A 56,093-nucleotide genomic window follows, 5' to 3' on the forward strand; every position below is an offset into this window, starting at 1 on the left:
GGCGGCCCCCGTGGAGCGCTTGTTGCAACAGTTAAAAGCCGGAACGCCGGTATAAATTTTTCGGCTATCAAAGAGGAGTAATTATGAGCAGAACCATTTTTTGTACTTTCCTGCAGCGTGAAGCGGACGGCCAGGATTTCCAGCTCTATCCGGGCGAACTCGGGAAGCGCATTTACAACGAAATCTCCAAAGAAGCCTGGGCGCAGTGGCAGCACAAGCAGACCATGCTGATCAACGAGAAAAAACTCAGCATGATGAACCCGGAGCACCGCAAGCTGCTGGAGCAGGAGATGGTGCAGTTCCTGTTTGAAGGGAAAGACGTGCATATCGAAGGCTACACGCCGCCGGAAAAACAGTAAGGGCCCTGCGGCCTTTTAAAAACAAACACAACACGCACGCCCGGAATGATGAAAAAATACTTAGCGCTCGCGCTGATTGCGCCGTTGCTCGTTTCGTGTTCCAGCTCCAATAAAAAAGGCACCGAATACAACGAGGCCTGGGTCAAGGACACGAACGGATTCGATATCCTGATGGGCCAGTTTGCCCATAACATCGAGAACATTTGGGGGTATAACGAAGTCCTGCTCGCCGGGCCGAAGGACTACGTTAAATATACCGATCAATATCAAACCCGCAGCCACATCAACTTTGATGCCGGGACGATCACCGTCGAGACCATCGCGGGCACCGATCCGCGCGGACGACTGCGCCAGGCGATCATCAAAACGCTGCTGATGGGCGATGACCCCAACTCCATTGACCTCTATTCCGACGTCGATGATATTCAGATCTCCAAAGAGCCGTTCCTCTATGGTCAGGTGGTGGATAACACCGGCGCGTCGATTCGCTGGGAGTGGCGCGCCGCGCGCTACGCCGATTATTTGCTGCAAACCCGCCTCAAGAGCCGCAACAATGGCCTGCGCGTGATCTACAGCATCACCATTAACCTGGTACCAAACCACCTCGACAAACGTGCGCATAAATACCTCGGCATGGTGCGCCAGGCCTCGCGTAAATACGGCGTTGATGAGTCGCTGATCCTTGCAATTATGCAAACAGAATCATCGTTTAACCCCTATGCGGTGAGCCACGCGGATGCCATGGGGCTGATGCAGGTCGTCCAGCACAGCGCGGGGAAAGACGTCTTCCGTTCGCAGGGCAAATCCGGCCTGCCGAGCCGCAGCTATCTGTTTGACCCGGCGAATAACATCGATACCGGCACCGCTTATCTGGCGATGCTGAACAATGTTTATCTCGCCGGCATCGATAACCCCACCTCGCGTCGCTACGCGGTGATCACCGCCTATAACGGCGGCGCCGGCAGCGTACTGCGCGTGTTCTCCAGCGATAAAGTCCAGGCGGCGAACATCATTAACAGCATGGCGCCAGGCGACGTCTACCAGACGCTCACCACCCGCCATCCGTCGGCCGAATCGCGCCGGTATCTGTATAAAGTTAACACTGCGCAGAAAAGCTATCGCCGCAAATAACCCCCCTCTCTTACAGGCCCGGACATCGCACTGGGCCTCTCTTTTTTATAGGACATACTTCGTCATATCTTTTCGATTTTCTGCGGCAGTTAACAGAAGCTTCTCACCCCTGAATGATAGAATCGCATCAAAATAACGGTGGTTATGTTATTTAATAAACATAACAAGCCCACATTCGTGAGGATAAATACATGAATCTTAAGCTGCAGCTAAAAATACTGTCGTTCCTGCAGTTCTGCCTTTGGGGGAGCTGGCTGACCACGCTCGGCTCGTACATGTTTGTCACGCTGAAGTTTGACGGCGCGGCAATCGGCGCAGTGTATAGCTCGCTCGGCATCGCCGCCGTCCTGATGCCAACGCTGCTCGGCATCGTCGCCGATAAATGGATCAGCGCCAAATGGGTATACGCCATCTGCCACCTGGTCGGCGCGTTAACGCTGTATCTGGCGGCGCAGGTCACCACGCCGGGCGAGATGTTCCTTGTGATCCTCCTCAACTCGCTGGCCTATATGCCGACGCTGGGGCTGATTAACACCATCTCTTACTATCGCCTGCAGTCGGCGGGGCTGGATATCGTCACCGATTTCCCGCCAATTCGTATCTGGGGCACCATCGGCTTTATCCTCGCCATGTGGGGCGTCAGCTTCTCGGGCTTCGAACTGAGCCATATGCAGTTGTACATTGGCGCGACGCTGTCGGTCTTGCTGGCGCTGTTCACCCTGACGCTGCCGCATATTCCGGTCGCCAACGCCCAGCGCAATCAAAGCTGGACGGAGATGCTGGGGCTTAACGCCTTTGCGCTGTTTAAAAACAAGCGCATGGCTATCTTCTTTATCTTCTCGATGATGCTCGGTGCCGAACTGCAAATCACCAATATGTTCGGCAACACCTTCCTGCATAGCTTCGATAAAGATCCGCTGTTTGCCGGCAGCTTTATCGTCGAGCACGCGTCAGTGCTGATGTCGATTTCGCAGATCTCCGAAACGCTGTTTATCCTGACCATCCCGTTCTTCCTTAGCCGCTACGGCATTAAGAACGTGATGCTGATTAGTATCGTGGCGTGGATGCTGCGCTTCGGCCTGTTCGCCTTTGGCGACCCGACACCGTTCGGCACTGTACTACTGGTGCTGTCGATGATCGTCTACGGCTGCGCCTTCGACTTCTTCAACATCTCCGGTTCGGTGTTCGTTGAGAAAGAGGTTCGTCCGGAAATCCGCGCCAGCGCCCAGGGGATGTTCCTGATGATGACCAACGGCTTCGGCTGTATTCTTGGCGGGATGGTGAGCGGCAAAGTGGTTGAGCACTTTACCGTCGAGGGGATCACTGACTGGCAAAGCGTGTGGCTGATTTTCGCCGGTTATTCGCTGGTGCTGGCCTTTGCCTTCGTGGCGCTGTTCAAATACAAACACGTCAGACAACCGACCGCCGCTCAGCAGAGCGCGTGATCGTCAAAAGCAAAACGCCCCGCCTGTTCAGCGGGGCGTTTTTTTATCCCTTCAGCACGTAGCCATACAGCCGCTTAATGCCATCCGGATCCGTCTCGCTGTAAACCCCCTGCAGCTCCGGTGAGAAGCCCGGCAGCATATTGACCCCCTCCTCCAGCGCGAGGAAATAGCGCAGTACTGCCCCGCCCCAGATCTCGCCGGGCACCACGCATAATACCCCCGGCGGATAGGGCAGCGCCCCTTCAGCCGCGACGCGGCCTTCCGCTTCGCTCAGACGCACCAGCTCCACGTTGCCGCGGATAAATTCGCGGTTAGCATCCTGCGGATTCATCACCACGCGCGGGAAGCTCCGTTTACGGAACATCTCCTTTTGCAGGCTCTTCACATCAAAGCTGACGTACAGATCGTGCATCTCCTGGCACAGCTCGCGGAGGGTGTAATCGCGATAGCGCACCGGATATTTGTTGTAGATGGTCGGCAGCACGTCAGCCAGCGGCCTATCCGACTCAATATGCTGTTCGAACTGCCCCAGCATCGCCACCAGCTGCGCCATTTTTTCGGCGCTCTCCGCCGGCGTCAGCAGGAACAGAATCGAGTTGAGATCGCACTTCTCCGGCACGATGCCGTTTTCACGCAGATAATGCGCCAGAATGGTTGCCGGGATGCCAAACTCACTGTACTCCCCACTTTCAGCGTCAATGCCCGGGGTGGTCAGCAACAGCTTGCATGGGTCGACAAAATACTGGTCGTCCGCATAGCCCTCAAAACCATGCCAGCGCGCGTCGGGTTCGAAGCTGAAGAAGCGGCGCTCCCGGGCGATCGCCTCGGTCGGGTGATCCTGCCATGGACGCCCCGCCACCACTGGCGGAATAAAGGGCTGGATCATCTTGCAGTTAGCGATGATCGCTTTCCGCGCCTCAATGCCCAGCGCCACACACTCGGCCCACAGGCGGCGGCCGCTCTCACCTTCATGAATTTTGGCGTTGACGTCCAGCGCGGCAAACAGCGGATAGAACGGGCTGGTGGAGGCATGCAGCATAAAGGCGTTATTCAGCCGCTTGTGCGGACAGAAACGCGCCTGGCCGCGCAGATGGTTATCCTTTTTATGGATCTGCGACGTCTGTGAGAAGCCGGCCTGCTGCTTGTGCACGGACTGGGTGACAAAAATACCCGGATCGTCCGGGGTCAGCTCCAGCAGCAGCGGCGAGCAGTCGGCCATCATCGGGATAAATTGCTCATAGCCCACCCACGCCGAGTCGAACAGGATGTAATCGCAGAGGTGGCCTATTTTATCCACCACCTGGCGGGCGTTATAGACCGTGCCGTCGTAGGTCCCCAGCTGGATCACCGCCAGACGAAACGGGCGGGAGGCATTGGCTTTCTCAGGCGCCGCTTCGCGGATGAGATCCCGCAGGTAATGCTCATCAAAGCAGCGCTCGTCAATGCCGCCGATAAAACCGAACGGATTGCGCGCGGCTTCAAGATAGACCGGCGTCGCCCCCGCCTGAATCAGCGCCCCGTGATGGTTTGACTTGTGGTTGTTACGATCGAACAGCACCAGATCGCCGCGGGTCAACAGCGCATTGGTCACGACTTTGTTGGCCGCCGAGGTGCCGTTGAGGACGAAGTAGGTTTTATCCGCATTGAACACTTTCGCAGCGAACTTCTGCGCGTGCTTGGCCGACCCTTCGTGGATCAGCAGATCGCCTAATTTCACGTCGGCGTTGCACATGTCGGCGCGAAAGACATTTTCGCCAAAAAAGTCATAGAACTGACGGCCTGCAGGGTGCTTTTTGAAAAACGCCCCGTGCTGATGCCCCGGACAGGCAAAAGTGCTGTTATCCATCTCGACGTACTGGGTCAGAGTATTGAAAAACGGCGGCAGCAGACGCGCTTCATAATCACAGGCCGCCGCCTCCAGCTCCAGCCACTCCTGATCTTTACCGGCGATCACCGCCTGCACCCCCTCTGGCCTCTCGACCGCCGTCTCACTCAGCAGGTAGACCGGCAGATTAAATCCGCTGCGTCTGAGGAGAGCAAGGATGCCGCTGCGACTGTCCGCCGCGGTGATGACGACTGCCGCCACATCGGTAAAATCGGTACTGTCCAGCGCCACAACGCGACGGTGGGTGGACAAGCGGGTGACCAGCTCGCAGCTGGCGGCAATGTGCATGGATTTCATAAGCGCAAATGCCCGTATCGGGAGTGTAAAAATCTCAGACAAGGAAACCTTGCCCAACGATGTGTCCGGGTCTGACGGATTTCAGCTCCGACCGCCGGACATCAGTAAAAGCAGACGCGTCCGATCTTACTGTTGCCCTACAGTGAGCATACGTGTCCTTCACCGCATGGTGAACAGAGGGGTAAGCGTAGCAAGATGAGGCAGCCCGCGCATCTGTGCGCGACGTCGCTGGCGAGATAATGGCAGTGTCGTCATCGGCGGCCTCATATCAGGGAGGAGAAAATTCGCGCAATCATGGCACCTTTCCCGAACAGGCGCAAGATGAAAACCGTATGCACTTATATCACGGATACACAAGCTTTCGCGGCGGGTTAACGTCATAATAATGCGGTTATCAGGGATATTTAACAGGAGTCAGCGTGGTTACAGGACCTTTTATTAACGCCAGCGCGGTGCTGGTCGGCGGTGTGCTGGGCGCCTTGCTCAGTCAACGGTTGCCGGAACGGATCCGCACATCAATGACCTCAATTTTTGGCCTGGCGTCATTAGGCATCGGCATTTTACTGGTCATTAAGTGCGCCAATCTGCCAGTGATGGTGCTGTCGACCCTGGTGGGGACGCTGCTCGGCGAAATATGCAATATGGAAAAAGGCATCAATACGCTGGTCAGTAAACTCCAGCAGTTGATGTCAGCGAAAGGCAAGAAAAAGGCTTCGGCTCATGAGTCTTATATTCAGAGCTATGTGGCGATTATCGTCCTGTTCTGCGCCAGCGGCACCGGCGTCTTCGGCGCCATGCGCGAAGGGATGACTGGCGACGCCAGCATTCTGATTGCTAAAGCGTTTCTCGACTTTTTCACTGCCACCATTTTCGCCTGCACCCTGGGCATTGCCGTCGCCGCCATCAGCGTGCCGATGCTGCTCATCCAGCTGACTCTTGCGGCCTGCGCGGCGATCATTATACCGCTTACTACCCCGATGATGCTGGCGGATTTCAGCGCCGTCGGCGGTATGCTGCTGGTGGCCACCGGGCTGCGCATCTGCGGGATAAAAATGTTTGCGGTGGTGAATATGCTGCCTGCGCTGGTGCTGGCGATGCCAATTTCAGCGGCCTGGACGCTGTTTTTTGCCTGAAGACGCGTGCTTTTAGCGCAATGTGGTGATAGATTGTTCAGTCTGCTGCAAAACAGATAAATTTCGTTGACGAGGCGCGGCGATTACGGTTTAATGCGCCCCGTTGCCCGGATAGCTCAGTCGGTAGAGCAGGGGATTGAAAATCCCCGTGTCCTTGGTTCGATTCCGAGTCCGGGCACCACTTATTCAGAGAACCCAGCCTATGGCTGGGTTTTTGCTTTTCTACGACCGGACTCTCCATCGAACTCCATTCGATTATTCGCCGCACAGCGGCTCACCCCTTCGGGGCCAGCGCGACACGCGCGCTGTTCAACGCCTGCGGCGTTAGTCCGAGTCCGGGCACCACTTATTCAGAGAACCCAGCCTATGGCTGGGTTTTTGCTTTTCTGCGCCCTATATCTGTGGGTTTCTACCACGCCGTATCCTCTGTGCCATTAAGACCTATTCCCCATAGAATCTTTTCGAAAATACATTTTCAGATATCAGATAACACGCTGATTAAAATCGCCATTTTCTCGCCAAAAGCGGCTAAAAACGCCCTTTTCTGGCAATCGATCCGCCCAGGTGGCTACCCTGCTTTCCCTCCAGATGGCCAAATAGCATCTTATATTCCATTTGACGCTAACAGGCAGAGAAATGTTCTTTAAATTACCGTTTTCACAGCTCTACCATGCAAAAGTATCTTAAACGAGTGGGTAAATGGTTATGTCACTGTTTCATTCCGTGAGCGACCTGATCGGTCATACTCCCCTGCTCCAGTTGCACAAACTGGATACCGGCCCCTGCAGTCTGTTTTTAAAACTGGAAAATCAGAATCCCGGCGGGTCAATTAAAGATCGCGTTGCGCTGTCGATGATTAATGAAGCCGAGCGCCAGGGAAAACTGGCGCCCGGAGGAACGATAATCGAAGCCACCGCCGGCAACACCGGCCTCGGCCTGGCGCTGATCGCGGCGCAGAAAAATTACCGGCTGATCCTGGTGGTGCCGGACAAAATGAGCCGCGAGAAAATCTTTCACCTGCGGGCGCTGGGCGCGACGGTGCTGCTCACCCGTTCCGACGTCAATAAAGGCCATCCGGCCTATTATCAGGATTATGCCCGCCGCCTTGCCGATGAAACGCCGGGCGCCTTTTATATCGACCAGTTTAATAACGACGCCAATCCGCTGGCCCATGCCACCTCCACTGCGCCGGAGCTTTATCAGCAGCTGGAGGGCGATATCGACGCCGTCGTCGTCGGCGTCGGCTCCGGCGGTACGCTGGGCGGGCTTCAGGCCTGGTTTGCTGAACACTCGCCGAAAACGGAATTTATTCTCGCCGATCCGGCGGGTTCGATCCTTGCCGATCAGGTCGATACCGGACGCTACGGCGAAACGGGATCCTGGCTGGTCGAAGGGATCGGCGAAGATTTTATCCCGCCGCTGGCCAGGCTGGAGGGGGTACATACCGCGTATCGCATCAGCGACCGCGAAGCGTTCCAGACTGCGCGCCAGCTGCTGCAGGTCGAGGGCGTGCTGGCCGGCTCTTCCACCGGCACCTTGCTCAGCGCCGCCCTGCGCTACTGCCGGGCACAAAGCCGTCCGAAACGGGTGGTGACCTTCGCCTGTGATAGCGGCAATAAATACCTGTCCAAAATGTTCAACGATGACTGGATGCGCCAGCAAGGACTGATCGCCCGGCCCGAACAGGGCGATCTCAGTGATTTTATCGCCCTGCGCCATGACGAAGGCGCCACCGTCACGGCCGCGCCGGACGACACCCTGGCCGCAGTCTTTACCCGCATGCGGCTGTATGACATCTCCCAACTGCCGGTGCTGGAGGATGGCCACGTGGTCGGCATTGTCGATGAGTGGGATTTGATCCGCCACGTACAGGGCGATCGCCAACGCTTCTCCCTGCCGGTCAGCGAAGCGATGAGCCGCCATGTTGAAACTCTCGATAAGCGTGCGCCAGAGAGCGAACTGCAGGCTATTCTCGATCGCGGTCTGGTGGCGGTGATCGCTGACAATGCGCGTTTTCTTGGCCTGGTCACCCGCAGCGATGTACTAACCGCCTGGCGTAACCGAGTCGCACAATAAGGAATTTTTTTATGTCATCTATCCACACCCTGAGCGTACATAGCGGAACCTTCACCGACAGCCACGGCGCAGTGATGCCGCCGATTTACGCCACCTCCACTTTTGCTCAGCCGGCGCCGGGGCAGCATACCGGCTATGAATATTCCCGCAGCGGGAACCCTACCCGCCACGCGCTGGAGACGGCGATCGCCGACCTGGAAAACGGCACGCGCGGCTACGCGTTCGCCTCCGGGCTGGCCGCCATCTCCACCGTGCTGGAGCTGCTGGATAAGGACAGTCACCTGGTGGCGGTCGATGATGTGTATGGCGGCACTTACCGCCTGCTGGAAAACGTGCGCCGCCGTAGCGCTGGTCTGCAGGTGAGCTGGGTGAAACCCGACGACCTGAAGGGGATTGAAGCGGCGATCCGCCCCGATACGCGCATGATCTGGGTGGAAACGCCCACCAACCCGCTGCTGAAGCTGGCGGATCTCAGCGCCATCGCCGCCATCGCGCGACGCCATAACCTGATCAGCGTCGCCGATAACACCTTCGCCTCGCCGGCGATCCATCGCCCGCTGGAGCATGGATTTGATATTGTGGTGCACTCCGCGACCAAATACCTCAACGGCCATTCCGATGTCGTCGCCGGCCTGGCGGTGGTTGGCGATAACTCCGAGCTCGCGGAAAAGCTTGGCTATCTGCAGAATGCGGTAGGCGGTGTACTCGACCCGTTCAGCAGCTTCCTGACGCTACGTGGTATCCGTACCCTGGCGCTGCGGATGGAGCGCCACAGCGCGAACGCGCTGCAGCTCGCCGAATGGCTGGAACAGCAGCCGGAAGTGGAGCGAGTCTGGTTCCCCTGGCTGGCCTCGCACCCGCATCATCAGCTGGCGCGCCAGCAAATGGCGCTGCCCGGCGGCATGATTTCGGTGGTGGTGAAGGGCGATGAAGGTTACGCCGAGCGCATTATCAGCAAGCTGCGCTGGTTTACGCTTGCGGAGAGCCTGGGCGGCGTGGAGAGTCTGGTGAGCCAGCCCTTCAGCATGACCCATGCCTCGATCCCGCTGGAGAAACGTCTGGCGAACGGCATCACGCCGCAGTTGATCCGCCTGTCGGTGGGGATCGAAGATCCCAACGATCTGATTGCCGACTGGCAGCAGGCGCTGCGGGAGGAGTGATTATTCCGACGCGCGGGTCATTGTCAGCGCGTCGGCCATTCCCTGCTGAAGATGGGCGATAAACTGCGTCAGCTTCGGCAGGGGCCGACGATCCTGGCGCCAGAGCAGATGCACGGGTCTCGGCTGCGGGGTCCAGGCCTCCAGCACCCGCACCAGGCTGCCGCTGGCCAGCGCATCGGCCAGCAGCACCTCCGGCTGCATCAGCAGCCCGGCCCCGGCGATTGCCGCCTGGCGCAGCGCGTAACCATCATTGCAGCGTAAAATCGCATCGCGTTTCCAGCGCACTTCCCCCTCTATGCCCGGCAGTCGCCACTCATTGCGGGCGGTCCAGACCGTATGGGACAGGCAGAGATGATCGGCGAGATCCTCTGGCGTCCCGGGGGTCCCGTAACGCGCCAGATAAGCCGGCGCGGCGCAGATCACCATCCGATACGGCGCCAGATAGCGGGCCACCAGATCCTCCTGATGGATCTCGCCAATGCGGATCGCCAGATCGACCCCCTCATCCACCAGATCGACCATCCGGTTAGTCAGATCCAGTTCCACCCGGACCGCAGGCCAGGCCTGCAGGAAGGTGGCGGTCAGGGGCGCGATCACGCTGGCGCCAAACGAGGTGGGGGCGCTCACCCGCAGGGTGCCGGCGGGCGCCAGCCGCAGCCGCTCGACCGCGCTTTCGGCGATGGAGACCTGCTCCATCACCCGTTTCGCTTCGTCAAAATAGACCCGCCCGGCGTCGGTGAGGCTCTGGCGTCGGGTGTTACGCTCCAGCAGACGCGTCGCCAGCTGGCTTTCCAGCTGGGCGATATATTTCCCGACCATCACCGCCGACAGCCCCAGGCGCGACGCCGCCCCGGTAAAGCTGCCGCACTCCACCACGGCAATAAACGTCTCCATCCCTCGCAGCTTATCCATATTGCTAACCTCTGGTTAGTAATGTTCTAACTTTTAGCCAGTTTATCCGATATTCGTTTTATTAAAGAATAGCGTCTCACCTCATCAGGAGACAGCCATGAAAATTATCGTTATCGGTGCCAGCGGCACCATCGGTCGCGCGGTCAGCGAAGAGCTGAGCCAGAGACATGACGTTATCCGCGTCGGCCGCACCCGGGGAGATTATCAGGTGGATATCACCTCGCAGGAGAGCGTCGAGGCGCTATTTGCCCAAACGGGCGAAGTAGATGCGATTGTCTCCACCACCGGCAATCTGCACTTTGGGCCGTTAAGCACCATGACCGACAGTCAGTTCAACCTCGGGCTGCAGGACAAGCTGCTGGGGCAAATTCGCCTGGCGCTGATCGGGCAGCATTTCCTGCGTGACGGCGGGTCGATTACTCTGGTCAGCGGTATTGTCGCCCAGGAGCCCATTGCTCAGGGCGTCAATGCCACGACGGTCAACGCCGGTCTGGAAGGCTTTGTGCGCGCCGCCGCCTGCGAACTGCCACGCGGGATCCGCATCAATCTCATTAGCCCCACCGTGCTCAGCGAGTCGCTGGCGGCCTACGGCGACTTTTTCCCGGGCTTTGCCAGCGTCCCCGCCGCCGCCGTGGCGCAGGCCTATCGTCGCAGCATTGAAGGCGTTCAGACCGGCCGCATCTACCCGGTCGGCTACTAGCCTGCGCCGGCCCGCCGGGGCCGGCGCTTACATCAGGCCGTCATTGCAGGTACACTGACGGCTGATTGTCTCCGACCGAAAAACTGATGTTGAAAAAATTACCTTTTATTATCCCGCTTTTGGCGCTTATCGCGCTGCTGGTCTGGTGGTTCACCCCGCATTACACCGCAGATGAAGAAGCCTACTACCGGGCAGTCTTTTGCATGATCGATCATGACGACAGCCGCCAGTTCCTCCACGATATGCAAAATATCGTCGAAGGGGGAAATTCGGACTATGCATTGCATAAAACCCATTACCTGCCGGCGCTGGGGCAGCGGATGCTGGACACCTGGCGCCAGCTCAGCGCGCAGGAGCAGCAAACACTGGGCGAAGATCGGCAGCGCTGTGGCGAGATATTGCGCGAAAAACAGCAGGGAAAATCATCCTGATGGGGGGCGAAATCGCAGTATATCTTCAGCGTCGAATGAGATTGTGCTGTTGGTAGCCAGATGACCGCCATAAAACACCCCGCTCTTGCGGGGCCGCGATATGACGTTTTTTTCTGCTGCGACATACTATAAAAAGTAGTTGATCTGGTACGAACTAACTCTTATTTTGCTTCTCAGTTTTCAAAATGAGATAAAACTGATGCCAGTCATTATTGCCAGTAGTATTAAAGAAGCCAACGCATTGATTAACGGTGGGAAATACAGGGAAATTATTCTCAACTTCGATATTGATGCCGATGACTTTTTCTCTCTCGCCAGCCATTCTGCTGGGACAAAAATCTCCATCTCCGACCGAAACGATCGCTCTCCGGTAAAATCAGAAAAATAATTAACCCGCGAGGGACATTTATGTGGTTGTTTATTGGCACCTTTGCGGTTGCTTTTCTCGCATCGCTGATGCTGGTCTGGCTGGATGACCGGATCGCCGAGACAGATTGACCCTGGCGCTGGACGCTAACGTCAGTTCCTCCCGCTCTCGCCGCGAAGGGCTGTGCGCCGTCGTTAAGCGGCGCACAGCAGAGTCATTACAGGGAGGCCGCCAGCCGCTCAACGGCCGTCAGCAACCCGGCCTCAGACACCGTGGAGTAGGAGAGACGCAGAGTACGGGTATCCGGCTTATCGTGATAGAACGCTTCGCCAGGAACGTAGACTACGCCGTTTTCCAGCGTTTTCTTCATCCATTCCATGGTATCGAACGGATAGCGGAAACGCGCCCACAGGAACATGCCCCCCTGCGGGCGGCTGAATTCCAGGTGCTCGCCAAGGCGGCTTTCCAGCGCGTCGGCCAGCGCCACACACTTCTTGCGGTAGTCTTCGCGAATCAACGCGATCTGGTTCTCCAGCCGGTTCATGCCGAGGTACTCCGCGGTGATCACCTGCGAAAGCATATTGGTATGCAGATCCGCCGCCTGCTTGACGATCACCGTCTGCTGCGCCAGCCAGTCCGGCATCACGACCCAGCCGATGCGCATCCCCGGCGCGAGGATCTTCGAAAAGGTCGAGGTGTAGACCACCTGATCTTCACAGCCCAGCTCAACCGCGTGCTGATAGAGCGGGCGTCGAACGGCGTCAGTGAAGCTAATTTCGCCATAGGGATCGTCTTCCAGAATGACGAAGTCATATTTTTTCGCCAGCTCAACCAGGTGACGACGACGCGTCTCGCTCAGCGTTTTGCCGCCGGGGTTGCCGAACGTCGGCACCAGATAAACGGCTTTGACGCGGGTGGTCTCCAGCAGGTCGGCCAGTTGCTCCACCAGCATCCCGTCATCATCGGTGTCGACACTGAGAATATTGGCCTGCGCCAGCTGAAACACCTGCAGCGCCGCCAGATAGGTAGGACGCTCAACGACAATAGTGTCACCTGGATCGAGCAGCGTACGAGCAACGATATCCAGCGATTGCTGCGAGCCGGAGGTGATATAGACCTGAGCGGGAGAACAGGTCACGCCACGGGAGTGACAGATTTCACTCACCGCCTGGCGCAACGGCGGGTAGCCCTCCGTCAGACCGTACTGGAATGCGTCATGAAAACGTTCGCTCATCACCTTCTGCACCGCCAGCTCCAGGCCTTCGGTATCAAACAATTCCGGGGCCGGAATGCCGCCGCCAAGCGAGATCACGCCGGGCAGTTTACTGTGCTTGAGAAGTTCGCGGACGGCGGAGGGCTTGAGTTCACCCGCGCGGGCGGCGAGACGCCGATCGTGCATACTATTTTCCTTTTCTGTCTTGTTGTTGTGTTAATTATCTTGGCTTCGTTGCAGGTGTTCCCCGGCGGCGCTGACCATGCCGGGGCTATCCTTTTCTGTACGTTGTCACCCGGACAGGGGTATGCCGCTACCCGGGTTTCGCACGTCATGCTTTGTCTTTCAAAACGATTAACGGCTCGATATCGCTCTCTTTTTTCACCACCAGCGACGAATCGCCGCGCAGGCAGGTACCGCCGTAGTTACCACCAACGGTAAATGTGCACACCTGAATGTACTTACCGTCCACTTTCGGCAGGCACCACAGCTGCTGGTAGATATTCTTGCGATCGACAAACTGGCCGCTGGTCTTATCCAGAACCTCATCCTGAGGACCGATCAAATCGATATTGTTCCCGCAGCGTCCGGAAATGGGCTTCACGGCATAGCCGGTTTTCGCCAGCTCGTCGTTAACCACAAAATCGGTATCCAGCAGATAGCGATGATGCGGGAACAGCGACCACAGCACCGGCAGAATCGCTTTGTTACCCGGGATCACCGTCCACAGGGGTTCGAATACCAATACTTCAGGACGCAGCAGGACGTCAATCAGCCGCACCTCATTCTGCGGATGTCCGGTACGAATCGGCACCGCCGCGTACTCATCGGCGCTGACTTCGCGCACCTGCTCAATGGCGGTTTCCCATGCCCAGGTTTTCCAGACGCAGTTGACCAGCCGCCCGTCAGCGTCAATCAGCTGGCCGGCAGCGTCCCAGCGCAGCTCATCAAGGCCAAAGAGAATTTTGCTCTCAAAACCGGCCTGGGTCAGCGAACGCTGGATAAATTTCGCGTGGTAATTCTCTTCCAGATCCTTGTCCTGCATGATGTGGACGAAGGGCCGCGCCCGGCTGTGTTTCCACGCCCCCGCCAGCTCATCGAGCAGACCTTCCGCCGGATTGTGGCCGGTGCCGTAGTAGCCCTGCTTCAGCCACTGCTCGAGGATCAGCCCGCCTTCGGTATGGCAGGAGGCGGAGTCGGCATTGTACTCGTACACCTTCAGCCCGCGCTCGTCCATGCAAAAATCCATGCGCCCGGTGATCATATGATGACGACGGCGCTGCCAGGAGAGACGCAGACGCGGCCAGAGGATTTTCGGGATATCAAACAGCGCCAGCAGGTTATCATCCTTCATCACCTTATCGGTGGCGTGCAGATACATCAGGTGCAGCTCGTTAGTGGCTTTGATCAGCTCCTGTTCGGCGCTTTCGCTGATGGTGAAATACTGGTAGGGATCCTGGTTGATGAAATGGCCGTTGGCCGCCACGTAGGCTTTCTGCAGCGGATCTTTCTCGTTCAGCCATTTGCCGCGGAACTGGCCGTTGTTCGGCAGCCGCGCGCCTTTGATCGCCATCGCCTCGCCCGGCAGCACCGGCTGCGGCAGGCTGTGTTCGGTATCGGCGGTCTGGATCATCCAGCCTAAAATTTCGGTATCGGTAAAGGTATCTTTGATGGTGTACCGGCCGGCGTTGACCTCGAGGGTCAGCTCGCGGGTCCACTGCTGGCCCTGCGGCAGCGGCGAGTGAATGACGTTCTGCTCGGCGATACGCACTTTATTGCCGACAAGCTGGGTGATCACCGCGACGTGGCCTGTGTGCTTAAACTCGCCTCCCTTCTGCCAGATCAGTAACGAACCGGCGATGGGCGGACGGCGGGAACCGTTGGCGAAGGCCTGCAGCGGCAAAATATTGTCATTGACCACTTCACGCAGGAAACGCAGGGAGAAGATTTCATACGCCATCCCCACATCGGTAAAGACAAACCCGTAGGTCAGGAACAGAAAGCGGCGTGCAAACTCGACGCACTGCCATTTATGCCCCATATACTCACTGCCGATGTAGCTGCGAAACGTCGCGTCATCCGGGTAGTCCTGCGGATTTAAGCTACTGTAATTCGATGAATAAATCGCCACGCCGCCGGGCGCGTAGCCTAACAATGTCCCAAACGGGGCGTCACTGCTTGTCGATCCTTTGCTCATTTAGCCTGACCTCAAATTAATGCAGCCCGGGCAGTTGGCGAAACAAAACTCCCTCTTCTTATCCTGCCGCAGGCACTTACCAGACAGAGGTGTAACGATGATACCACTCATTCGTTTCGCTAATCGTGCCGTTAAGGAAAATAACCCTGCAGCCGGAAACAAAAGTGATATCGTTATCGGTGATATAACAAAAAAACAACGCAACATCAGGAGTCGACAATGAGCACACCCTCGCATCTGAATGCCCAACCGCTGGTCTGGGGACACGGTCCGCGGACGTTTGAGGTGTTCCTTGAGCCCACCTGCCCCTACTCTGTCCGCGCGTTTAATAAGCTCGACGACCTGCTTGATGAGGTCGGCGCCGATAACGTCACCATCAAGATACGCCTGCAGTCGCAGCCGTGGCATCTGTTCTCCGGGGTGATTGTCCGCTGCATCCTCGCCGCGTCTACCCTGCCGCACGGCAGAGAGCAGGCGCATAAGGTGATGCAGGCCGTGGCCGACCATCGGGAAGAGTTTGAGTTTACCGATCACTGCAGCGGGCCGAACATGAACGCCACGCCGCAGCAAATCATTGAGCGCATTGAACGTTACAGTCACGTGCTGCTGGGGGCCGCCTTTGCCCGCCCGGAGCTGCAGGACGTGATCAAGTGGCACAGTAAATACGCCCGTCAGAACGGCATTCACGTCTCGCCGACCTTTATGGTCAATGGCCTGGTGCAGCCGGATCTGGGCAGCGGCGATGATGTCAGCGTGTGGGCCGCGCGGATTATGGCCTGAGGTCACCTGCTACACTTTTTGTACATCCACGAAAAAGGCAAACCAGCATGTCAGAGCAAAACTACCAGCCACCCAAAGTGTGGGAATGGAAGCAAAACAGCGGCGGCGCGTTCGCCAATATCAACCGTCCCGTTTCCGGCGCGACCCATGAACGCGTCCTGCCGGTCGGGACCCATCCGCTCCAGCTATACTCACTGGGCACGCCCAACGGCCAGAAGGTGACCATCATGCTGGAGGAGCTGCTGGCGCTGGGCGTCAGCGGCGCGGAGTACGACGCCTGGCTAATACGCATTGGCGAAGGGGATCAGTTTTCCAGCGGCTTTGTCGATATCAACCCGAACTCGAAGATCCCGGCCCTCAGCGACCACTCCACCACGCCGCCGACCCGGGTATTTGAGTCCGGCAACATTCTTCTCTATCTGGCGGAAAAATTTGGCTTCTTCCTGCCAAAAGATCCTGCCGGCCGCACCGAAACCCTCAACTGGCTGTTCTGGCTGCAGGGCGCGGCACCATTCCTCGGCGGCGGCTTCGGCCACTTCTATAACTATGCGCCGGTGAAGATCGAGTACGCGATCGACCGCTTTACGATGGAAGCCAAACGCCAGCTCGACGTGCTGGACAAACAGCTCGCCCGCGGTCGCTATGTGGCCGGCGAGGAGTACACCATCGCCGATATGGCTGTCTGGCCGTGGTATGGCAACGTAGTGCTGGGCAATGTCTATAACGCGGCGGAGTTCCTCGACGCCGGGAGCTATAAAAACGTGCTGCGCTGGGCGCAGGATGTGGGCAAACGCCCGGCCGTCAAGCGCGGACGCATCGTCAACCGCACCAACGGCCCGCTCAATGAGCAGTTACATGAGCGCCACGACGCCCGCGACTTTGACACCCAAACGGAAGATAAGCGCCAGGCGTAAGGTCTTCACCCTTTCCCGCTGACGGGAAAGGGTTCCCACCACAGGACGGCTCCGCCTGCGAAGCCGTCCTGTTTAGCTTTCCAGCCGATAGCCCGCCAGAAAATAGCGCATCGCCATACCCGACCCACCTTCTTTGAAGAAATCCATCACCATATCTCTGTCAAGGCCATAGCGACGGGTCAGGATCCCCGCCTCCCACGCGCTGAGCTGGCGGTCGCCGGTTTTTTCAAACATGCGGTGCGAGTAGCCGAGCACAAACCCGCGTTTATAGTCGGCGCAAAAATTCGCCGCATGCGCGGCGGTGTCAGCATAGGATGCCTGTAGCCCCGCCATTAAGCCTTTGCCAAAATGATTTTCCATCGCGCCCTCCCAATCGCTGTATAATAAATTATATAGCGTTTTTTTGAGCGAGCGGTAGCGCTATTTATGTCGTTTGCGCTAGCGTAAATACTTCTCAAACCATGCCAGCGTACGTTGCCAGGCCAGATCAGCCGCAGCCCGATCGTAGCGCGGCGTGGAATCATTATGAAAGCCGTGATTCACGCCCTGATAGAGATAGGCCTCGTAGACTTTATGGTGTTCCTTCAACGCCTGTTCATAGGCGGGCCAGCCTTCATTAATGCCGCTATCGAGGCCGGCATAGTGCAGCAGCAGCGGCGCTTTAATTTTATCGACCTCCTTCAGCGGCGGCTGGCGGCCGTAAAACGGCACCGCGCAGGCTAGCTCCGGGATCGCCACCGCCGCCGCGTTGCTGACGCCGCCGCCGTAACAAAACCCGGTGATACCGACCTTCCCCGTCGCCTGTGGATGCTTCGCCATAAACGCGACCGCCGCAAAAAAATCATTCATCAGCTTCACGGGATCGACTTTCTGCTGGAGCGCGCGGCCTTCATCATCATTCCCCGGATAGCCGCCGACGGCGCTCAGGCCATCAGGCGCCAGCGCGATATATCCCGCTTTCGCGACCCGCCGGGCTACGTCTTCAATGTAGGGATTGAGGCCTCGGTTCTCATGTACCACCACAACGGCGGGCGCTTTGTCGGCTATTTTCGTCGGCGTCACCAGGTAAGCCCGCACTTCGCCGTGGCCGTCAGGAGAGGGATAATGAATATACTCCGGACGGATATCCGGATCGGTGAACAGTACCTGCTCTGCCAGGGCATAGTCGGGCTTCAGCAGATTAAACAGCGCCAGCGCGGTCATCCCGCCGACAGTATATTTCCCCGCCAGCTGGAGAAACTCGCGTTTGCTGATTTTGCCGTGGGCATAGTAGTCATAATACTCGAGCAGCTGCTGCGGGAAATCTTTGGCCGTTAATCGCGTCATCACCTTGCCTCCGTTGTTAAGCGCCCTTTAAGCAAAGCAGAAGCCCGGACATACGCCAGCGCAGAGAAGCAGAAACGGGGGAGAAAAAAGCCCAGCGGCTAACACCGCCGGGAGAGAAGAGATCAGTGTTTCACTTTGTTCAGACGATCGAGATAGCCCATCACAAAGGCCGAAAGGACGAAGGTCAGGTGGATAATCACGTACCACATCAGCTTGTTGTCCGGCACGTTTTTCGCATCCATAAACACCCGCAGCAGGTGGATAGAGGAGATCGCCACAATTGACGCCGCGACTTTATTCTTCAGAGAGGTGGCGTCCATTTTACCGAGCCAGCTCAGCTTCTCTTTCCCTTCATTGATATCCAGCTGCGACACGAAATTCTCATAGCCCGAGAACATCACCATCACCAGCAGGCCACCCACCAGGGTCATGTCCACCAGCGACAGCAGCGTCAGGATCAATTCCGACTCGCTGACGCTGAAGATATGCGGCAGAACGTGGACGATCTCCTGAAAAAATTTGATGGTCAGCGCGACCAGTCCCAGCGAAAGGCCAAAATAAACCGGTGCCAGCAGCCAGCGCGAAGTGTACATAGCGTTTTCCAGAAAGCGTTCCATATAATCCTGTTAGTTAACAAAAAGAAGCGACATTATATCTCAGACAGATAACGTGATGGCAACGCCAGGCCAACACATCGCCGGCAGACGGCCATAAAAAAGGCCGGCGCGCGGCCAGCCTTTTCAGGAACAGAATCGGGTTATTTGGCTTTGACGGTCTCTTCGCCCACCAGCCCGATCTTGAGATAGCCCGCCTGATGCAGGGTATCCATCACTTTCATCATCGTCTCGTAATCGACGGTTTTATCCGCGCGGAAGAAGACAGTGGTATCTTTTTTGCCGGCGGTCAGGCTATCCAGGGCGTTAATCATATTCGCTTCGGTAATCGGGTCGTTGCCGAGGAACATGCTCTTATCCGCCTTCACCGACAGATAAATGGGTTTTTCCGGTCGCGGTTGCGGCTGGCTGGAGGAGGCCGGCAGATTCACCTTCACGTCAACCGTCGCCAGCGGCGCAGCCACCATAAAGATAATCAGCAGAACCAGCATGACGTCGATAAACGGCGTCACGTTGATCTCATGCATTTCGCCGTTATCGTCCAGATTTTCATTAAGACGCATCGCCATAGCCGATCAACCTACCCGTAATTTCTGCGCGCTACGCACCGGCTTCACACCGCTGGCGCTGAGGTCCAGGTCGCGACTTTGCAGCAGCAGCACCTGAGCGGCGACGTCGCCGAGCGAGGCCTTGTAGCTGCCAATCATGCGGGCAAAGATGTTATAGATGACCACCGCCGGGATGGCGGCGAACAGGCCGATGGCCGTCGCCAGCAGCGCTTCCGCGATGCCCGGCGCTACCACCGCAAGGTTGGTAGTCTGCGTCTGGGCGATACCGATAAAGCTGTTCATGATGCCCCAGACGGTCCCGAACAGACCCACGAACGGCGAAATGGCGCCGATGGTGGCCAGATAACCATTGCCGCGTCCCATATGGCGACCGACCGCCGCGACGCGGCGCTCAAGGCGAAAACCGGTTCGTTCCTTGATGCCTTCATTGTCTTCGGCACCGGCAGAGAGTTCGAGTTCGTTCTGTGCTTCATTGATAAGCTGGGTGGTCAGGCTCTTCGCCTCAAAGGCGCTGGCGATATCGCTGGCCTGATCGAGAGAGCGGGCTTCCGCCAGCTGCTGCTGTTCACGTTTGAGGCGTCGCTTGCTGGCGAGGATTTCCGCCCCTTTGCCGAAAAAGATGGCCCAGGTGACGACCGACGCCAGAATCAGGCCAATCATCACCACCTTAACGACAATATCGGCATGATGATACATACCCCAAACGGAGAGATCCGCCTGCATCAAATTATTACCCACGCTCTATCTCCACGACGATAATCACAAAATCTGCCCACAATAATATCAAAACGACATCGAATTGATAGTGGTTCTCATTAGTATTTACACTGTGCAGCAAATCACGTTTATTTTCCTTGCGCTCACGCAGTAAAAAAGCGGCTTACTGCGGGCCTGGTAAAATTTTCGCCTGTATCGGCGCCGCACTGGTACAGAAAAGAAGATTCATGCTAGTTTAGACGTCCAGACGTATAAAAACAGGTTCATCAACATGGCTGATAAACATCTTGATACCGCGCTGGTCAACGCCGGACGGAGCAAAAAATATACCCAGGGCTCAGTGAACAGCGTGATCCAGCGCGCGTCATCGCTGGTTTTCGATACCGTGGAAGCCAAAAAACACGCCACCCGCAATCGGGCCAACGGCGAGCTGTTCTACGGGCGTCGCGGCACCCTGACCCACTTCTCGCTGCAGGAAGCGATGTGCGAGCTGGAAGGCGGCGCCGGCTGCGCCCTCTTCCCCTGTGGCGCGGCCGCGGTGGCCAACACCATCCTGGCGTTCGTCGAACAGGGCGACCATGTGCTGATGACCAATACCGCCTATGAGCCAAGCCAGGATTTTTGTACCAAAATTCTCGCTAAACTCGGCGTCGCCACCAGCTGGTTCGATCCCCTCATTGGCGCCGATATTGCCCAACTTATTCGGCCGGAGACCCGCGTGGTGTTCCTTGAATCGCCTGGCTCCATCACCATGGAAGTGCATGATGTGCCAGCGATTGTCGCCGCCGTGCGTCAGGTCGCCCCGGAAGCGATTATCATGATCGATAACACCTGGGCGGCGGGGATCCTGTTCAAAGCGCTGGATTTTGGCATCGATATTTCTATTCAGGCAGGCACCAAATACCTGATCGGCCATTCCGACGCCATGGTCGGCACTGCGGTGGCGAACGCGCGCTGCTGGCCGCAGCTGCGTGAGAATGCCTATCTGATGGGACAAATGCTGGACGCCGATACCGCCTATATGACCAGCCGCGGCCTGCGCACCCTGGGCGTGCGCCTGCGTCAGCATCATGAAAGCAGCCTGCGCATCGCCGAGTGGCTGGCGCAGCATCCGCAGGTGGCGCGGGTCAACCACCCCGCCCTGCCCGGCAGTAAAGGCCATGAGTTCTGGAAGCGCGATTTTACCGGCAGCAGCGGGCTGTTCTCGTTTGTGCTCAACAAGCGTCTCAACGACGCTGAGCTGGCAGCGTATCTCGACAACTTCAGCCTGTTCAGCATGGCCTACTCGTGGGGCGGCTTTGAATCGCTGATTCTGGCCAATCAGCCGGAGCAAATCGCTCACATCCGACCGGATGCGGAAGTCGACTTCAGCGGCACGTTGATCCGTTTGCACATTGGTCTCGAAAATGTTGACGATCTGCAGGCGGATTTAGCAGCGGGCTTCGCGCGTATCGTGTAAAGTGACAGTCAGTGGCAACAATAGCGGACGCTTTTTAGCAAAGCGGCCGCTTTTGTTGCGCCCGGGATCAAGGTGCTCGGGTCTCTTCAGGAGTACACTAGTCAACAATACGGTACCACTTAGGAAAGTCCATGGTTGTCATTCAAGAGATTGTCGCCGCGTTGTGGCAACATGATTTTGCCGCATTGGCGAACCCTCACGTTGTGGGCGTTGTATATCTGGTTATGTTCGCCACCCTGTTTCTGGAAAACGGGCTGCTGCCCGCGTCCTTTTTACCGGGGGACAGCCTGCTGCTGCTCGCCGGCGCGCTGATTGCTAAAGGCGTCATGGACTTTGTGCCCACTATCGCCATTCTGACCGCCGCCGCCAGCCTCGGCTGCTGGTTGAGCTATGTGCAAGGGCGCTGGCTGGGCAATACGCAAACGGTGAAAGGCTGGCTGGCGCATCTGCCGCACAAGTACCATCAGCGCGCCACCTGTATGTTTGATCGCCACGGCCTGCTGGCGCTGCTCGCGGGCCGCTTTCTGGCATTTGTCCGCACCCTGCTGCCAACCATGGCGGGGATTTCCGGCCTGCCGAACCGCCGCTTTCAGTTCTTCAACTGGCTGAGCGCCCTGCTGTGGGTTGGCGTGGTCACGGGTCTCGGCTATGCGCTGAGCATGATCCCGTTTGTGAAGCGCCATGAAGATCAGGTCATGACCTGCCTGATGATCCTGCCGATTGCTCTGCTGCTGGCGGGCCTGCTCGGCACGCTGTTCGTGGTGATCAAAAAGAAATACTGCAGCGCCTGACGGCCACCTGCCGGGGGGCCTGCGCCCGCCCGGCTTGCCCTTCCCGATATTACATGCCCTGCATCGTGCGAATTCGTGCGGCATCTTCCCCGGGCGTCATACCGAAGTAGCGCTTAAACTCGCGGCTGAACTGCGAAGGACTTTCATACCCCACCCGCATCGCCGCCGCGCTGGCCTTCATGCCGTCATGGATCATCAGCATACGCGCCTTGTGCAAACGGTAGGTTTTCAGATACTGCAGCGGTGAAGTACTGGTCACCGATTTAAAATTATGGTGAAACGCCGAGACGCTCATATTCGCCTCTGCCGCCAGCCGATCGACGCTCAGGTTTTCGGTGTACTGGCTCTCGATGTGTTTCAGCACGCGACTTATCAAACTGAAATGGGTCTGTCGGCTGACCAACGCCAGCAGTGCGCCGCCGCAGGGGCCCGTCAGCACATAGTAGAGGATTTCACGGATAATCTGCTTGCCAAGAATGCGCGCGTCCAGCGGACGATCCATGACGTCGAGCAGCCGTTCGGCAGCGCACAAAATATCTTCGGAAAGCACTGCCGAATTTATTCCGCTGGAGGCGACGGCGGGCTGAAACAGCGGATCCTCGCCAATATCCATCAGCAGCTCCTGCAGTTGCAGGATATCGACGTTCAGACGCATCCCGGCGAGGGGCACCTCCGGGGTGGCAAAGGTTTCGCATTCGAAGGGCAGCGGCACGGTCAGCAGCAGATATTCATTTGTGTCGTAGCGAAAAGTCCGCTCATTGATATAACCAATTTTATGGCCGGAAAAGAGAAAAACGATCCCCGGCTGATACATCACCGGCGTCCGGGTACCCGGCTGCGTCCCATACAGCAGGCGGACGTCAGGCAGCAGCGAACTTAACAGTTCGTGCTTATCTTTCAGCTGGTTAATCTTCTCTGTCAATATCTGGCATATCTGTGCGTGTTGCATTGCCACCGCCTCTCCCGATGTTTCTTCACCCATACATTGTGCGCAGGCTGGCGAGAATTCTCCAGCCACATGGAGAAATAGGCAAGACATCGGCAGAAATGTGCATTGAGGGTCAACGGCGCCAGGACCACAATAACCGTCATCTGGCAGCGGTATCGTCCCTGTCGGCGGTTTTACTCTTTTGAGGACACTAGCAATGAATAATTTTGACCTGCATACCCCAACCCGCATTCTGTTTGGCAAAGGCGCGATTGAAAAGCTGCGTGAACAGATCCCGGCGGAGGCTCGCGTACTGATCACCTACGGCGGCGGCAGCGTGAAAAAAACGGGCGTCCTGGATCAGGTACTCACCGCCCTGAATGGCCTGGATGTCCTTGAATTTGGCGGCATCGAGCCGAACCCGTCTTACGAAACTCTGATGAACGCCGTGAAGCTCGCCCGTGAAGAGAAGGTCACCTTCCTGCTGGCGGTCGGCGGCGGTTCAGTACTGGATGGCACCAAATTTATCGCGGCAGCAGCCCACTATGACGCCAACATTGATCCGTGGGAAATTCTGGAAACCTATGGCAGTAAGATCGCCAGCGCCATTCCAATGGGCTCGGTTCTCACTCTGCCGGCGACCGGTTCTGAATCAAACAAAGGGGCGGTGATTTCGCGGAAAACTACCGGCGACAAACGCGCGTTTATGTCTTCGCACGTTCAGCCGCAGTTCGCGATCCTCGACCCGGTCTACACCTATACCCTGCCGCCGCGCCAGGTCGCCAACGGCGTGGTTGACGCCTTCGTCCATACCGTCGAACAGTACGTCACCTACCCGGTTGACGGCAAAATTCAGGACCGCTTCGCCGAAGGCATTCTCCTGACCCTGATCGAGGATGGTCCAAAAGCGCTGCAGGAGCCGGAAAATTATAACGTGCGCGCCAACATTATGTGGGCCGCGACCCAGGCGCTGAACGGCCTGATCGGCGCTGGCGTGCCGCAGGACTGGGCGACCCATATGCTCGGCCACGAACTGACGGCGATGCATGGTCTGGATCACGCCCAGACGCTGGCTATCGTGCTGCCGGCGCTGTGGAATGAGAAACGCGATACCAAGCGCGCGAAGCTGCTGCAGTATGCCGAGCGCGTATGGAATATCACCGAGGGCTCCGAAGAACAGCGTATCGATGCCGCTATTGCCGCAACCCGTAGTTTCTTCGAGCAGATGGGGGTGCCGACCCGCCTCTCCGATTACGGTCTCGACGGTAGCTCCATCCCGGCGCTGCTGGCGAAACTGGAAGAGCACGGCATGACCAAACTGGGCGAACATCAGGATATCACCCTGGACGTCAGCCGCCGTATTTACGAGGCTGCTCGCTAATTTAACCCCGCCTGATTCACCTCTCCTTACGTTAAACAAACGTCGGGGAGAGGTGTTTTTACTACCGTTTTTAGCTATTTCGTCCAGACTTAATGCTACCCCTCGGCGGATTCTGCCTCGCCGAGTTCATTAACAGGAGGAAGGCATGACACATCCAACCGTTATAAAACTACACGACGGCAACCTGATGCCGCAGCTGGGTCTCGGCGTGTGGAAAGCTGGCAACGAGGAAGTCGTCTCCGCCATTCATAAGGCGCTGGAAGTCGGTTATCGCTCTTTTGACACCGCCGCCGCGTACCAAAATGAGGCCGGCGTCGGCAACGCGCTGCACAGCGCAGGCGTCAATCGCGATGAGCTGTTCATCACCACCAAGCTGTGGAACGACGATCAAAAACGGCCGCACGAGGCGCTGAAAGAGAGCCTCAGCAAGCTGAAGCTCGACTATGTGGATCTCTACTTAATCCACTGGCCGGTGCCGGCGATCGGCCATTACGTCGAAGCCTGGCAGGCGCTGATCGAGCTGCAGCAGCAGGGGCTGGCGAAAAGCATCGGCGTGTGTAATTTCCAGGTCCCGCATCTGCAGAAGCTGATTGATGAAACCGGCGTCGCACCGGTGATCAACCAGATTGAGCTCCATCCGCTGCTGCAGCAGCGTCAGCTGCATGCCTGGAACGCCACCCACAAGATCCAGACCGAATCCTGGAGCCCGCTGGCCCAGGGCGGTAAAGGGGTGTTCGATCAGAAAGTCATCCACCAGCTCGCCGATAAGTACGGCAAAACGCCGGCGCAAATCGTCATCCGCTGGCATCTTGATAGCGGTCTGGTGGTGATCCCGAAATCAGTGACGCCGTCGCGTATCGCGGAAAACTTTAACGTCTGGGATTTCCGTCTCGACAAAGACGAACTCAGCGAAATCGCGAAGCTGGACCAGGGCAAGCGTTTAGGGCCCGATCCGGATCAGTTTGGCGGCTAACATATAAAAAAGCCGGATAGCACTGACGCCTATCCGGCTCTCTAACTGGCCTGGCCAGCAAAGCGCTACCGGGCACAACGTCAGGCTTAACGCCCGGCGACTTTACCGCGTTTGACCGGTTTTTTCGCCGTCGTTTCACCGTTAGAACGCTGATGTACAATCGGCGTGTGCTTGGTCAGCGCCGGACGGGTATGGCGGTTCTGGCGACGCGCTTCGCGCATCTCATCCAGCGTCGGGGCAGGCACCAGGCAGTCGCGGCGTGAGCCAATCAGGTGCTTTTTACCCATCGCCTCCAGCGCCTGACGGATCAGCGGCCAGTTTGCCGGATCGTGATAGCGCAACAGCGCTTTATGCAGACGGCGCTGTTTATCGCCCTTCGGCACCACCACCTCTTCGCTCTTATAGCCAATCTTGCCCAGCGGGTTCTTGCCGGTGTAATACATAGTGGTCGAGTTCGCCAGCGGCGACGGATAGAAGTTCTGCACCTGGTCGAGACGGAAGCGATGTTTCTTCAGCCACAGCGCCAGGTTCACCATATCTTCATCACGGGTTCCCGGATGGGCGGAGATAAAGTACGGGATCAGATACTGTTCTTTACCCGCCTGCTTCGAATAGGTATCAAACAATTCTTTAAAGCGGTCGTAGCTGCCCATCCCCGGCTTCATCATCTTCGACAGCGGCCCCTCTTCGGTATGCTCCGGGGCGATCTTCAGATAGCCGCCGACGTGGTGGGTCGCCAGCTCTTTGATATAGCGCGGATCTTCGACGGCGATGTCATAGCGTACGCCAGAGGCAATGAGGATCTTCTTAATGCCCTTCAGCTCACGGGCGCGACGGTAAAGATTGATCGTCGGCTCATGGTTGGTATCCATGTGCGGGCAGATATCCGGGTAGACGCAGGAGAGACGGCGGCAGGTCTGCTCGGCGCGTGGCGATTTGCAGCGCAGCATATACATGTTGGCCGTTGGTCCGCCGAGATCGGAGATCACCCCGGTAAAGCCGGGCACCGTGTCGCGAATGGCTTCGATTTCATTAATGATCGAATCTTCTGAACGGCTCTGGATAATGCGCCCTTCGTGCTCGGTGATTGAGCAGAACGAACAGCCGCCGAAGCAGCCGCGCATGATGTTGATCGAGAAACGGATCATCTCATACGCCGGGATACGCGCGTCGCCGTAAGCAGGATGCGGCACACGCTTGTAAGGCAGCGCGAAGACGCTGTCCATCTCTTCAGTCGAGAGCGGGATTGCCGGCGGGTTGATCCAGATATAGCGTTCGCCATGCTTTTGCATCAGCGCCCGGGCGCAGCCGGGGTTGGTTTCATGGTGCAGAATACGCGAAGCGTGAGCGTACAGGACCTTATCGCCTTTCACCTTCTCGAAGGAAGGCAGCAGCACATAGGTCTTTTCCCACGGTTTGGGCCGCGGCGGCTGCACGGTGATGCTTTTGGCTTCCTGCTTTTTCGGCGCAACCGGCTTGTTATCGGCACACGGCAGATCCTCACCGTACGGATGCGGGATGGGATCAATTTTGCCAGGCGTATCCAGGCGGGTGGAATCGACGCCGCTCCAGCCCGGCAGCGCCTCTTTCACCATGATGGCGGTATTGCGCACATCGCGGATCTGGTCGATGGTTTCGCCCATCGCCAGGCGATGCGCGACTTCCACCAGCGGACGCTCGCCGTTGCCGAACATCAGCATATCGGCCTTGGAGTCCACCAGCACCGAGCGGCGCACGGTATCGGACCAGTAATCATAATGCGCGGTACGGCGCAGGCTGGCCTCGATGCCGCCGAGGATCACCGGCACGTCTTTCCACGCCTCTTTACAGCGCTGGGTGTAGACCAGGGTGGCGCGGTCCGGGCGTTTACCCGCCACGTTGCCGGCGGTGTAAGCATCGTCATGGCGCAGCTTACGGTCGGCGGTGTAGCGGTTGATCATCGAGTCCATATTGCCCGCGGTCACGCCGAAGAACAGGTTCGGCTTACCCAGGCGCATAAAGTCGTCTTTGCTGTTCCAGTCCGGCTGGGAAATGATCCCCACCCGGAACCCCTGCGCTTCCAGCATACGGCCGCAGATGGCCATCCCGAAGCTCGGGTGGTCGACGTAGGCGTCGCCGGTCACCAGAATAATGTCGCAGCTATCCCAGCCAAGTTGGTCCATCTCTTCACGCGACATCGGTAAAAATGGCGCAGGGCCAAAACAGGCAGCCCAGTATTGCGGCCAGGAAAAAAGGTCACGATCCGGTTGGATCAGGGATATTGCGCTCATATTGCTTCCGGGGGAAATGATAAAAAAATAACCAAAAGGGCGTGGATTATAAGCCGGAATGATAGTGGAAATGAAGGAGGATTTTCTCAAACCCTGACCGTGTTCCGGCCAGGGTTGAAGAGATTACGGCGCGGGATTCACCAGCATCTGGCCGATCGAGCCGCGGTCGGCAAGCTCCAGCGTCTGGCTCAGATACTGGAACGGGAAGTGCGGCCACGACGGCTGAGCATAGTAGACCAGCAGTTCAACCTGCCCGTCGACCCACACGGTGTCCTTCCAGCCGCGATCTTCCGGGAAGGGCGACGAGCCGTTGACGTTACGGATCTGGAACATCACCCCTTCAATATGGAACGACTGCGGGCGGTCGGCGCGCACCGTCCAGCGCTCCCAGGTCCCCTGTTGCGCCGTGATATCGATACGCTGCGGATCCCACAGCTGGCCGTTGATGCCCGGATCGTCGCCAAGGGTGATATCCCGGCTGCGGATCGGCGTGCCGGAGAGCAGTTCGGTCGGCAGCAGACGCACCGGCAGACTGTCGGTGACCAGCGGCAGCAGTCCGGTCGGGCGCAGGGTCAACACCAGCGTGGAGACCAGAATACTTGACGGTTCAAAAAAGCCGCGGATACGGTCGACAATACTCGCCGCTTCACCGCAGGTAATGGACACTTCATCGCCGTTGGTCATATCGACCAGAATTTCACGCCGTTCCCCCGGCCCCAGCGACAGCTGCTTGAGCGAGACCGGCGCCGGCAGGAACCCCTGATCCCCGGAAATCACATGCAGCAGTCGGCCATCGCTCATCTGCAGCTGATAGCGCCGGGAGTTGGAGGCGTTCAGCAGGCGCAGGCGCACCCAGCCGCGCGACACTTCGACATACGGGCTCTGCACGCCGTTAACCAGCAGCGTATCGCCAACGAAGCCGCCGCTCCCCGGTTCGCTATATTCCGGCGTGCCGAAGTTATCCAGCCGCTTGTCCTGAATAATCACCGGGAAGTCATCAACGCCGTAGTGGTTAGGGATTGGCAGGTTCTTGCTGACCTCATCTTCCACCAGCCACATGCCGGCCAGGCCGTTGTATACCTGCTTCGCCATCCGGTTCGGCGTGTTGGCCTGATACCACAAGGTGGCAGCGCTCTGGCGGATAGGCAGCACCGGCGCCCAGTCGGCGTTCGGCGACATCATACGCGCCGCGCCGCCGATCAGCGGGCCAGGCACCTGCAGGCCGCGGATAGTCATCGCGACATTCTCAGTCAGACGGTTGCTGTAGATAAGCTTGACGTCGTCCCCGCTCCAGACGCGGATCGTCGGCCCCATGTAGCGGCCATTGATCCCCCAGACGGGGGCGCGAGTGCCTGGCGTAAACGACCAGTGCGAACGCTGCAGCGTCAGAAACAGCGGCTGACCGCGACGCGATTCCAGCAGCGGCGGAACCGGCAGCGCAAGCTGCTGGCCGGCGGCATGGGCTTTCAGCGGCGCGGCGCCAGCGCACAGCGCTACGCCGGAAGCCTTAATAAACTGACGCCGACTGAGTGACATATTAACTCCATGACATACTGACAAATGAAAAAGGGAATTCGTTTCCCGCCAGCAATACGCGCGCGTTGGCGGCGTTTCCTGTCTTATGACTTTTTAGCCGCTTCGCGCGCGGCCACTTCGTTGTCCAGCTCAGCAATTTTGGCGGCCATCAGCTCGCGGCAATGCGTCGCCAGCGCGCGCACGTTGTCTTTACCGAACTGGCTGGTATCCACCGGCGGCAGCATCTCAACAATCACCAGACCGTTGTTCCAGCGGTTGAGCTTAATTTTGTTCGATGTGTTGGACACGCACACCGGAATAATCGGTACGCCAGCGGCGATCGCCGCGTGAAAGGCGCCGGTTTTAAAAGGCAGCAGGCCGCGGCCGCGACTGCGGGTCCCTTCCGGGAACATCCAGAACGAAATTTTACGCTTTTTAAAGGCATTCACCACTTCAGCAATGGTGCCATGCGCTTTGGTCCGGTTATTACGGTCAATCAGCAGGTTGCCCGTCAGCCAGTAGAGCTGGCCAAAGAACGGGATCCACAGCAGGCTTTTTTTACCTACGGTGACCGTCGGCGGCTGCACGATGTTCGAGGCCGTCACCATATCATAGTTGTTCTGGTGGTTAGCGATGTAGATCGCGTTGCCATAGCTTTCCGCATCAGCAGGTTTGCGCAGTTCCACCTTCAGGCCAAATACCGGAGATAAGCGGCCAAACAGATGGCCGAAAGTGGCAACATGTTTTGGATTACGCGGGCTGAACAAGCAGTACAGACAGCCAAGTATGCACACCACGATGCAATAAATGACCACGAAAATTACTCGAAAAATGAATAGCATAGCTACCTCTAAAACCCAAACCGCTTAGAATTATTCGCTGCTGACAGAAGGCAGGCTCATCAGTTCTGCGCAGGCCGGGACCGTTCTTCCTGGGTCCCTGGTGATGGACATTGTTAATCGCAACGCCTGAATAAACAACGATTTTGCGGCATTTTTTCGCCTCCTCCCGTCAAAGACGGGAGGAGTGGCGTTTACTCTTCACTATCGCCTGCCGCGGCGCGGCGCGGCGAGTCGATTTCAACACGGTCGATCTTCTGCAGCCCGCGCATCAGCGAACCGCGGCGACCACGCTCGCCGGTGACTTTTTGCAGCTCTTCCGGACGCAGTTTGATTTTCCGTTTGCCAACATGGATGGTGAGCGTGCTCTGCGGTGGCAGGATAAACAGATGCGCCAGGCCATCCTGCCCGGCGGCGGCTTCCGCCGCAGGAATGCTGATAATTTTGTTGCCCTTGCCTTTCGACAGCTGCGGTAGATCGCTCACCGGGAACATCAGCATCCGTCCGGCTGCCGTGATGGCCAGCAGCATATCGGACTCGTCCTCAATCACCAGCGGCGGCATCACGTGCGCGTTGTCAGGCAGGGTGATCAGCGCTTTACCGGCACGGTTGCGCGCCACCAGATCGTTGAAGGTGCAGACAAAACCGTAGCCCGCGTCGGAAGCCATCAGCAGCTTACGATCGTCGCTTTCCATCAGCATATGTTCCACGGTCGCCCCCGGCGGCAGAGTCAGCTTACCGGTAAGCGGCTCGCCCTGGCCACGCGCGGAAGGCAGGGTAATCGGATCGATGGCATAGCTGCGCCCGGTGGTATCGATAAACACCACCGGCTGGTTGCTCTTGCCTTTCGCCGAGGCCTTCCAGCTGTCGCCCGCTTTATAACTCAAGCCCTGAGCGTCAATGTCGTGCCCTTTGGCGCTCCGCACCCAGCCCATCTGCGACAGAACGATAGTCACTGGCTCAGACGGCTGCATATCATGCTCGCTCATCGCTTTCGCTTCTTCACGTTCGTGAAGCGGCGAGCGGCGTTCGTCACCGAAAGCATCGGCATCAGCCTGCAGCTCTTTTTTCAGCAGGTTGTTCATTTTACGCTCAGAAGCCAGAATCGCCTGCAGCTGGTCGCGCTCTTTTTCCAGCTCGTCCTGCTCGCCGCGGATCTTCATCTCTTCCAGTTTGGCGAGGTGGCGCAGTTTTAATTCCAGAATCGCTTCCGCCTGGGTTTCGCTGATGCCAAAGCGCGACATCAGGGCTGGCTTCGGTTCATCTTCGGTGCGGATGATCTCGATCACTTCATCGATATTGAGAAACGCCACCAGCAAACCTTCAAGGATATGCAGGCGCTTAAGCACTTTCTCTAACCGATGGTTCAGACGGCGACGCACGGTATCGCGACGGAACACCAGCCACTCGCTGAGGATCTCCAGCAGGTTTTTCACCGCCGGGCGTCCGTCGAGGCCGATCATATTGAGGTTGATGCGGTAGCTTTTTTCCAGATCGGTAGTGGCAAACAGGTGGTTCATCACCTGTTCCATATCCACCCGGTTGGAGCGCGGGACGATCACCAGACGGGTCGGGTTTTCGTGGTCCGATTCGTCGCGCAGATCGTCAACCATCGGCAGCTTTTTATTGCGCATCTGCGCCGCAATCTGCTCCAGCACTTTGGCGCCGGAAACCTGGTGCGGCAGCGCGCTAATCACCACCGCGCCGTCCTCTTTGCTCCACACCGCGCGCATGCGCACTGAGCCGCGTCCGTTCTGGTAGATTTTGCGAATTTCCGCCCGCGAGGTGATGATCTCCGCCTCGGTCGGGAAATCCGGCCCCTGCACGATATCCAGCAGTTCGTCGAGAGTCGTTTTCGGCTGCTCAATCAGGGTAATAGCCGCTTTGGCCACTTCACGCAGGTTGTGCGGCGGAATATCAGTGGCCATACCCACCGCGATGCCGGTGGTGCCATTAAGCAGGATGTTCGGTAGACGCGCAGGCAGCATTTTCGGCTCCTGCAGCGTCCCGTCAAAGTTTGGTACCCAGTCGACCGTTCCCTGTCCCAGCTCGCTGAGCAGCAGTTCAGCATACTTCGACAGGCGGGACTCGGTGTAACGCATGGCGGCGAAGGATTTCGGATCGTCCGGCGCACCCCAGTTTCCCTGCCCGTCTACCAGCGGGTAACGGTAAGAGAACGGCTGCGCCATCAGCACCATCGCTTCATAGCAGGCGCTGTCGCCGTGCGGGTGATATTTACCCAACACGTCGCCGACGGTGCGGGCGGACTTTTTGAATTTCGCGCTGGCGTTCAGCCCCAGCTCGGACATCGCGTAGACGATGCGACGCTGGACCGGTTTTAAGCCATCGCCAATAAACGGTAATGCCCTGTCCATGATCACGTACATGGAGTAGTTCAGGTAAGCATTTTCCGTAAATTCATGCAGCGCAAGGCGCTCTGCCATATCGCTCATTAATCGTGGATCCTCAATCTGGGTACCGACCGTTCGGACGGCAAAACTACCCGCGATAATACCCGATCTCACGCCCTGAGTCACAGGCCGTGAGATCGGCTGAGGATTCCGTCACGCTTAATCAGGCCAGCGGCAGATAAATATCGGTTTGCAGTTCATGCTCAGCCACCTCATGGACAAAATTGAGGTAACGGAAGTACACCGGAAAATCCCGTAACGTCTCGCCTGACGCGGGTAACCAGTCGCGATAGAGAAACCAAACGCTGTTCGCCAGCGTGTCCAGCGAGCCGTGATGGCGCACGACGGCGCAGCGTCCGCCGGGGATTTCGCCGTTAATCACGCCAAAGGCGTTTTCACCGACCGGCCCAGCGACCGTACCGCAGATATCAAAACGAAATGCCTCCTGCGGGGTGGTCTGCGGATCGTCCCAGGCGATACCCCAGGTATCGCTGGTGGCGACGGGCGATAATCCGCTCGTCTTACGCCAGGCGATAAAACGCGCGGCGGTGGTGTTGACAAGGTCCGGGCTGCCGCGATGTTGCAGTACGGCTATCCGGGTGGTGGGGAAGGAAATGATATTGACGTCCATCGACGTTTGCTCCTGTAGCGTATGTTTCGGTACGCGTCGATGCCACTCGGCCCAGTCCGGTTGCTGACGGAATTGGGTCGGGCTTTGGTCAAACGCGGTACGGAAGGCACGACTGAACGACTCCGCATTCTGAAATCCGGCATCAAGGGCAATATCGATGACTTTATCGCGGGGGTTGAACGCCAGGCGCCAACAGGCGCGTCGCAGGCGCAACCACTGAATATACCGGTACAATGGAATGCCGGTATAAGCGCTAAATTGCCGGTGAAAATGGTAAGGCGAACTGTGCGCTATCGCGCTCAGCGCCTCCAGCGACAGCGGCTCATCAAGATGGCGCGCAATGTACCTACAGACACGCTGGAAGCGCCCGACATACGCCGGGCTGGCCTTAATATCGTTCATCGTCTCCTCCTCGCGACATACTCTGACAGAGCGAGGATCGCGATGCCTGACCGATCTTGCGCTTATCTGACGAAGACTTATGGCGCGATTTTACGGATCTGTTTAACGTCGATTTCTACTGAGTTCCAGTCCTTATCGACTTCCCCCTGAATTTCTACTGTGTCCTGCGGGCCGACGGTCACGCCGTTCCAGCGCTTGTGGTCGATATCGACATTGATCACCCCGGAAGCATCCTGGAATTTATACAGATCGTCAGAAATGCGCTCGGTTATCTTGCCGCGCAGGGTCACCCAGGTATCGTCCCGCAGCGATTTGGCATTGGCGACGGTGGTCACCGCGCCGCTCGGGCCGGTGAATCCGCCAGCCTGCGCTGTGGAACTGACCTGCGTGGTCGAAGAAGGACCGGTAAACCCGCCCTGTTCGGCAGCCAGCACCGGCATGGAAACCAGGGCAACGATCGCGGTCATCGCAGCAATTTTCTTCATGATGTGTTCTCCCTTCGTGTTGATATGGCTCCTATTACGCCCGACAAAACTTAACGACTTCTTAAGCGGAAAAAAGAAATTTTAATGCTGTACATCACCCGCTTCAACGCGGTTTACTGCGCAAAGAAACAGGATCGTCGGAGGGAAACATGCGCATATTACTGGTGGAAGATGACAAGCTGATCGGCGACGGCATCAAAGCCGGGCTGAGCAAAATGGGCTTCAGCATTGACTGGTTTACCGCCGGGCTGGAGGGCAAAAATGCCTTATATAGCGCCCCCTACGACGCCGCAATCCTGGATCTCACCCTCCCCGGCATCGATGGCCTCGATATTCTGCGCGAATGGCGGGACAAGGGCCGCCATGAGCCAGTGCTGATCCTTACCGCCCGCGATGCGCTCAGCCAGCGAGTGGAGGGGCTACGGCTCGGCGCCGATGACTATCTGTGCAAGCCTTTCGCCCTGATTGAAGTGGCGGCGCGCCTCGAAGCGTTGATCCGTCGCGCGCACGGCCAGAGCAGCAGCGAGCTGCGCCACGGCAAGGTGAGCCTCGACCCGAACCGCTTAACCGCCAGCCTCGACGGCGAGAGCCTGGTGCTAAAGCCGAAAGAGTTCGCCCTGCTGGAACTGCTGCTGCGTAACGCTGGTCGCGTACTGCCGCGCAAGCTTATCGAAGAAAAGCTCTACACCTGGGACGACGAGGTCTCCAGCAACGCCGTGGAAGTTCACGTCCATCATCTGCGCCGCAAACTCGGTAGCGGATTTATCCGCACTGTTCACGGCATAGGCTATACCCTGGGTGACGCATGAAACGACTTGCCCGCCTGAGCCTGCGCGTCCGTCTGACGCTGCTGTTTGCTGTGCTGACCGCGGCCGCCTGGGGCGTCGCCAGCGTGATCGCCTGGCAGCAAACCAGCAAAAAGCTGGATAAGCTGTTCGATACCCAGCAGTTGCTGTTCGCCCGCCGCCTGAGCGCCATGCATTTCGATGAACTCCGCGCCCCGCCCGAATCGTTCGGTGAAAAGAAAAAGGTGCGGCATGGACACATCGACGACGACGCGCTGGCGTTCGCCATCTTCACCCGCGACGGCACCATGGTGCTCAACGACGGCGAGAACGGGGAGGATATCCAGTGGAGCTCGCAGCGCGAGGGGTTCAGCAATGGCTACCTGCGCGGCGATGATGACGAATGGCGCTTCCTGTGGCTAACCACCGACGACGGTCGCCATCGCATCGTCGTCGGTCAGGAGTGGGATTATCGGCGCGAAATGGCGATGGATATCGTGACCTCGCAGCTCACCCCGTGGATGATCGCCCTGCCGCTGATGTTCGTGCTGCTTATCGTGCTGTTAAGCCGCGAACTGGCGCCGTTGAAAAAGCTGGCGCGCACGCTGCGCCTGCGCGCGCCGGACTCAGCGGAATCGCTCAGCGTGGAGAAGATCCCCTCCGAAGTCCGCCCGCTGGTCGAGGCTCTGAATCAGCTGTTCCAGCGCACCCATAACGCCATGCTGCGCGAACGTCGGTTTACCTCTGATGCCGCCCATGAACTGCGCAGCCCGCTGGCGGCGCTGAAGGTACAGACCGACGTCGCCCAGCTCTCTATGGACGATGCAGAAGGACGTGAGAAAGCGCTGGCCCAGCTCCACCAGGGGATCGATCGCGCCACCCGGCTGGTCGATCAACTGCTGACGCTGTCGCGGCTGGACTCACTCGCCCAACTGGACGACGTGCAGCCGGTCGCCATCGACGACCTGCTGCAGTCGGCGGTCATGGAGATGTATCACCATGCGCAGCAGTCCGCCATTGAACTACGCCTACACCTGAATGCCAGTCATATCGTTCACACCGGCCAGCCGCTGCTGCTCAGCCTTCTGGTGCGCAACCTGCTGGATAATGCCGTACGCTATAGCCCGCGCGGCAGCCAGGTTGATATCACCCTCAACGCCCGCGAGTTTCGGGTGCGTGATAACGGCCCAGGCATTAGCCCGCAGGCGCTGGCGCGCATCGGCGAGCGTTTTTATCGCCCGCCGGGGCAGGACGCGCCGGGCAGCGGCCTGGGCCTGTCTATCGTCCGACGCATCGCCTCGCTGCACGGCATGCAGGTTGATTTCGCCAACGCGCGCGACGGCGGCTTCGAAGCCCGCGTGTACTGGTAGCGAGATTATTGCTCATTTGGCAAAAGACTTTGCACATTTTGCTCATTTTACTGCCCCGCTTCGCGGGGTAAGATCATCGGCAAATTTTCAAGATTGAGGACAAATGATGAGCAACATCCTGATTATCAATGGCGCAAAAAAGTTCGCGCACTCGAATGGCCAGCTGAACGACACCCTGACCGAGGTCGCGGAGAGTTATCTGCGCGACGCCGGGCACGATGTTAAAAGCGTTCGCGCCGAAAGCGAGTACGACGTAAAAGCAGAAGTGCAGAATTTCCTCTGGGCCGATGTGGTGATCTGGCAGATGCCGGGCTGGTGGATGGGCGCCCCGTGGACGGTGAAGAAATATATGGATGATGTCTTTACCGAAGGCCACGGCTCGCTGTACGCCAGCGACGGTCGTACCCGCTCCGACGCCAGCAAAAAATATGGCTCCGGCGGCCTGGTGCAGGGGAAAAAATATATGCTCTCCCTGACCTGGAACGCGCCGATGGAAGCCTTCACCGACGAAGACCAGTTCTTCCACGGCGTCGGCGTTGACGGCGTTTACCTGCCGTTCCATAAGGCTAACCAGTTCCTGGGAATGGAAGCGCTGCCGACCTTTATCGCCAACGACGTGATTAAAATGCCTGATGTCCCACGGTATATCGCAGAATATCGCAAGCATCTGGCGGAAATTTTTGGTTAACTACAGGTCTACGCTCTACATATTTCGAGTTATTCGAACCTGGAGTATGACGAGATACACACAGAAGGAGTTGAGTTAACCATGTTAACAGTGATTGCAGAAATCCGTACCCGCCCGGGCCAGCACCACCGTCAGGCGGTTCTCGATCAGTTCGCGAAAATCATTCCGACCGTTTTGCAGGAGGCCGGCTGCCACGGCTACGCGCCCATGGTAGATCATGCCGCCGGCGTCAGCTTCCAGACCACGGCCCCCGACTCTATCGTCATGGTGGAGCAGTGGGAAAGCGTCGCGCATCTTGAAGCGCACCTGCAAACGCCGCACATGAAAGCCTGGTCGGAAGCGGTCAAAGGCGATGTGCTGGAGACCACCATCCGTATCCTGCAGCCTGGCGTCTAAGCCCGCCGACGCAGTCGTGAAATGAAAAAGGGAGCCTGAGGCTCCCTTTTACGTCAGGCGCAGCGTACAGACTTACACTTCCAGATCCGCCATATCGCCCTTCTCCTGCAGCCAGTTGCGACGGTCTTCGGAACGCTTCTTGGCGAGCAGCATGTCCATCATCGCCGTGGTCTGCTGCTCATCCTCATCGCTGATCACCAGTTGCACCAGCCGGCGGGTGTTCGGATCAAGCGTGGTTTCCCGCAGCTGCATTGGGTTCATCTCACCCAGACCTTTAAAGCGCTGGACGTTTGGCTTGCCCTTCTTACGCTTCAGCTGCTCCAGCACGCCGGTTTTTTCTTCTTCCGTCAGCGCGTAGTAGACCTCTTTACCGAGATCGATACGGTACAGCGGCGGCAGCGCGACGTAGACGTGCCCCTCTTTCACCAGGGTACGGAAATGTCTCACAAACAGCGCGCACAGCAGGGTGGCAATGTGCAGGCCATCGGAATCGGCATCCGCCAGAATACAAATTTTGCCGTAGCGCAGCTGGCTTAAATCATCGCTATCCGGGTCAATACCAATCGCCACCGAAATGTCGTGCACTTCTTGCGAAGCTAACACTTCATCGGACGAGACTTCCCAGGTATTCAGGATCTTGCCTTTCAGCGGCATGATCGCCTGATATTCGCGATCGCGCGCCTGCTTGGCTGAACCGCCCGCCGAGTCCCCTTCGACGAGGAACAGCTCGGTGCGGTTCAGGTCCTGGGCGGTGCAGTCTGCCAGCTTACCCGGCAATGCCGGACCGCTGGTCAGCTTTTTACGCACCACTTTCTTGGCGGCGCGCAGACGACGCTGGGCGCTGGAGATAGCCATCTCCGCCAGCAGTTCGGCAGCCTGTACGTTCTGGTTCAGCCACAGACTGAAGGCATCTTTCACCACGCCGGAGACGAATGCCGCGCACTGGCGCGACGACAGACGCTCTTTGGTTTGCCCGGCGAACTGCGGATCCTGCATTTTCACCGACAGCACGTAGGCGCAGCGATCCCAGATATCTTCGGCTGACAGCTTCACGCCGCGCGGCAGGATATTACGGTATTCGCAGAACTCGCGCATCGCATCCAGCAGTCCCTGACGCAGACCGTTAACGTGCGTCCCGCCCTGCATGGTCGGGATCAGGTTGACGTAGCTTTCGGTCAGCAATTCGCCGCCTTCCGGCAGCCACAGCAGCGCCCAGTCCACGGCTTCCGTCTCGCCGGAGAAGGTGCCGACGAACGGTTTTTCCGGCAGCAGCGGCAGGCCGTTTACGGCTTCGCACAGGTAGTCGTTAAGGCCATCGGCATAGCACCAGCGCTGCTCGCTGTCGTTGACCTGATCGCGAAACACGATTTCCACGCCGGGACACAGCACCGCTTTCGCTTTTAACAGATGGGTCAAACGCGAAACGGAGAAACGCGGGCTGTCGAAGAAGCTTTCGTCCGGCCAGAAATGGACGCTGGTCCCGGTATTGCGTTTGCCACAGGTACCGGTGACGTGCAGATCTTCTACTTTTTCACCGTTTTCAAAGGCGATGCTGTAGACCTGACCGTCGCGACGAACCGTTACCTCTACGCGTTTTGACAGGGCGTTGACCACCGAGATCCCCACCCCGTGCAGGCCGCCGGAAAACTGGTAGTTTTTGTTGGAAAACTTACCGCCCGCGTGCAGTCGGCAGAGGATCAGCTCAACCGCCGGCACCCCTTCTTCCGGGTGAATGTCGACCGGCATGCCGCGCCCGTCGTCAATGACTTCCAGGGACTGGTCGGCATGAAGGATAACTTCCACGCGTTTGGCGTGGCCTGCCAGCGCTTCATCGACACTGTTATCAATAACTTCCTGACCAAGATGGTTAGGACGGGTGGTGTCGGTATACATGCCCGGACGGCGGCGCACCGGCTCTAGCCCGGTGAGTACCTCAATGGCATCAGCGTTATATGAAGATTGCGTCATGGTGTGTATTCGTAGGTCGTTCAGGGCCGTTTAGCACAGGCCGAGAAATTCGATAATCTGAGTGAAATGATCGTCAAAGCCGACAAATGCGTGATTACCGCCCTCCTCCACCGTTTGCCGGCAGGAGGCGTAGTAATGAACGGCCTGGCGGTAATCAAGCACTTCATCCCCGGTCTGCTGCAGCAGCCAGAGTAAATCCGGCGCTTCAAGCGGGTCGATTTGCATGACCTTGAGATCGTAAATATGGCGAGACTCTAGCACATATTGCTGCCCGGTGTATGGATTCTCATTGTGGCCGAGAAAATTGTTCAGCAGTTCAAACGGGCGCACCGCCGGGTTGACGACCACCGCCGGCACCATAAAGCACTGCGACAGCCAGGTCGCGTAGTAGCCGCCCAGCGACGATCCCACAACCCCGAGTGGCTCGCCGCCATGCTCCAGCACAATGGATTCCAGCAGCTCTGCTGTTTCAGCCGGATAAGGCGGCAGCTCCGGTACCACCATGGTGATGTCGGGGTGCTGCTGCGACAGCCAGGTCTTTAACGCCATCGCCTTCGCCGAGCGCGGGGAACTGTTAAAGCCGTGCAGATAAAGAAGCGTCGCCATCAGTAGCCTTCTGAAGCAATATCCGGGTGGAACTCGGCGCCTTCCAGGCGGCACACTTCGGTGGTCAGCGTCCCGTCAGGATGCAGCTCCAGCCAGCGCCAGCCGGGTGAGACGGTATCCAGAGTGAAATTGGCGCAGTGTGGTTTGAACTGGACGCAGGTCGACGGCGTCGCCATCATGCGCCGGCCATTCCAGTCCAGATCCAGCTCCTGATGAATATGGCCGCACAGCAGATGTCTCACCCGCGGCCAGGCGCTCAGCGCGCGGTCCAGCGCGCCAGCGTTGCGCAGGCTGTGTTGGTCCAGCCAGCTACAGCCAGCAGGCAGCGGATGGTGGTGCAGCAGGAGTAAGGTATAACGCTCCGGCGCTTCTGCCAGCTTGTGTTCGAGCCACTCCAGCTGGAAGTCGCTCAGCTCGCCATGGGGAACGCCAAACACCTGGCTGTCCAGCAGCAGGATCTGCCAGTGGTCGCCGAGAAACACGCGCTTGGCGGGTGAAATGCCTGACGCCTGCAGCGTACTGTACATCGCCGGCTGGAAATCATGGTTACCCGGTAGCCAGACGCAGGGTGCAGCAAAACTCGCGATACCCTCAGCAAAATGCTGATAGGCCGCGGAGGAGTGGTCCTGCGCCAGATCGCCTGTTGCGACAATCAGATCGCATGGACGCTGTGAGGCATGAATAGCCGACAGTACGGCCTGATAACTTTCCCAGGTATTAATGCCTAACAACGTTTCATGTTTTTCAGCAAACAGGTGAGTATCAGTAATTTGTAAGATCCTGACTCTGGCCTCACCAGCCAGAGGTAGGTTTAACAGGCTTTCCAAATGGTGTCCTTAGGTTTAACGACGCTAACAAACCGGAATCGCCATCGCTCCATGTGCTAAACAGTAACGCAGCCAGTCGGCCAGAAACTGGTTAATTTGATGCTTTTCGTCGCGTTGATGCAACTTTTTATTAGGATAATCATACCGCGCTTTGAAGCGAAAGATCTGCTGACTCGAACACACTTCGGCCACCATGGCGTCATGGTAGAGGCGAACGGTCATCGACGGCAGGCTCCAGTAGCTTACCGCAGGCAGAGTCTGTTCTATCGCCACCAGAGTAGTGTAGCGGGTCGATTCAACTATCGTTAACCGATACTGCGCGCTTCCCACCTGATAACTTACCTTCTCACCCGCTGCATCCGTTCGCGGCAACAGGCGGCGCAACTGCGCGAAGTTGGTCTCGCACAGGCGCATCATCTCAGGGAAGTCAGGTGTATAACGCTTCATTTTGTCCACTCGTTTCGTAAATTGTGATAATGCAATTGCAGCCATTGCAAGGCGATGACAGAGGCTGCGTTATCGATTTTCCCCTCTTCTACCCACTGGTAAGCCTGTTCCCGGCTCACCACATGCACCCGAATATCCTCGTTTTCCTCGGCCAGGCCGTGAATGCCTTTTGCCGTGGATGCATCAACTTCTCCCACCAGGATCGATAACCGTTCGCTGGTGCCGCCAGGACTGGCCAGATAGCTTAATATTGGTTTCGTCCGCCCAACTCCAAGTCCGGCCTCCTCCAGCGCTTCCCGACGGGCAACGTCTTCCACCGTTTCCCCCGCTTCGATCATGCCGGCGACCATTTCGAGCAGCCACGGGCTCTCGCTGGTATCATAGGCGGCAATACGGATTTGTTCGACGAGCACCACTTCGTCCCGCACCGGGTCAAAGGGTAGCAAGACGGCGGCATGCCCGCGCTCAAAAATTTCACGGGTGACTTCGCCGCTCATGCCGCCGTTAAACAGGCGGTGGCGAAAACGGTATAAATCGAGCGAAAAAAAACCACGATACAGCGTTTCGCGTGCAATAATTTCTACATCATTTTTGAAGAAGGTAATTCCCTGCTGAATGGGTTTGCTCATTGTCATGTCCTGCTAATCCGAAATTAGGGATTTCCAGACCGTTTGGCTACCGTTTTACGGTCCGTATGTTAGATTGGTGCAAATTACCGCCGGATGGCACGTAACGCCAACTTTTTACGGCGGCAGAATCGATACAATCAGCGGAATTTTTCTTAGAATTAGACCAGCGCTAAATGCTTCACAACAAGGAATGCAAATGAAGAAATTGCTCCCCATTCTTATCGGCCTGAGCCTGACCGGGTTCAGCGCCATGAGCCAGGCGGAAAACCTGCTTCAGGTTTACCAGCAGGCGCGCATCAGCAACCCCGATCTGCGTAAATCGGCAGCCGATCGTGACGCCGCGTTCGAAAAGATCAATGAAGCGCGCAGTCCATTACTGCCTCAGCTTGGGCTGGGAGCGGATTATACCTATAACAATGGCTATCGCGACAGCAACGGCATCAATTCAAACGTCACCAGCGGCTCGCTGCAGTTAACGCAGGTTCTGTTTGATATGTCGAAATGGCGCGCCCTGACGCTGCAGGAAAAAACGGCAGGTATTCAGGATGTCACGTATCAGACCGATCAGCAAACGCTGATTCTGAATACCGCGACGGCCTATTTTAAAGTGCTGGCCGCCATCGACACGCTCTCCTATACCGAAGCGCAGAAACAGGCTATTTACCGCCAGTTGGATCAAACCACGCAGCGCTTTAACGTAGGCCTGGTGGCGATCACTGACGTGCAGAACGCCCGTTCACAATACGACGCCGTGCTGGCGAACGAAGTCACCGCGCGTAACGATCTCGACAACGCCGTCGAAGAACTGCGCCAGGTCACCGGTAACTACTATCCGGAGCTGGCCTCGCTGAACGTGAATGGCTTCAAAACCAACAAGCCGCAGGCGGTCAACGCCCTGCTGAAGGAAGCGGAGAATCGCAACCTGTCGCTGCTGCAGGCGCGTCTGAACCAGGACCTGGCTCGCGAGCAGATTCGCCAGGCGCAGGACGGGCATTTGCCGACGCTCAGCCTATCCGCGTCGAGTGGGGTATCGAATACTAGCTACAGTGGTTCAAAAACCCATAATAATCCTCAGCAATACCAGGATAACGATGCCGGGCAGAACCAAATCGGCCTGAACTTCTCTCTGCCACTGTATCAGGGCGGCGCGGTGACCTCGCAGGTCAAACAGGCGCAATACAACTTCGTTGGCGCCAGCGAGCAGCTGGAAAGCGCCCACCGCAGCGTCGTGCAGACTGTACGTTCGTCGTTTAACAACGTGAACGCCTCCATCAGCAGCATCAATGCCTACAAACAGGCGGTGGTCTCTGCGCAAAGCTCCCTGGATGCGATGGAAGCAGGCTACTCGGTGGGTACGCGTACCATCGTTGACGTCCTCGACGCCACCACCACGCTGTATAACGCCAAGCAGCAGCTCTCCAATGCGCGCTATAACTACCTGATCAACGAGCTGAACATTAAGTCGGCGTTAGGTACCCTGAACGAGCAGGATCTGGTCGCCCTGAACAACACGCTGGGCAAACCGATCCCCACCTCCGCAGACAGCGTCGCTCCGGAAAATCCACAGCAGGATGCCACCGCCGATGGCTACGGCAACACTACCGCAGCGGTGAAACCGGCGTCCGCACGGACCACCCAGAGCAGCGGCAGCAATCCGTTCCGTCAGTAATACCCATACTGTGACGCGCATCGCCTGTCCGTCGGACAGGCGATGCGTTAAACGTAAGGCAACGTAAAGATCCCCCGCTTAGCGCCCCTCTTCGCTTCATTTTCCACCACTCATCCTCTATCCTGAGCGTTAACACACGCCATACCACTGGGTCCTGGAAGACAAATATGAAACGGACAAAAAAAATTAATCATTCGTCGTTCCGCAAAAGCTGGAGCGCACGCCATCTGACGCCGGTCGCGCTGGCCGTCACCGCGGTCTTTATGCTTGCCGGTTGTGAAAAAAGCGATGAAACGGTGTCGCTATACCAGAACGCCGATGACTGCTCCGCCGCCAATCCGGGCAAAGCAGCCGAGTGCACCACGGCTTACACCAACGCGGTAAAAGAGGCAGAACGCACCGCGCCGAAATATGCCACCCGGGAAGACTGCGTCGCCGAGTTTGGCGAAGGCCAGTGCCAGCAGACGCCAGCCCAGGCGGGCGTCGCCCCGGAAAACCAGGCGCAGGCGCAAAGCAGCGGCAGCTTCTGGATGCCGCTGATGGCCGGCTATATGATGGGCCGCCTGATGGGCGGCGGCATGGCGCAACAGCAGCCGCTGTTCAGCTCGAAAAACCCGGCCAGCCCGGCCTATGGTCAATACACCGATGCGAGCGGCAAGAGCTATGGCGCCGCCCAGCCGGGTCGCACCATGAACGTGCCGAAAACCGCGATGGCGCCGAAGCCAGCGACCACCACCACCGTTACCCGCGGTGGTTTTGGCGAGTCGGTGGCGAAGCAGTCGACTATGCAGCGTAGCGCCGCAGGCTCAACGTCCTCTTCTCGCTCGATGGGCGGCTAACTCACATGGAAAGAGTCAGTATTACCGAGCGCCCGGACTGGCGCGAGAAAGCGACCGAGTACGGTTTCAACTTCCACACCATGTACGGCGAGCCCTACTGGAGCGAAGAGGCGTATTACAAGCTGACCCTCGCGCAGGTGGAAAAACTGGAGGAAGTCACCGCCGAGCTGCATCAAATGTGCCTCCAGGTGGTGGAGAAAGTGATCGCCAGCGATGAGCTGATGACTAAATTCCGCATCCCTAAACACACCTGGGGCTTTGTGCGCCAGTCGTGGAAAACCAACCAGCCGTCGCTCTACTCGCGTCTCGACCTGGCCTGGGATGGCGTCGGCGAGCCGAAGCTGCTGGAGAACAATGCCGACACCCCGACCTCGCTGTATGAAGCGGCCTTCTTCCAGTGGATCTGGTTGGAAGACCAGCTCAACGCCGGCAAGCTGCCGGCGGGCAGCGACCAGTTCAATAGTTTGCAGGAAAAGCTCATCGATCGCTTCGGCGAGCTGCGCGAGCAGTTTGGCTTCCAGCTGCTGCATATGGCCTGCTGCCGCGATACCGTTGAAGATCGCGGCACTGTGCAGTATCTGCAGGACTGCGCCGCGGAAGCAGGCCTGGCGACGGAATTCCTCTATATCGAAGATATCGGTCTGGGCGAAAAAGGTCAGTTTACCGATCTGCAGGATCAGGTGATTGGTAACCTGTTCAAGCTCTATCCGTGGGAGTTTATGCTGCGGGAGATGTTCTCCACCAAGCTGGAAGACGCCGGCGTGCGCTGGCTGGAGCCCGCGTGGAAAAGCATTATCTCCAACAAAGCGTTGCTGCCGATGCTGTGGGAAATGTTCCCCAATCACCCGAATCTGCTGGCGGCCTACTTCAGCGAAGATGCCCACCCGGAGATGGAGAAGTACGTCATTAAGCCGATCTTCTCTCGTGAAGGGGCCAACGTCTCCATTGTTGAGCAGGGCAAGGTCGTGGAGTCGGTGGAAGGTCCGTACGGGGAAGAAGGAACCATCGTGCAGGAGTTTTACCCCCTGCCGAAGTTTGGTGACAGCTACACACTGATTGGCAGCTGGCTCATCAACGATCAGCCCGCCGGGATCGGCATTCGCGAAGATCGGGCGCTGATCACTCAGGATCTGTCGCGCTTCTATCCGCACATTTTCGTCGAATAATGTCGCGCTCCGGCGACGATATCGCCGGAGCGCACTATCATCAGGCGCCAACCACTACCGACAGCATACTCAGCGAGCCCATCTCGATGCCATCGACCGGGATCGTAATCGCTTCAACACCATCCCACGCCCCCAGGATATATAGCAGCGGCAGGAAATGCTCCGCCGTTGGGTTGGAGAGCGAGCCTCCTTCGTGTGCCAGGTAGTTAACCAGCGGGTGCTGCTCGTCCGGCCCCTGCCATTGCAGATTCGCCTTCACGTAGTTATTGAAGGACTCTGCCCATGGGTACGGCGTGTTCTCGCCGTGCCAGCGGGCGGTGCGCAGGTTATGCACCACGTTGCCGCTGGCCACCAGCATAATGCCTTCATCACGCAGCGAGGCCAGTTTCCGCCCCATTTCGAGATGCCAGGCCGGCGGTTTGGTGCTGTCGATGCTCAACTGAACCATCGGGATATCCGCCTGCGGATACATTTTAATCAGCACGCCCCACGAGCCATGGTCAAATCCCCAGGCTTCTTTATCGAGGGTGACCGGCACAGGCGAGAGCAGCTCCACCAGTCGTTGCGCCAGCGCCGGAGAGCCCGGCGCCGGATAATGGGTGTCATACAGCGCCTGTGGGAAACCGCCGAAGTCGTGAATGGTCTTCGGGGCCTCCATCGCCGTCACGCCCGTACCGCGCGTGAACCAGTGCGCAGAGACCACCACAATCGCCTTCGGACGCGGCAGGGTTTCGCCCAGGTGAGCCCAGGCGCGAGTATAAATGTTGTCTTCCAGCACGTTCATTGGGCTGCCATGGCCGAGAAACAACGCGGGCATTCGGGTAGGGGACATGATGATATCCTTAGGGTGTCAATGTGATGTGCTCACATTACGCGCTTTTGCGCCAGGATAAACTCAGATAACCATGATGATGATCGTCAGAAAATTTGAATGTAAGTCGCGGTAAAGGGACGTGTCCCGTACGCGCATCCTCAGGCAATATACTCATATGCACTTATTTTCACAGGGAGAGTAGCGATGTCATCACCCTTAATATTGACGCTGTTAGCCGGTAGCGCAACCTTTATTGGCGCCATATTCGGCGTGATTGGTCAGAAACCCTCTAACCGTCTGCTTGGCTTCTCCCTCGGCTTTGCCGCCGGGATCATGCTGTTGATTTCATTGATGGAAATGCTGCCTGCCGCGCTGACCGCCGAAGGCATGTCGCCGCTGCTCGGTTACGGGATGTTTGTCATCGGCCTGCTGGGCTATTTCGGCCTTGACCGCCTGCTGCCGCACGCTCACCCGCAGGATCTGATGACCCCCGCCACGCCGCGTCCACGTAATTTACGTCGCACCGCTATTCTGCTGACGTTGGGTATCAGCCTGCATAACTTCCCGGAAGGGATCGCCACCTATGTCACGGCCAGCAACAACCTGGAACTCGGCATGGGCGTGGCCCTCGCCGTTGCCCTGCACAATATTCCTGAAGGACTGGCCGTTGCCGGGCCAGTGTATGCCGCCACCGGGTCGCGCAGCAAGGCGGTACTCTGGGCCGGGCTTTCCGGCATGGCGGAAATTTTGGGCGGCGTGCTGGCGTGGCTGATTCTGGGGAGTCTGGTCTCACCGCTGGTGATGGGAGCGATCATGGCCGCTGTGGCCGGGATTATGGTGGCACTGTCCGTCGATGAACTGATGCCGCTGGCGAAAGAGATCGATCCGCAAAGCAACCCAAGCTATGGCGTTTTGTGCGGGATGTCGGTCATGGGGCTGAGTCTGGTGGTACTCCAGACGATGGGCATCGGTTAAAGCGCAGAAACAACACAGCCCACTAAGAAGTGGGCTGTGGTCGGGCGTAGCGAACCGCTATTTAGCTGGCTTTACGCTCATGTTCGCGACGATAGGCCACCAGATCTTCAATCGTGACTACCGCCATATTGTGTTGCTGAGCGAACTTGATGCACTCCGGCGCGCGCGCCATGGTGCCATCGTCGTTGGTCAGCTCGCACAGCACGCCTGCGGGTTTAAAGCCAGCCAGGGTCACGAGGTCGATAGTGGCTTCAGTGTGGCCGCCGCGGGTCAGTACGCCACCCGGCTGCGCACGCAGCGGGAAAACGTGGCCAGGACGGTTGAGATCGGAAGGTTTCGCGCCGTCGGCAATGGCCGCGCGGACGGTGGTCACGCGGTCGGCAGCGGAGACGCCGGTGGTCACACCTTCGGCCGCTTCGATGGTCACGGTAAAGCCGGTGCCGTAGGCGCTGGTGTTGTTCTCAACCATCATCGGCAGATCCAGCTGTTTGCGGCGATCTTCGGTCAGGCACAGGCACACAATGCCGCTGCCGTGACGAATGGTCAGCGCCATCTGCTCAACGGTCATGGTTTCGGCGGCGAAGATCATATCGCCTTCGTTTTCACGGTCTTCATCATCAAGCACCATCACGCCGCGGCCTTCGCGCAGGGCGTCCAAAGCGTGTTCCACACGTTCAAAAGCGGTACCAAAAGAAGAAAGGAGCGTCTGATTCATGGTAAAAAAACCTCATTAAAATTATGGTTACCAGAATCAGGGCAGTCTTAGGAGCGCCGGTTTAGCGGCAAAAGTCAACGCGAGCGGGCCTGGGCCCGACTGTGCCGTTACTCTCTCCCATCCGGACTTTAACCGTCGGCCCCGGAATTACACCGGATCTGCTGACCTTCCCGTAGTCACGGGAAGCGCTCGCGGGCTTTCAACGCGATGGTTGATTTACCGCCGGTGGGGAATTTCGCCCCGCCCTGAGAATAAGCGAGATAACTATAACGCTATTGACTATCCTCGGCAATGCATAAGCTTCAAACATTTCTGGTTTATAGGCGGCCTGGTTCGCACTACAATGATCAATCATCCGACCCGAGCAGGAAACCACCATGATTGACCCGAAAAAAATTGAACAAATCGCCCGCCAGGTCCATGAGTCGATGCCAAAAGGACTTCGCGATCTGGGTGAGGATGTTGAGAAGAAAATCCGCCAGGCGCTGCAGTCGCAGCTGACCCGCCTGGATCTGGTCAGCCGCGAAGAGTTTGACGTACAGACTCAGGTTTTGCTGCGGACCCGCGAAAAACTGGCGCTGCTGGAGCAGCGTCTGAATGACCTCGAAAACCGCCAGGCAGCGACGCCTGGCAGCGAAGAGCAGCCGTAAAAAACGGGCCCTCAGGGGCCCGTTTTGCGTTTGGCTTAGTGGGCGGCTTCCGCCGGGCTGTTTACCTGACGACAGTAAAGTTCATAACGCTGGCAAAACCATTCACGATGCTCTTCATCCATATTGCCGACAATGGCCTGAAGATCAACTGGCTGGCCTTGCGCGTGCATTCTGGCGAAACTCCGCGCCAAAAAATCAAAATTCTTCATTGAATACATATCGTTATGGTTCATGCGCATACTCCTTCAGCGGTGGATGTTCTGATCAGTCATATGCCTTTTACTCACTTCAGTATTTACGCTTACCTTAACGCGGTTTGTACGAAAAATGCGCTTAACATGATTATTTATTGCGCTAAATCATTTTCCACATGATTAAATAAAAACGGCCCGCGATATCTCCATCGCGGGCCGTGATGCTTCACCGTACAAGCCGGTGAATAGCGAAAAGATTATTTATCGCTATCTTTTTGTATTTTCTTAATAATATTGGTGGTCGAGCAACCATCTTCAAAGTTGAGCACCAGCACTTCGCCGCCGTTAGCCCAGACCTCTTCGCTGCCGGCGATCTGTTCCGGCTTATAATCGCCGCCTTTGACCAGCAGGTCCGGCAGGATACCGGCAATCAGCCGCTGCGGGGTGTCTTCCTCGAAGGAGACCACCCAGTCGACGGCCTCCAGCGCCCCCAGCACGATCATCCGCTGCTCCAGCGGGTTCACCGGGCGGGTTTCGCCTTTCAGACGTTTGGTTGAGGCATCGCTGTTGACCGCCACGATCAGACGGTCGCCCAGCTTGCGCGCATTCGCCAGATAGGAGACATGGCCGGCATGCAGAATGTCGAAGACCCCGTTGGTCATCACCACTTTCTCACCGCGCTTGCGCGCTGCCGCAACCGCCTGTTTGAGTTCCTCTTCGCTCATCACGCCAAAGCCGGTCTCAGCCCGGCCGCGGACCGCGTTTTCCAGCTCGACAGGGGAAACGGTGGAGGTCCCCAGCTTACCGACCACCACGCCCGCCGCGGCGTTGGCGAAATAGCAGGCCTCTTCCAGGGTGTTGCCGGAGGCCAGGGTCGCCGCCAGCACGCCAATCACCGTGTCGCCGGCGCCGGTGACATCGTACACTTCCTGGGCCTGGGTCGGCATATGCAGCGGCGGACGCCCCGGCTGCAGCAGCGTCATCCCCTGCTCAGAACGCGTCACCAGCAGCGCTGACAGTTCAAATTCGGCGATGAGCTTCATGCCGCGTTCAACGATCTCCGCTTCATCCTGACACTTGCCCACCACCGCTTCAAACTCAGAGAGGTTCGGGGTGAGCAGCGTCGCGCCGCGGTAGCGTTCGAAATCGGTGCCTTTCGGATCGATCAGCACCGGCACGCCCGCTTCACGGGCGAGCTTGATCATCGTCTGGACGCTGGTCAGCGCCCCTTTGGCGTAGTCCGAGAGGACCAGTGCGCCAATGGATCCCAGCGCCTGCTGAATGCGCTCATGCATCGGCTGCGGATCCACGCCGGAGAAGCCCTCTTCAAAGTCGAGGCGGATCAGTTGCTGATTGCGCGACAGCACCCGCAGCTTGGTGATGGTCGGGTGAGTCGGGACGGAGACGAAGTCGCACTTCACATTCACATTGGCCAGCGCCTGGCTCAGCGCGCGGGCAGCGTCATCAATCCCGGTCAATCCCACCAGGCGCGACGTTGCCCCCAGGGAGGCGATGTTCATCGCTACGTTTGCCGCGCCGCCAGGACGTTCTTCGATATTTTCCACCTTCACCACCGGCACCGGGGCTTCCGGGGAAATACGACTGGTGGGGCCGTACCAGTAGCGGTCCAGCATCACATCACCCACCACCAACACTCCTGCACGTTCAAACTCCGGCAGCGTTACTTTCATGACTCTCTCCTGCGAGACGCAAACTTTGCGCGCGATAATAGCACACCCGATTTTATAGTTAAGCCATCAGCCACTTCTGCCAGCTGGCGCTGACCTGCTGACGCTCCCGGCTGAAGGCCTCTGGCGCCACGTGTCCCGGCTGCTCCTGCAGGGCCAGGTGATGGAGCGCATCACGCAAGGTGGTGTACGCATGCGTTAAGGCGCGCGCCTCCTCCTCGTCCATGATGTCGTTCTGCGCCAGCAGCTCAAGAATACGCACGTTGTCAGACCAGCGGGTCAACTTCGGCTTGTCACTGGCATAGCGTAGGACCAGATACTGAGTAATAAATTCAATATCGGTGATCCCGCCGGCATCGGCTTTGATATCAAAACGATCGGGATGTTTGTTGCCAAGGTGGGCGCGCATCTTCTCGCGCATCTCGCGAACCTCGGTCTGCAGGGTCATCCCCTCCCGCGGGGTGGTCAGGATATCGCGACGAATGGCGTCAAAGCGCGCCTGCAGCGCCGGGTCGCCATAGACCACGCGGGCGCGCACCAGCGCCTGATGTTCCCACGTCCAGGCTTCGTTCTGCTGATAGTCAGCAAACGCGTCGGCGGTGGTGACCAGCATCCCCGCCGCGCCAGAAGGACGCAGCCGGGCGTCCACTTCGTAGAGAATACCGGACGAGGTGCGGGTGCTGAACAGGTGCATGATCCGCTGGGCCAGCCGCAGGTAGAACTGACGGCCGTCAATCTCCCGCTCGCCGTCGGTCATCACCTCCGCCGGGCAGTCATGGAGGAACACCAGATCGAGATCGGAGCTGTAGCCCAGCTCCCAGCCGCCAAGCTTACCGTAGCCGACGACGGCGAAGCCGCGACCCTGGCGATCGTGCAGGTGGGTCGGCTGGCCGTAGCGAGCGACCATCTGCCCCCATGCCTGCTGCACCACCGCGTCGAGGATCGCTTCGGCAAGCCAGGTTAAGTGATCGCTGACCTTCATCACCGGCAGGGTGCCAGCGATATCCGCCGCCGCGATATGCAGCTGCTGCGCCTGCTTAAACTGGCGCAACGCCTCCAGCTGCTGCTCTTCATCCTCTTCCGGCACACGCAGCAGGTACTGGCGCAGCTCGTCGCGATAGGCATCGGTCGCCGTCGGCTGATAGAGAGTGTTGGGATCCAGCAGCTCATCCAGCAGCAGCGGGTGGCGCGCCAGCTGGCTGGCGACCATCGGCGACGCCGCGCAGAGCGTGATCAGGTGCTTCAGCGCGCCGGGGAATTCGCTCAGCAGCTCAAGATAGGTGGTACGGGTGACGATCCCGGTCAACAGCGGCGTGATCCGCGCCAGAGGCAGCGGCGCATCGGCGCGCGAGCAGATTTCGCTCAGCAGATGCGGCATCAGCTGATCCAGCACCTGGCGGCCGCGCGGGCCGATGGTGCGCCGATCCAGCTCTTTACGAAAATCGGCAATCAGCGCCAGCACGCTACGGCGGTCGGTATCGTTTAAATGCGCCAGCGCCGGGCTGGCGTCATCTTCTTCCAGCGCATCCTGCCACAGCTCGCGCCAGTACTCGGCCAGTTGCTCATCCGGGGACTGATCCTCATCATCGCCGATCAGTTCATTAAACACTCGCCGCACGTTGGCCATCTGGCTCGCCAGCTGCGCGCTCAGCGTCTCCCAGTCTTCGGTATGCATCCCCCACGCCAGCCTGGCGCGGTTAAGTTCATCCTGCGGCAGGGTCTGGGTCTGTTCATCGTTGATGCTTTGCAGCAGGTTTTCCAGCCGGCGCAGGAACAGATAGGCCTCGCGCAGCAGCGCCGCGTCGCCTTCCGGCAGCAGATGTAGCTCATCAATCGCCGCCAGCGTCGGCAGCAGGGCGCGCTGCTGCAGTGCAGGTTCGCGACCACCGCGGATCAGCTGGAAGACCTGAACGATAAACTCAATTTCACGGATCCCGCCGGCGCCGAGCTTGATGTTGTCTTTCAGCCCGCGACGCCGCACTTCGCGGGCGATCATGCCTTTCATGTTACGCAGCGACTGGATCACGCTGAAGTCGATATAACGGCGGAAGACGAAAGGACGGAGCATCGCGCGCAGTTCGCTGGCGTACACGCCGTCGTTATCCCCCATGATCCGCGCTTTCACCATCGCATAGCGTTCCCAGTCCCGACCCTGCTCCTGGTAATAATCTTCCAGTGCCGCAAAGCTGAGTACCAGCGGCCCACTGTCGCCAAACGGCCGCAGGCGCATGTCAACCCGATAGACAAAGCCGTCCTGCGTCGGCTGGTCAAGGGCCTTGATCAGCCGCTGCCCCAGACGGGTAAAGAACTGGGCGTTATCCAGCTCGCGGCGGCCGCCGCGGGTGGCGCCATGCTCAGGCCAGGCAAAGATCAGATCGATATCGGAAGAGAAGTTCAGCTCGCCGCCGCCCAGCTTTCCCATCCCGAGGATCAGCAGCGGCTGCGGCTGGCCCTCGGCATTGCATGGTGTTCCCCACTCCTTACAGCAGGCGGCGTACAGCCAGTCGCGGGCGGCGACAATCAGCGTCTCAGCCAGGGCGCTCAGCTGCTGCAGAGTCTCTTCTTCGCTCACCAGCGACAGCGCCTGCGCCCAGGCGATGCGGACCATCATCTGGCGGCGGAAGAGACGCAGCTCTCGCATCAACCCCGCTTCGTCAGTGACTGGCTGCAGACGATCCTGCAGCCAGGCCTCGTAATGCCGCCACTCTTCCGCCTCCGGCGAGGAGTCCGCAAGCTCATTCAGCCAGCCCGGCTGGGCGATCACACTCTGTTCGACAAAATCGCTGAACGCCATGACCGACCTGGCCTGTGGGCTCAGTTCTGCAATGGGAAAATCCGCTGGCAGACGGTCAGCGACCGTCTGCCAGTGCTGCTGTAATTGCGGAGAAAGCGGCATCATAAGGGCTCCCTGGCCTGAAATTATCGTTTTCCACTATGCAGCCAGAACGGCTCGGCAGCCAGCGCCTGGCGACGGAAATATTCAAAGACGCTGCGATCGTCATGTGCTATTGCACGGTGAAGCTCCTGCCAGTTCTCCAGCCACGGCGCGACGGCGTCGCCATAGGCGCCCGCCAGCAGCTGGACGCTGTCGATGTCACGGGACAGCTTCGGCAACTGGTCGGCGGCATCTTCGACCGCCAGATGCTGCACGGCGCCGCGCAGCTCGGCCGCCACCCGCGAGAGGTTAATATCGGCAAACCGTTTGAACGATCCGGCTATTTTTTTCTCTCCCGCCTCGTTGAGGAACGGACGCCAGCCGCGCTGGACCAGCCATTCAGTCAGGGCCAGTTTGGCGCCGACGACCTCGGTGCGGAATAACGCCTCGTCGGCGGTGTCCGCGGCCAGCAGAACGGCTTCGGCGTCGTTCAGCAACGCGCGGAGCTGGGTGGTCGCCTTACGCGGCACGATGCCGCCGAACAGCACGAGGGTATGGCGCACGCGGGCTAACGCCAGCAGGATTTCCGCTTTGGCTTTCGCATTGCCGCGCAGCCATACTTCGTCGTGATACAGCCAGTGCGCCAGGGCGCTCTCCAGCGCCGCCTCCAGCCCTTGCTCCACGCTGGCCTTCGCCGCCACCGCCAGCACCGTCAGCGAGGTGACGGGACGCTCGCCATTGCCTTGCGCCAGATGATACCCGCGCGCGGCTTTGCTCAGGCTCCCCTGACGCAGGACGCCGCTCTCCAGCAGACGGTGCGCAAGGCGCAGCAGATCGGCAGTCTCCCCGGCAAGCAGCTCCAGCTCCAGTTCGCAGATCGGCTCCTGATGTTCGCCAGCCTTCACTTCGCCGCGATCGAGGGCGATCTCAATCTCACTATTCCCTTCCTGTATCACCCAACGTTCACGAGCAAAATCAGTGCTGAACAGCGGCTGGACATGCTCCGCCAGTGCGGCCGGGAGCTCGCCTTGCGGCCAGACCTCCGCCGGCAGGCGCTCAAGCGCCAGCTCCGGTTTATCCAGTGGGATATTGTATTCCGGACGCTGGTGCAGCCCCCCTACCACCCGGCCGGCAATTTTCAGCGTCATTTCATAACGCCCCTGGTCGCCGCGGATGCGCAGCCCCATATCGTGACGACGCAGCCAGTTATCGGCGGTTTCGTAATAAATGTTCAGTAACTGGCCCGCAGGCGTATGTTTCGCCTCGAGCGCATTGAGCTGCTCGCGCAGCGTCTCTACCCCATTCTGAGCGACGATAAACTTGAGTTCGATTTCTTGAGCCATGACTGAATTCTTCCGCTTCTGTGCTGCGCCGACAAATTGCGGCGAACTTACGACGATATTTTTTGTCAGTAGATAGTATTTTGCGGCGAATCGCCATGCAACGCGCTTTTTGCCGGGCCACCTCCTGGATGATTCCGATTGTGGTGGAAAACTTTGCGTCGCTCTGGCGATGCCTCTACTATCGTTCCACTTTTTATGACCAAACGATGACCTGATGCCAAAATTACGCCTGATTACTTTTACTTTGCTCGCGCTTAGCGCCGCTACGGCGGTTCACGCAGAAGAAAAGCGCTACGTTTCCGATGAGCTGAACACCTGGGTTCGCAGCGGCCCGGGCGATAATTATCGTCTGGTCGGCACCATCAACGCCGGGGAAGAAGTGTCGGTGCTGCAAACGAACGACAGCACCAGTTACGCGCAGGTCCGCGACAGCAATGGCCGTACCGCCTGGATCCCGTTGAAAGAGCTGAGCAATGAGCCCAGCCTGCGCACCCGCGTCCCGGATCTGGAAAACCAGGTCAAAACGCTGACCGATAAGCTGAACAACATCGACGCCACCTGGAACCAGCGCACGGCGGATATGCAGAAGAAAGTCGCCGGCAGCGACAGCGCGATTAACGCGCTGAAGGACGAGAACCAGAAGTTGAAAAACGAGCTGGTGGTCGCGCAGAAGAAGGTGAATGCGGCGAATCTGCAGCTTGATGACAAACAGCGCACCATTATCATGCAGTGGTTCATGTACGGCGGCGGCGTGCTCGGCGTCGGTCTGCTGCTGGGTCTGGTGCTGCCGCATCTGGTGCCAAGCCGCAAACGTAAAGACCGGTGGATGAACTAATTCGTCTTCTCTGCCAGACTTACGTATCATCTTGCGAAAAACAGATACGGGAGAATCGGGCGTGAAGAGCTATCTGGTCGGCGGTGCGGTGCGCGATGCGCTATTAGGGCTGCCGGTCAAAGACCGAGACTGGGTGGTGGTGGGCGCCACCCCGCAACAGATGCTTGACGCGGGCTACCAACAGGTAGGCCGCGACTTTCCCGTGTTCCTCCATCCGCAAAGCCGGGAGGAGTATGCCCTGGCCCGTACCGAGCGCAAATCCGGCGCGGGCTATACCGGTTTTACCTGCTATGCCGCCCCGGA

At 58.2% G+C, this 56,093-nt stretch carries 56 protein-coding genes, 1 tRNA gene and 1 riboswitch (2 of these 58 cut by a window edge); of the genes, 29 read left to right on the forward strand and 28 right to left on the reverse strand.

All coding sequences use genetic code 11. The features are described 5' to 3' along the window. The 4 genes from mutY to N438_RS12170 all read left to right on the forward strand — a co-directional run. On the forward strand, nt 1-55 hold the end of the coding sequence (gene mutY / locus N438_RS12155) for an A/G-specific adenine glycosylase (protein ID WP_008806473.1). 1,004 nt of this gene lie to the left of the window's left edge; the window shows 55 of its 1,059 coding nt (coding positions 1,005-1,059); its start codon lies off the left edge, out of view; its stop codon occupies nt 53-55. A gap of 28 nt (nt 56-83) precedes the next feature. Beyond that, nucleotides 84-359 carry an oxidative damage protection protein gene (locus N438_RS12160; RefSeq protein WP_004105744.1) on the forward strand — a complete coding sequence of 92 codons (276 nt, stop codon included), beginning with the start codon at nt 84-86 and terminating at the stop codon, nt 357-359. A gap of 48 nt (nt 360-407) precedes the next feature. Further along, complete coding sequence (gene mltC, locus N438_RS12165) at nt 408-1,490, forward strand: membrane-bound lytic murein transglycosylase MltC (protein ID WP_012540557.1); 1,083 nt, start codon at nt 408-410, stop codon at nt 1,488-1,490. Nucleotides 1,491-1,681: 191 nt separating this feature from the next. Beyond that, complete coding sequence (locus tag N438_RS12170) at nt 1,682-2,935, forward strand: nucleoside permease (RefSeq protein WP_008806476.1); 1,254 nt, start codon at nt 1,682-1,684, stop codon at nt 2,933-2,935. Nucleotides 2,936-2,978: 43 nt separating this feature from the next. Here N438_RS12170 and N438_RS12175 read toward each other — a convergent pair whose 3' ends face one another. Next, nucleotides 2,979-5,117 (reverse strand): ornithine decarboxylase, encoded by a 2,139-nt coding sequence (locus tag N438_RS12175; protein WP_116696310.1) that lies wholly within the window; start codon nt 5,115-5,117, stop codon nt 2,979-2,981. A 419-nt stretch (nt 5,118-5,536) separates the two neighbouring features. Here N438_RS12175 and N438_RS12185 point away from each other — a divergent pair, with 419 nt between their 5' ends. The 4 genes from N438_RS12185 to N438_RS12200 all read left to right on the forward strand — a co-directional run bounded on the left by N438_RS12185 (nt 5,537) and on the right by N438_RS12200 (nt 9,486). Next, nucleotides 5,537-6,250, forward strand: coding sequence for a DUF554 domain-containing protein (locus N438_RS12185; protein ID WP_116696311.1), 714 nt, complete (start codon nt 5,537-5,539; stop codon nt 6,248-6,250). Nucleotides 6,251-6,355: 105 nt separating this feature from the next. Further along, nucleotides 6,356-6,431, forward strand: a tRNA-Phe gene (locus N438_RS12190). Nucleotides 6,432-6,949: 518 nt separating this feature from the next. Beyond that, nucleotides 6,950-8,326, forward strand: a complete 1,377-nt coding sequence (locus N438_RS12195; protein ID WP_162542795.1) for a cystathionine beta-synthase — start codon at nt 6,950-6,952, stop codon at nt 8,324-8,326. A gap of 11 nt (nt 8,327-8,337) precedes the next feature. Further along, nucleotides 8,338-9,486, forward strand: a complete 1,149-nt coding sequence (locus N438_RS12200; protein WP_008806488.1) for a PLP-dependent aspartate aminotransferase family protein — start codon at nt 8,338-8,340, stop codon at nt 9,484-9,486. Here N438_RS12200 and N438_RS12205 read toward each other — a convergent pair whose 3' ends face one another. Continuing rightward, nucleotides 9,487-10,398, reverse strand: coding sequence for a LysR family transcriptional regulator (locus tag N438_RS12205; RefSeq protein ID WP_012540554.1), 912 nt, complete (start codon nt 10,396-10,398; stop codon nt 9,487-9,489). 97 nt (nt 10,399-10,495) lie between these two features. On the opposite strand from N438_RS12205, the gene N438_RS12210 reads away from it, so the two are divergent. The 3 genes from N438_RS12210 (at nt 10,496) to N438_RS12220 (ending at nt 11,917) form a co-directional block, all read left to right on the forward strand. Beyond that, nucleotides 10,496-11,098, forward strand: coding sequence for a short chain dehydrogenase (locus N438_RS12210; RefSeq protein ID WP_012540553.1), 603 nt, complete (start codon nt 10,496-10,498; stop codon nt 11,096-11,098). 86 nt (nt 11,099-11,184) lie between these two features. Then, nucleotides 11,185-11,529 carry a hypothetical protein gene (locus N438_RS12215; RefSeq protein WP_012540552.1) on the forward strand — a complete coding sequence of 115 codons (345 nt, stop codon included), beginning with the start codon at nt 11,185-11,187 and terminating at the stop codon, nt 11,527-11,529. 199 nt (nt 11,530-11,728) lie between these two features. Next, nucleotides 11,729-11,917: a hypothetical protein gene (locus N438_RS12220; protein WP_008806492.1), complete on the forward strand. Its 189-nt coding sequence runs from the start codon at nt 11,729-11,731 to the stop codon at nt 11,915-11,917. 196 nt (nt 11,918-12,113) lie between these two features. Here the strand turns inward: N438_RS12220 and N438_RS12230 are convergent, their stop codons facing one another. The 3 genes from N438_RS12230 to N438_RS28005 all read right to left on the reverse strand — a co-directional run bounded on the left by N438_RS12230 (nt 12,114) and on the right by N438_RS28005 (nt 15,505). Further along, the gene (locus tag N438_RS12230; RefSeq protein WP_032733815.1) at nt 12,114-13,295 is read right to left on the reverse strand and encodes a PLP-dependent aminotransferase family protein; all 1,182 of its coding nucleotides are present in this window, start codon (nt 13,293-13,295) and stop codon (nt 12,114-12,116) included. 145 nt (nt 13,296-13,440) lie between these two features. Beyond that, nucleotides 13,441-15,306 (reverse strand): bifunctional glutathionylspermidine amidase/synthase, encoded by a 1,866-nt coding sequence (gene gss / locus N438_RS12235; RefSeq protein ID WP_022064941.1) that lies wholly within the window; start codon nt 15,304-15,306, stop codon nt 13,441-13,443. A 76-nt stretch (nt 15,307-15,382) separates the two neighbouring features. Next, nucleotides 15,383-15,505 carry a hypothetical protein gene (locus N438_RS28005; protein WP_004217169.1) on the reverse strand — a complete coding sequence of 41 codons (123 nt, stop codon included), beginning with the start codon at nt 15,503-15,505 and terminating at the stop codon, nt 15,383-15,385. Nucleotides 15,506-15,525: 20 nt separating this feature from the next. Between N438_RS28005 and N438_RS12240 the strand changes: the two genes are divergently transcribed. Beyond that, nucleotides 15,526-16,086, forward strand: coding sequence for a thioredoxin domain-containing protein (locus N438_RS12240; protein ID WP_004150918.1), 561 nt, complete (start codon nt 15,526-15,528; stop codon nt 16,084-16,086). Nucleotides 16,087-16,133: 47 nt separating this feature from the next. After that, a complete protein-coding gene (gene yghU / locus N438_RS12245; protein ID WP_116696312.1) occupies nt 16,134-17,000 on the forward strand; it encodes a glutathione-dependent disulfide-bond oxidoreductase in 867 nt (288 codons plus the stop codon). 72 nt (nt 17,001-17,072) lie between these two features. On the opposite strand, the gene N438_RS12250 is transcribed toward yghU, so the two are convergent. The 5 genes from N438_RS12250 to exbB form a co-directional block, all read right to left on the reverse strand. After that, a complete protein-coding gene (locus tag N438_RS12250) occupies nt 17,073-17,360 on the reverse strand; it encodes a DUF2623 domain-containing protein (RefSeq protein WP_002916743.1) in 288 nt (95 codons plus the stop codon). A gap of 78 nt (nt 17,361-17,438) precedes the next feature. Beyond that, nucleotides 17,439-18,326, reverse strand: a complete 888-nt coding sequence (gene yghX, locus N438_RS12255) for a YghX family hydrolase (protein WP_023298222.1) — start codon at nt 18,324-18,326, stop codon at nt 17,439-17,441. Between the two features lie 122 nt (nt 18,327-18,448). Next, nucleotides 18,449-18,943: a TIGR00645 family protein gene (locus N438_RS12260; protein WP_008806498.1), complete on the reverse strand. Its 495-nt coding sequence runs from the start codon at nt 18,941-18,943 to the stop codon at nt 18,449-18,451. Nucleotides 18,944-19,083: 140 nt separating this feature from the next. Continuing rightward, a complete protein-coding gene (gene exbD, locus N438_RS12265) occupies nt 19,084-19,509 on the reverse strand; it encodes a TonB system transport protein ExbD (protein WP_012967219.1) in 426 nt (141 codons plus the stop codon). A gap of 6 nt (nt 19,510-19,515) precedes the next feature. After that, nucleotides 19,516-20,247, reverse strand: a complete 732-nt coding sequence (gene exbB, locus N438_RS12270; protein ID WP_004174395.1) for a tol-pal system-associated acyl-CoA thioesterase — start codon at nt 20,245-20,247, stop codon at nt 19,516-19,518. Nucleotides 20,248-20,497: 250 nt separating this feature from the next. Here exbB and metC point away from each other — a divergent pair, with 250 nt between their 5' ends. Together metC and yghB are read left to right on the forward strand one after the other, a co-directional pair. Next, a complete protein-coding gene (metC, locus tag N438_RS12280; RefSeq protein WP_022064944.1) occupies nt 20,498-21,685 on the forward strand; it encodes a cystathionine beta-lyase in 1,188 nt (395 codons plus the stop codon). A 131-nt stretch (nt 21,686-21,816) separates the two neighbouring features. Next, on the forward strand, nt 21,817-22,476 hold the full coding sequence (yghB, locus tag N438_RS12285) for a DedA family general envelope maintenance protein YghB (RefSeq protein ID WP_004205217.1): 660 nt from the start codon (nt 21,817-21,819) through the stop codon (nt 22,474-22,476). Nucleotides 22,477-22,525: 49 nt separating this feature from the next. Here yghB and N438_RS12290 read toward each other — a convergent pair whose 3' ends face one another. Further along, the gene (locus tag N438_RS12290; RefSeq protein WP_012967218.1) at nt 22,526-23,425 is read right to left on the reverse strand and encodes an AraC family transcriptional regulator; all 900 of its coding nucleotides are present in this window, start codon (nt 23,423-23,425) and stop codon (nt 22,526-22,528) included. 196 nt (nt 23,426-23,621) lie between these two features. Here N438_RS12290 and yqhD point away from each other — a divergent pair, with 196 nt between their 5' ends. Together yqhD and dkgA are read left to right on the forward strand one after the other, a co-directional pair. Next, nucleotides 23,622-24,785, forward strand: coding sequence for an alcohol dehydrogenase (gene yqhD, locus N438_RS12300; RefSeq protein WP_116696313.1), 1,164 nt, complete (start codon nt 23,622-23,624; stop codon nt 24,783-24,785). A gap of 145 nt (nt 24,786-24,930) precedes the next feature. Next, nucleotides 24,931-25,758 (forward strand): 2,5-didehydrogluconate reductase DkgA, encoded by an 828-nt coding sequence (gene dkgA / locus N438_RS12305; protein WP_008806502.1) that lies wholly within the window; start codon nt 24,931-24,933, stop codon nt 25,756-25,758. Nucleotides 25,759-25,844: 86 nt separating this feature from the next. Here the strand turns inward: dkgA and N438_RS12310 are convergent, their stop codons facing one another. The 6 genes from N438_RS12310 to N438_RS12335 all read right to left on the reverse strand — a co-directional run bounded on the left by N438_RS12310 (nt 25,845) and on the right by N438_RS12335 (nt 34,311). Next, nucleotides 25,845-28,118, reverse strand: coding sequence for a YgiQ family radical SAM protein (locus N438_RS12310; RefSeq protein ID WP_012540546.1), 2,274 nt, complete (start codon nt 28,116-28,118; stop codon nt 25,845-25,847). 33 nt (nt 28,119-28,151) lie between these two features. Beyond that, a complete protein-coding gene (ftsP, locus tag N438_RS12315; RefSeq protein WP_008806504.1) occupies nt 28,152-29,564 on the reverse strand; it encodes a cell division protein FtsP in 1,413 nt (470 codons plus the stop codon). An 83-nt stretch (nt 29,565-29,647) separates the two neighbouring features. Further along, nucleotides 29,648-30,385: a 1-acylglycerol-3-phosphate O-acyltransferase gene (gene plsC, locus N438_RS12320; RefSeq protein WP_008806505.1), complete on the reverse strand. Its 738-nt coding sequence runs from the start codon at nt 30,383-30,385 to the stop codon at nt 29,648-29,650. 191 nt (nt 30,386-30,576) lie between these two features. Then, nucleotides 30,577-32,835 carry a DNA topoisomerase IV subunit A gene (parC, locus tag N438_RS12325; protein WP_008806506.1) on the reverse strand — a complete coding sequence of 753 codons (2,259 nt, stop codon included), beginning with the start codon at nt 32,833-32,835 and terminating at the stop codon, nt 30,577-30,579. 121 nt (nt 32,836-32,956) lie between these two features. After that, complete coding sequence (locus N438_RS12330) at nt 32,957-33,826, reverse strand: AraC family transcriptional regulator (protein WP_008806507.1); 870 nt, start codon at nt 33,824-33,826, stop codon at nt 32,957-32,959. Between the two features lie 77 nt (nt 33,827-33,903). Beyond that, nucleotides 33,904-34,311, reverse strand: a complete 408-nt coding sequence (locus N438_RS12335; RefSeq protein WP_008806508.1) for a YgiW/YdeI family stress tolerance OB fold protein — start codon at nt 34,309-34,311, stop codon at nt 33,904-33,906. A gap of 149 nt (nt 34,312-34,460) precedes the next feature. On the opposite strand from N438_RS12335, the gene qseB reads away from it, so the two are divergent. The 4 genes from qseB to N438_RS12355 all read left to right on the forward strand — a co-directional run bounded on the left by qseB (nt 34,461) and on the right by N438_RS12355 (nt 37,550). Beyond that, nucleotides 34,461-35,120 carry a quorum sensing response regulator transcription factor QseB gene (qseB, locus tag N438_RS12340; protein ID WP_008806509.1) on the forward strand — a complete coding sequence of 220 codons (660 nt, stop codon included), beginning with the start codon at nt 34,461-34,463 and terminating at the stop codon, nt 35,118-35,120. Next, entirely contained in the window at nt 35,117-36,466 is a 1,350-nt protein-coding gene (gene qseC, locus N438_RS12345; RefSeq protein WP_044650162.1) for a quorum sensing histidine kinase QseC, read from the forward strand. The genes qseB and qseC overlap by 4 nt, the downstream gene beginning before the upstream one ends. 106 nt (nt 36,467-36,572) lie before the next feature. After that, nucleotides 36,573-37,154 (forward strand): NAD(P)H-dependent oxidoreductase, encoded by a 582-nt coding sequence (locus N438_RS12350; protein WP_008806511.1) that lies wholly within the window; start codon nt 36,573-36,575, stop codon nt 37,152-37,154. A gap of 81 nt (nt 37,155-37,235) precedes the next feature. Then, a complete protein-coding gene (locus tag N438_RS12355; RefSeq protein ID WP_008806512.1) occupies nt 37,236-37,550 on the forward strand; it encodes a putative quinol monooxygenase in 315 nt (104 codons plus the stop codon). Between the two features lie 72 nt (nt 37,551-37,622). Here the strand turns inward: N438_RS12355 and parE are convergent, their stop codons facing one another. The 5 genes from parE to nudF are packed head-to-tail and all read right to left on the reverse strand — an operon-like array spanning nt 37,623 to nt 42,027. Further along, nucleotides 37,623-39,518 (reverse strand): DNA topoisomerase IV subunit B, encoded by a 1,896-nt coding sequence (gene parE, locus N438_RS12360; protein WP_008806513.1) that lies wholly within the window; start codon nt 39,516-39,518, stop codon nt 37,623-37,625. A gap of 30 nt (nt 39,519-39,548) precedes the next feature. Beyond that, nucleotides 39,549-40,124, reverse strand: coding sequence for an esterase YqiA (yqiA, locus tag N438_RS12365; protein WP_008806514.1), 576 nt, complete (start codon nt 40,122-40,124; stop codon nt 39,549-39,551). Next, nucleotides 40,124-40,951, reverse strand: coding sequence for a 3',5'-cyclic-AMP phosphodiesterase (cpdA, locus tag N438_RS12370; RefSeq protein ID WP_008806515.1), 828 nt, complete (start codon nt 40,949-40,951; stop codon nt 40,124-40,126). The genes yqiA and cpdA overlap by 1 nt, the downstream gene beginning before the upstream one ends. Before the next feature lie 24 nt (nt 40,952-40,975). Further along, complete coding sequence (locus tag N438_RS12375; protein WP_002916847.1) at nt 40,976-41,398, reverse strand: DUF1249 family protein; 423 nt, start codon at nt 41,396-41,398, stop codon at nt 40,976-40,978. After that, nucleotides 41,395-42,027 (reverse strand): ADP-ribose diphosphatase, encoded by a 633-nt coding sequence (gene nudF / locus N438_RS12380; protein ID WP_116696314.1) that lies wholly within the window; start codon nt 42,025-42,027, stop codon nt 41,395-41,397. The genes N438_RS12375 and nudF overlap by 4 nt, the downstream gene beginning before the upstream one ends. Before the next feature lie 196 nt (nt 42,028-42,223). Here nudF and tolC point away from each other — a divergent pair, with 196 nt between their 5' ends. From tolC to N438_RS12395, 3 genes are all read left to right on the forward strand, one after another. After that, nucleotides 42,224-43,696, forward strand: a complete 1,473-nt coding sequence (tolC, locus tag N438_RS12385) for an outer membrane channel protein TolC (protein WP_008806517.1) — start codon at nt 42,224-42,226, stop codon at nt 43,694-43,696. Nucleotides 43,697-43,863: 167 nt separating this feature from the next. Continuing rightward, complete coding sequence (locus tag N438_RS12390) at nt 43,864-44,535, forward strand: DUF1190 family protein (RefSeq protein ID WP_008806518.1); 672 nt, start codon at nt 43,864-43,866, stop codon at nt 44,533-44,535. A gap of 5 nt (nt 44,536-44,540) precedes the next feature. Beyond that, nucleotides 44,541-45,701, forward strand: a complete 1,161-nt coding sequence (locus N438_RS12395) for a glutathionylspermidine synthase family protein (RefSeq protein ID WP_008806519.1) — start codon at nt 44,541-44,543, stop codon at nt 45,699-45,701. Between the two features lie 40 nt (nt 45,702-45,741). Here N438_RS12395 and ygiD read toward each other — a convergent pair whose 3' ends face one another. Continuing rightward, on the reverse strand, nt 45,742-46,533 hold the full coding sequence (gene ygiD / locus N438_RS12400) for a 4,5-DOPA dioxygenase extradiol (RefSeq protein ID WP_008806520.1): 792 nt from the start codon (nt 46,531-46,533) through the stop codon (nt 45,742-45,744). 186 nt (nt 46,534-46,719) lie between these two features. Between ygiD and zupT the strand changes: the two genes are divergently transcribed. Next, nucleotides 46,720-47,490, forward strand: coding sequence for a zinc transporter ZupT (zupT, locus tag N438_RS12405; RefSeq protein ID WP_008806521.1), 771 nt, complete (start codon nt 46,720-46,722; stop codon nt 47,488-47,490). Between the two features lie 61 nt (nt 47,491-47,551). Here the strand turns inward: zupT and ribB are convergent, their stop codons facing one another. Beyond that, nucleotides 47,552-48,205: a 3,4-dihydroxy-2-butanone-4-phosphate synthase gene (gene ribB, locus N438_RS12410; RefSeq protein WP_004174356.1), complete on the reverse strand. Its 654-nt coding sequence runs from the start codon at nt 48,203-48,205 to the stop codon at nt 47,552-47,554. A gap of 105 nt (nt 48,206-48,310) precedes the next feature. Then, a riboswitch (FMN riboswitch) is annotated at nt 48,311-48,462 on the reverse strand. Nucleotides 48,463-48,582: 120 nt separating this feature from the next. Here ribB and N438_RS12415 point away from each other — a divergent pair. Continuing rightward, nucleotides 48,583-48,855: an accessory factor UbiK family protein gene (locus N438_RS12415; protein ID WP_008806522.1), complete on the forward strand. Its 273-nt coding sequence runs from the start codon at nt 48,583-48,585 to the stop codon at nt 48,853-48,855. A 35-nt stretch (nt 48,856-48,890) separates the two neighbouring features. Here N438_RS12415 and glgS read toward each other — a convergent pair whose 3' ends face one another. Further along, entirely contained in the window at nt 48,891-49,088 is a 198-nt protein-coding gene (gene glgS / locus N438_RS12420; protein ID WP_004205248.1) for a cell surface composition regulator GlgS, read from the reverse strand. On the opposite strand from glgS, the gene N438_RS28010 reads away from it, so the two are divergent. Continuing rightward, a complete protein-coding gene (locus N438_RS28010) occupies nt 49,080-49,229 on the forward strand; it encodes a hypothetical protein (RefSeq protein ID WP_165459498.1) in 150 nt (49 codons plus the stop codon). The two genes, glgS and N438_RS28010, sit on opposite strands and share 9 nt — an antisense overlap. A gap of 77 nt (nt 49,230-49,306) precedes the next feature. On the opposite strand, the gene hldE is transcribed toward N438_RS28010, so the two are convergent. From hldE to N438_RS12435, 3 genes are read right to left on the reverse strand one after another with little or no spacing between them, the layout of a single operon-like run. Further along, complete coding sequence (gene hldE, locus N438_RS12425; protein WP_012540541.1) at nt 49,307-50,740, reverse strand: bifunctional D-glycero-beta-D-manno-heptose-7-phosphate kinase/D-glycero-beta-D-manno-heptose 1-phosphate adenylyltransferase HldE; 1,434 nt, start codon at nt 50,738-50,740, stop codon at nt 49,307-49,309. 58 nt (nt 50,741-50,798) lie between these two features. Further along, on the reverse strand, nt 50,799-53,636 hold the full coding sequence (glnE, locus tag N438_RS12430) for a bifunctional [glutamate--ammonia ligase]-adenylyl-L-tyrosine phosphorylase/[glutamate--ammonia-ligase] adenylyltransferase (RefSeq protein ID WP_165818799.1): 2,838 nt from the start codon (nt 53,634-53,636) through the stop codon (nt 50,799-50,801). A gap of 20 nt (nt 53,637-53,656) precedes the next feature. Beyond that, entirely contained in the window at nt 53,657-54,955 is a 1,299-nt protein-coding gene (locus tag N438_RS12435; RefSeq protein ID WP_022064948.1) for an inorganic triphosphatase, read from the reverse strand. A gap of 214 nt (nt 54,956-55,169) precedes the next feature. Between N438_RS12435 and N438_RS12440 the strand changes: the two genes are divergently transcribed. Beyond that, nucleotides 55,170-55,790, forward strand: coding sequence for a TIGR04211 family SH3 domain-containing protein (locus tag N438_RS12440; RefSeq protein WP_008806527.1), 621 nt, complete (start codon nt 55,170-55,172; stop codon nt 55,788-55,790). 61 nt (nt 55,791-55,851) lie between these two features. Beyond that, nucleotides 55,852-56,093, forward strand: partial view of a multifunctional CCA addition/repair protein gene (locus N438_RS12445; protein ID WP_008806528.1) — the 5' end (the start) only. The gene runs 1,000 nt beyond the window's last position; the window shows 242 of its 1,242 coding nt (coding positions 1-242); the start codon lies at nt 55,852-55,854; the stop codon falls past the right edge of the window.

Source organism: Klebsiella sp. GL120222-02, assembly GCF_003097195.1.
GTDB lineage: Bacteria > Pseudomonadota > Gammaproteobacteria > Enterobacterales > Enterobacteriaceae > Klebsiella > Klebsiella variicola.

What these genes read in the sequence shown, in the direction of transcription:
- N438_RS12375 (WP_002916847.1), bottom strand. Translation starts at nt 41,398, where the DNA reads ATGAAGCGTTATACACCTGACTTCCCTGAGATGATGCGCCTGTGCGAG.
- zupT (WP_008806521.1), top strand. Translation starts at nt 46,720, where the DNA reads ATGTCATCACCCTTAATATTGACGCTGTTAGCCGGTAGCGCAACCTTT.
- N438_RS12205 (WP_012540554.1), bottom strand. Translation starts at nt 10,398, where the DNA reads ATGGATAAGCTGCGAGGGATGGAGACGTTTATTGCCGTGGTGGAGTGC.
- N438_RS12170 (WP_008806476.1), top strand. Translation starts at nt 1,682, where the DNA reads ATGAATCTTAAGCTGCAGCTAAAAATACTGTCGTTCCTGCAGTTCTGC.
- parC (WP_008806506.1), bottom strand. Translation starts at nt 32,835, where the DNA reads ATGAGCGATATGGCAGAGCGCCTTGCGCTGCATGAATTTACGGAAAAT.
- N438_RS12435 (WP_022064948.1), bottom strand. Translation starts at nt 54,955, where the DNA reads ATGGCTCAAGAAATCGAACTCAAGTTTATCGTCGCTCAGAATGGGGTA.
- N438_RS12175 (WP_116696310.1), bottom strand. Translation starts at nt 5,117, where the DNA reads ATGAAATCCATGCACATTGCCGCCAGCTGCGAGCTGGTCACCCGCTTG.
- N438_RS12335 (WP_008806508.1), bottom strand. Translation starts at nt 34,311, where the DNA reads ATGAAGAAAATTGCTGCGATGACCGCGATCGTTGCCCTGGTTTCCATG.
- N438_RS12440 (WP_008806527.1), top strand. Translation starts at nt 55,170, where the DNA reads ATGCCAAAATTACGCCTGATTACTTTTACTTTGCTCGCGCTTAGCGCC.
- N438_RS12210 (WP_012540553.1), top strand. Translation starts at nt 10,496, where the DNA reads ATGAAAATTATCGTTATCGGTGCCAGCGGCACCATCGGTCGCGCGGTC.
- metC (WP_022064944.1), top strand. Translation starts at nt 20,498, where the DNA reads ATGGCTGATAAACATCTTGATACCGCGCTGGTCAACGCCGGACGGAGC.
- ygiD (WP_008806520.1), bottom strand. Translation starts at nt 46,533, where the DNA reads ATGTCCCCTACCCGAATGCCCGCGTTGTTTCTCGGCCATGGCAGCCCA.
- N438_RS28010 (WP_165459498.1), top strand. Translation starts at nt 49,080, where the DNA reads ATGGTTCATGCGCATACTCCTTCAGCGGTGGATGTTCTGATCAGTCAT.
- ribB (WP_004174356.1), bottom strand. Translation starts at nt 48,205, where the DNA reads ATGAATCAGACGCTCCTTTCTTCTTTTGGTACCGCTTTTGAACGTGTG.
- N438_RS12215 (WP_012540552.1), top strand. Translation starts at nt 11,185, where the DNA reads ATGTTGAAAAAATTACCTTTTATTATCCCGCTTTTGGCGCTTATCGCG.
- qseB (WP_008806509.1), top strand. Translation starts at nt 34,461, where the DNA reads ATGCGCATATTACTGGTGGAAGATGACAAGCTGATCGGCGACGGCATC.
- yghU (WP_116696312.1), top strand. Translation starts at nt 16,134, where the DNA reads ATGTCAGAGCAAAACTACCAGCCACCCAAAGTGTGGGAATGGAAGCAA.
- yqiA (WP_008806514.1), bottom strand. Translation starts at nt 40,124, where the DNA reads ATGGCGACGCTTCTTTATCTGCACGGCTTTAACAGTTCCCCGCGCTCG.
- qseC (WP_044650162.1), top strand. Translation starts at nt 35,117, where the DNA reads ATGAAACGACTTGCCCGCCTGAGCCTGCGCGTCCGTCTGACGCTGCTG.
- N438_RS12355 (WP_008806512.1), top strand. Translation starts at nt 37,236, where the DNA reads ATGTTAACAGTGATTGCAGAAATCCGTACCCGCCCGGGCCAGCACCAC.
- yghX (WP_023298222.1), bottom strand. Translation starts at nt 18,326, where the DNA reads ATGACGCGATTAACGGCCAAAGATTTCCCGCAGCAGCTGCTCGAGTAT.
- N438_RS12240 (WP_004150918.1), top strand. Translation starts at nt 15,526, where the DNA reads ATGAGCACACCCTCGCATCTGAATGCCCAACCGCTGGTCTGGGGACAC.
- N438_RS12330 (WP_008806507.1), bottom strand. Translation starts at nt 33,826, where the DNA reads ATGAACGATATTAAGGCCAGCCCGGCGTATGTCGGGCGCTTCCAGCGT.
- parE (WP_008806513.1), bottom strand. Translation starts at nt 39,518, where the DNA reads ATGACGCAATCTTCATATAACGCTGATGCCATTGAGGTACTCACCGGG.
- N438_RS12250 (WP_002916743.1), bottom strand. Translation starts at nt 17,360, where the DNA reads ATGGAAAATCATTTTGGCAAAGGCTTAATGGCGGGGCTACAGGCATCC.
- mltC (WP_012540557.1), top strand. Translation starts at nt 408, where the DNA reads ATGAAAAAATACTTAGCGCTCGCGCTGATTGCGCCGTTGCTCGTTTCG.
- glnE (WP_165818799.1), bottom strand. Translation starts at nt 53,636, where the DNA reads ATGATGCCGCTTTCTCCGCAATTACAGCAGCACTGGCAGACGGTCGCT.
- nudF (WP_116696314.1), bottom strand. Translation starts at nt 42,027, where the DNA reads ATGAGCAAACCCATTCAGCAGGGAATTACCTTCTTCAAAAATGATGTA.
- N438_RS12390 (WP_008806518.1), top strand. Translation starts at nt 43,864, where the DNA reads ATGAAACGGACAAAAAAAATTAATCATTCGTCGTTCCGCAAAAGCTGG.
- hldE (WP_012540541.1), bottom strand. Translation starts at nt 50,740, where the DNA reads ATGAAAGTAACGCTGCCGGAGTTTGAACGTGCAGGAGTGTTGGTGGTG.
- glgS (WP_004205248.1), bottom strand. Translation starts at nt 49,088, where the DNA reads ATGAACCATAACGATATGTATTCAATGAAGAATTTTGATTTTTTGGCG.
- yghB (WP_004205217.1), top strand. Translation starts at nt 21,817, where the DNA reads ATGGTTGTCATTCAAGAGATTGTCGCCGCGTTGTGGCAACATGATTTT.
- N438_RS12230 (WP_032733815.1), bottom strand. Translation starts at nt 13,295, where the DNA reads ATGCACGATCGGCGTCTCGCCGCCCGCGCGGGTGAACTCAAGCCCTCC.
- N438_RS12220 (WP_008806492.1), top strand. Translation starts at nt 11,729, where the DNA reads ATGCCAGTCATTATTGCCAGTAGTATTAAAGAAGCCAACGCATTGATT.
- ftsP (WP_008806504.1), bottom strand. Translation starts at nt 29,564, where the DNA reads ATGTCACTCAGTCGGCGTCAGTTTATTAAGGCTTCCGGCGTAGCGCTG.
- gss (WP_022064941.1), bottom strand. Translation starts at nt 15,306, where the DNA reads ATGAGCAAAGGATCGACAAGCAGTGACGCCCCGTTTGGGACATTGTTA.
- dkgA (WP_008806502.1), top strand. Translation starts at nt 24,931, where the DNA reads ATGACACATCCAACCGTTATAAAACTACACGACGGCAACCTGATGCCG.
- N438_RS12350 (WP_008806511.1), top strand. Translation starts at nt 36,573, where the DNA reads ATGAGCAACATCCTGATTATCAATGGCGCAAAAAAGTTCGCGCACTCG.
- plsC (WP_008806505.1), bottom strand. Translation starts at nt 30,385, where the DNA reads ATGCTATTCATTTTTCGAGTAATTTTCGTGGTCATTTATTGCATCGTG.
- N438_RS12200 (WP_008806488.1), top strand. Translation starts at nt 8,338, where the DNA reads ATGTCATCTATCCACACCCTGAGCGTACATAGCGGAACCTTCACCGAC.
- N438_RS12260 (WP_008806498.1), bottom strand. Translation starts at nt 18,943, where the DNA reads ATGGAACGCTTTCTGGAAAACGCTATGTACACTTCGCGCTGGCTGCTG.
- yqhD (WP_116696313.1), top strand. Translation starts at nt 23,622, where the DNA reads ATGAATAATTTTGACCTGCATACCCCAACCCGCATTCTGTTTGGCAAA.
- N438_RS12395 (WP_008806519.1), top strand. Translation starts at nt 44,541, where the DNA reads ATGGAAAGAGTCAGTATTACCGAGCGCCCGGACTGGCGCGAGAAAGCG.
- exbD (WP_012967219.1), bottom strand. Translation starts at nt 19,509, where the DNA reads ATGGCGATGCGTCTTAATGAAAATCTGGACGATAACGGCGAAATGCAT.
- N438_RS12160 (WP_004105744.1), top strand. Translation starts at nt 84, where the DNA reads ATGAGCAGAACCATTTTTTGTACTTTCCTGCAGCGTGAAGCGGACGGC.
- N438_RS12415 (WP_008806522.1), top strand. Translation starts at nt 48,583, where the DNA reads ATGATTGACCCGAAAAAAATTGAACAAATCGCCCGCCAGGTCCATGAG.
- N438_RS12195 (WP_162542795.1), top strand. Translation starts at nt 6,950, where the DNA reads ATGGTTATGTCACTGTTTCATTCCGTGAGCGACCTGATCGGTCATACT.
- N438_RS12290 (WP_012967218.1), bottom strand. Translation starts at nt 23,425, where the DNA reads ATGCAACACGCACAGATATGCCAGATATTGACAGAGAAGATTAACCAG.
- tolC (WP_008806517.1), top strand. Translation starts at nt 42,224, where the DNA reads ATGAAGAAATTGCTCCCCATTCTTATCGGCCTGAGCCTGACCGGGTTC.